51 protein-coding genes and 2 pseudogenes (2 of these 53 only partly in view) are annotated in these 56,799 nt (G+C 65.5%); 33 read left to right on the top strand and 20 right to left on the bottom strand.

All coding sequences use genetic code 11. The features are described from left to right. Positions 1 to 1,733 carry the 5' portion of a hypothetical protein gene (locus FFT10_RS08535; RefSeq protein WP_137732371.1) on the bottom strand. It extends 736 nt beyond the left edge of the window, so the window shows 1,733 of its 2,469 coding nt (coding positions 1-1,733); it begins with the start codon at positions 1,731 to 1,733; its stop codon lies off the left edge, out of view. Between the two features lie 185 nt (positions 1,734 to 1,918). On the opposite strand from FFT10_RS08535, the gene FFT10_RS08530 reads away from it, so the two are divergent. Together FFT10_RS08530 and FFT10_RS08525 are read left to right on the top strand one after the other, a co-directional pair. Next, entirely contained in the window at positions 1,919 to 2,659 is a 741-nt protein-coding gene (locus FFT10_RS08530) for a sulfurtransferase (RefSeq protein WP_137732581.1), read from the top strand. A 10-nt stretch (positions 2,660 to 2,669) separates the two neighbouring features. Beyond that, a complete protein-coding gene (locus FFT10_RS08525) occupies positions 2,670 to 3,614 on the top strand; it encodes an alpha/beta fold hydrolase (protein ID WP_137732370.1) in 945 nt (314 codons plus the stop codon). Between the two features lie 16 nt (positions 3,615 to 3,630). On the opposite strand, the gene FFT10_RS08520 is transcribed toward FFT10_RS08525, so the two are convergent. From FFT10_RS08520 to FFT10_RS08505, 4 genes are read right to left on the bottom strand one after another with little or no spacing between them, the layout of a single operon-like run. Then, positions 3,631 to 4,281 (bottom strand): ABC-type transport auxiliary lipoprotein family protein, encoded by a 651-nt coding sequence (locus FFT10_RS08520; protein ID WP_137732369.1) that lies wholly within the window; start codon positions 4,279 to 4,281, stop codon positions 3,631 to 3,633. Then, positions 4,278 to 5,258 carry an MlaD family protein gene (locus FFT10_RS08515; protein ID WP_137732368.1) on the bottom strand — a complete coding sequence of 327 codons (981 nt, stop codon included), beginning with the start codon at positions 5,256 to 5,258 and terminating at the stop codon, positions 4,278 to 4,280. The genes FFT10_RS08520 and FFT10_RS08515 overlap by 4 nt, the downstream gene beginning before the upstream one ends. Then, on the bottom strand, positions 5,243 to 6,079 hold the full coding sequence (locus FFT10_RS08510; protein WP_137732367.1) for an ABC transporter ATP-binding protein: 837 nt from the start codon (positions 6,077 to 6,079) through the stop codon (positions 5,243 to 5,245). The genes FFT10_RS08515 and FFT10_RS08510 overlap by 16 nt, the downstream gene beginning before the upstream one ends. Then, on the bottom strand, positions 6,080 to 7,210 hold the full coding sequence (locus FFT10_RS08505) for an ABC transporter permease (RefSeq protein ID WP_137732366.1): 1,131 nt from the start codon (positions 7,208 to 7,210) through the stop codon (positions 6,080 to 6,082). 205 nt (positions 7,211 to 7,415) lie between these two features. On the opposite strand from FFT10_RS08505, the gene FFT10_RS08500 reads away from it, so the two are divergent. Beyond that, the gene (locus tag FFT10_RS08500; RefSeq protein WP_162520720.1) at positions 7,416 to 9,467 is read left to right on the top strand and encodes an AsmA family protein; all 2,052 of its coding nucleotides are present in this window, start codon (positions 7,416 to 7,418) and stop codon (positions 9,465 to 9,467) included. Here the strand turns inward: FFT10_RS08500 and FFT10_RS08495 are convergent. Beyond that, complete coding sequence (locus tag FFT10_RS08495) at positions 9,352 to 10,095, bottom strand: DUF599 domain-containing protein (RefSeq protein ID WP_137732364.1); 744 nt, start codon at positions 10,093 to 10,095, stop codon at positions 9,352 to 9,354. The genes FFT10_RS08500 and FFT10_RS08495 overlap by 116 nt on opposite strands. A gap of 99 nt (positions 10,096 to 10,194) precedes the next feature. Further along, complete coding sequence (locus tag FFT10_RS08490) at positions 10,195 to 10,896, bottom strand: pirin family protein (protein WP_137732363.1); 702 nt, start codon at positions 10,894 to 10,896, stop codon at positions 10,195 to 10,197. Between the two features lie 114 nt (positions 10,897 to 11,010). Between FFT10_RS08490 and FFT10_RS08485 the strand changes: the two genes are divergently transcribed. The 6 genes and pseudogenes from FFT10_RS08485 (at position 11,011) to FFT10_RS08465 (ending at position 15,050) form a co-directional block, all read left to right on the top strand. After that, a complete protein-coding gene (locus tag FFT10_RS08485) occupies positions 11,011 to 12,009 on the top strand; it encodes a LysR substrate-binding domain-containing protein (RefSeq protein WP_137732362.1) in 999 nt (332 codons plus the stop codon). After that, positions 12,006 to 12,950, top strand: a complete 945-nt coding sequence (gene gluQRS / locus FFT10_RS08480) for a tRNA glutamyl-Q(34) synthetase GluQRS (RefSeq protein ID WP_228027010.1) — start codon at positions 12,006 to 12,008, stop codon at positions 12,948 to 12,950. The genes FFT10_RS08485 and gluQRS overlap by 4 nt, the downstream gene beginning before the upstream one ends. 35 nt (positions 12,951 to 12,985) lie before the next feature. Beyond that, positions 12,986 to 13,333 (top strand): annotated as a pseudogene (locus tag FFT10_RS28140) (FKBP-type peptidyl-prolyl cis-trans isomerase); the annotation flags it as partial. Next, positions 13,331 to 13,690 carry an FKBP-type peptidyl-prolyl cis-trans isomerase gene (locus FFT10_RS28135; protein ID WP_373282490.1) on the top strand — a complete coding sequence of 120 codons (360 nt, stop codon included), beginning with the start codon at positions 13,331 to 13,333 and terminating at the stop codon, positions 13,688 to 13,690. The pseudogene FFT10_RS28140 and the gene FFT10_RS28135, both read left to right, overlap by 3 nt. A gap of 21 nt (positions 13,691 to 13,711) precedes the next feature. Then, on the top strand, positions 13,712 to 14,230 hold the full coding sequence (locus tag FFT10_RS08470) for a GrpB family protein (protein ID WP_137732359.1): 519 nt from the start codon (positions 13,712 to 13,714) through the stop codon (positions 14,228 to 14,230). A gap of 175 nt (positions 14,231 to 14,405) precedes the next feature. Next, positions 14,406 to 15,050, top strand: coding sequence for a DUF2087 domain-containing protein (locus FFT10_RS08465; RefSeq protein ID WP_137732358.1), 645 nt, complete (start codon positions 14,406 to 14,408; stop codon positions 15,048 to 15,050). A gap of 3 nt (positions 15,051 to 15,053) precedes the next feature. On the opposite strand, the gene orn is transcribed toward FFT10_RS08465, so the two are convergent. Further along, positions 15,054 to 15,626, bottom strand: coding sequence for an oligoribonuclease (orn, locus tag FFT10_RS08460; RefSeq protein ID WP_137732357.1), 573 nt, complete (start codon positions 15,624 to 15,626; stop codon positions 15,054 to 15,056). 56 nt (positions 15,627 to 15,682) lie between these two features. On the opposite strand from orn, the gene FFT10_RS08455 reads away from it, so the two are divergent. Together FFT10_RS08455 and rsgA are read left to right on the top strand one after the other, a co-directional pair. Next, entirely contained in the window at positions 15,683 to 16,966 is a 1,284-nt protein-coding gene (locus FFT10_RS08455) for a M48 family metallopeptidase (RefSeq protein WP_137732356.1), read from the top strand. 70 nt (positions 16,967 to 17,036) lie between these two features. After that, positions 17,037 to 17,930, top strand: a complete 894-nt coding sequence (gene rsgA / locus FFT10_RS08450; RefSeq protein ID WP_137732355.1) for a ribosome small subunit-dependent GTPase A — start codon at positions 17,037 to 17,039, stop codon at positions 17,928 to 17,930. 80 nt (positions 17,931 to 18,010) lie between these two features. Here the strand turns inward: rsgA and FFT10_RS08445 are convergent, their stop codons facing one another. From FFT10_RS08445 to rpsP, 6 genes are all read right to left on the bottom strand, one after another. Next, positions 18,011 to 18,997 (bottom strand): CobD/CbiB family protein, encoded by a 987-nt coding sequence (locus FFT10_RS08445; protein ID WP_137732354.1) that lies wholly within the window; start codon positions 18,995 to 18,997, stop codon positions 18,011 to 18,013. A gap of 31 nt (positions 18,998 to 19,028) precedes the next feature. Further along, a complete protein-coding gene (locus FFT10_RS08440; protein WP_137732353.1) occupies positions 19,029 to 19,727 on the bottom strand; it encodes a CoA pyrophosphatase in 699 nt (232 codons plus the stop codon). Positions 19,728 to 19,870: 143 nt separating this feature from the next. After that, positions 19,871 to 20,224, bottom strand: coding sequence for a 50S ribosomal protein L19 (rplS, locus tag FFT10_RS08435; protein ID WP_137732580.1), 354 nt, complete (start codon positions 20,222 to 20,224; stop codon positions 19,871 to 19,873). Between the two features lie 89 nt (positions 20,225 to 20,313). Next, the gene (trmD, locus tag FFT10_RS08430; RefSeq protein WP_137732352.1) at positions 20,314 to 21,120 is read right to left on the bottom strand and encodes a tRNA (guanosine(37)-N1)-methyltransferase TrmD; all 807 of its coding nucleotides are present in this window, start codon (positions 21,118 to 21,120) and stop codon (positions 20,314 to 20,316) included. A gap of 15 nt (positions 21,121 to 21,135) precedes the next feature. Beyond that, complete coding sequence (gene rimM / locus FFT10_RS08425) at positions 21,136 to 21,741, bottom strand: ribosome maturation factor RimM (RefSeq protein ID WP_137732351.1); 606 nt, start codon at positions 21,739 to 21,741, stop codon at positions 21,136 to 21,138. 40 nt (positions 21,742 to 21,781) lie between these two features. Next, on the bottom strand, positions 21,782 to 22,057 hold the full coding sequence (gene rpsP / locus FFT10_RS08420) for a 30S ribosomal protein S16 (protein WP_137732350.1): 276 nt from the start codon (positions 22,055 to 22,057) through the stop codon (positions 21,782 to 21,784). Positions 22,058 to 22,297: 240 nt separating this feature from the next. Between rpsP and FFT10_RS08415 the strand changes: the two genes are divergently transcribed. From FFT10_RS08415 to FFT10_RS08400, 4 genes are read left to right on the top strand one after another with little or no spacing between them, the layout of a single operon-like run. Further along, complete coding sequence (locus FFT10_RS08415) at positions 22,298 to 22,846, top strand: GNAT family N-acetyltransferase (protein ID WP_137732349.1); 549 nt, start codon at positions 22,298 to 22,300, stop codon at positions 22,844 to 22,846. 14 nt (positions 22,847 to 22,860) lie between these two features. Continuing rightward, the gene (locus FFT10_RS08410; protein ID WP_137732348.1) at positions 22,861 to 23,313 is read left to right on the top strand and encodes an NINE protein; all 453 of its coding nucleotides are present in this window, start codon (positions 22,861 to 22,863) and stop codon (positions 23,311 to 23,313) included. A gap of 55 nt (positions 23,314 to 23,368) precedes the next feature. After that, complete coding sequence (locus FFT10_RS08405) at positions 23,369 to 24,727, top strand: MBL fold metallo-hydrolase RNA specificity domain-containing protein (RefSeq protein WP_137732347.1); 1,359 nt, start codon at positions 23,369 to 23,371, stop codon at positions 24,725 to 24,727. A 10-nt stretch (positions 24,728 to 24,737) separates the two neighbouring features. Next, positions 24,738 to 26,036, top strand: a complete 1,299-nt coding sequence (locus FFT10_RS08400) for a DUF4010 domain-containing protein (RefSeq protein WP_137732346.1) — start codon at positions 24,738 to 24,740, stop codon at positions 26,034 to 26,036. A gap of 13 nt (positions 26,037 to 26,049) precedes the next feature. On the opposite strand, the gene FFT10_RS08395 is transcribed toward FFT10_RS08400, so the two are convergent. The 5 genes from FFT10_RS08395 to FFT10_RS08375 are packed head-to-tail and all read right to left on the bottom strand — an operon-like array spanning position 26,050 to position 33,019. After that, a complete protein-coding gene (locus FFT10_RS08395) occupies positions 26,050 to 26,916 on the bottom strand; it encodes a 2OG-Fe(II) oxygenase (RefSeq protein ID WP_137732345.1) in 867 nt (288 codons plus the stop codon). A gap of 53 nt (positions 26,917 to 26,969) precedes the next feature. Beyond that, complete coding sequence (yaaA, locus tag FFT10_RS08390; protein ID WP_137732344.1) at positions 26,970 to 27,770, bottom strand: peroxide stress protein YaaA; 801 nt, start codon at positions 27,768 to 27,770, stop codon at positions 26,970 to 26,972. Between the two features lie 20 nt (positions 27,771 to 27,790). Continuing rightward, positions 27,791 to 28,519: an esterase gene (ypfH, locus tag FFT10_RS08385; protein ID WP_373282481.1), complete on the bottom strand. Its 729-nt coding sequence runs from the start codon at positions 28,517 to 28,519 to the stop codon at positions 27,791 to 27,793. 40 nt (positions 28,520 to 28,559) lie between these two features. Beyond that, on the bottom strand, positions 28,560 to 31,835 hold the full coding sequence (locus FFT10_RS08380) for an error-prone DNA polymerase (protein ID WP_137732343.1): 3,276 nt from the start codon (positions 31,833 to 31,835) through the stop codon (positions 28,560 to 28,562). Beyond that, positions 31,784 to 33,019: an integron integrase gene (locus FFT10_RS08375; RefSeq protein ID WP_444544323.1), complete on the bottom strand. Its 1,236-nt coding sequence runs from the start codon at positions 33,017 to 33,019 to the stop codon at positions 31,784 to 31,786. The genes FFT10_RS08380 and FFT10_RS08375 overlap by 52 nt, the downstream gene beginning before the upstream one ends. Before the next feature lie 164 nt (positions 33,020 to 33,183). On the opposite strand from FFT10_RS08375, the gene FFT10_RS08370 reads away from it, so the two are divergent. From FFT10_RS08370 to FFT10_RS08285, 18 genes and pseudogenes are all read left to right on the top strand, one after another. Next, a complete protein-coding gene (locus FFT10_RS08370) occupies positions 33,184 to 33,537 on the top strand; it encodes a hypothetical protein (protein ID WP_137732342.1) in 354 nt (117 codons plus the stop codon). 695 nt (positions 33,538 to 34,232) lie between these two features. Further along, entirely contained in the window at positions 34,233 to 34,700 is a 468-nt protein-coding gene (locus FFT10_RS08365) for a hypothetical protein (protein WP_137732341.1), read from the top strand. Positions 34,701 to 36,486: 1,786 nt separating this feature from the next. Continuing rightward, positions 36,487 to 37,224: a hypothetical protein gene (locus tag FFT10_RS08360; RefSeq protein WP_137732340.1), complete on the top strand. Its 738-nt coding sequence runs from the start codon at positions 36,487 to 36,489 to the stop codon at positions 37,222 to 37,224. Between the two features lie 2,307 nt (positions 37,225 to 39,531). Continuing rightward, positions 39,532 to 39,921, top strand: a complete 390-nt coding sequence (locus tag FFT10_RS08350) for a RidA family protein (protein ID WP_137732338.1) — start codon at positions 39,532 to 39,534, stop codon at positions 39,919 to 39,921. 194 nt (positions 39,922 to 40,115) lie between these two features. After that, positions 40,116 to 40,478 (top strand): PDZ domain-containing protein, encoded by a 363-nt coding sequence (locus FFT10_RS08345; protein WP_137732337.1) that lies wholly within the window; start codon positions 40,116 to 40,118, stop codon positions 40,476 to 40,478. A 1,573-nt stretch (positions 40,479 to 42,051) separates the two neighbouring features. Next, complete coding sequence (locus tag FFT10_RS08340; protein WP_137732336.1) at positions 42,052 to 42,477, top strand: hypothetical protein; 426 nt, start codon at positions 42,052 to 42,054, stop codon at positions 42,475 to 42,477. A gap of 2,158 nt (positions 42,478 to 44,635) precedes the next feature. After that, positions 44,636 to 44,956 (top strand): hypothetical protein, encoded by a 321-nt coding sequence (locus FFT10_RS08335; RefSeq protein ID WP_137732335.1) that lies wholly within the window; start codon positions 44,636 to 44,638, stop codon positions 44,954 to 44,956. Between the two features lie 1,930 nt (positions 44,957 to 46,886). Then, the gene (locus FFT10_RS28835) at positions 46,887 to 47,354 is read left to right on the top strand and encodes a GNAT family N-acetyltransferase (protein ID WP_137732334.1); all 468 of its coding nucleotides are present in this window, start codon (positions 46,887 to 46,889) and stop codon (positions 47,352 to 47,354) included. Between the two features lie 743 nt (positions 47,355 to 48,097). Then, positions 48,098 to 48,772 carry a hypothetical protein gene (locus FFT10_RS08325; RefSeq protein WP_137732333.1) on the top strand — a complete coding sequence of 225 codons (675 nt, stop codon included), beginning with the start codon at positions 48,098 to 48,100 and terminating at the stop codon, positions 48,770 to 48,772. A gap of 188 nt (positions 48,773 to 48,960) precedes the next feature. Next, positions 48,961 to 49,305, top strand: a complete 345-nt coding sequence (locus FFT10_RS08320; RefSeq protein WP_162520719.1) for a hypothetical protein — start codon at positions 48,961 to 48,963, stop codon at positions 49,303 to 49,305. Positions 49,306 to 49,505: 200 nt separating this feature from the next. Then, positions 49,506 to 50,435, top strand: coding sequence for a PDDEXK family nuclease (locus FFT10_RS08315; protein ID WP_137732331.1), 930 nt, complete (start codon positions 49,506 to 49,508; stop codon positions 50,433 to 50,435). A gap of 1,533 nt (positions 50,436 to 51,968) precedes the next feature. Further along, positions 51,969 to 52,148 (top strand): annotated as a pseudogene (gene yidD / locus FFT10_RS28830) (membrane protein insertion efficiency factor YidD); the annotation flags it as partial. Between the two features lie 31 nt (positions 52,149 to 52,179). After that, a complete protein-coding gene (locus FFT10_RS28125; RefSeq protein WP_228027039.1) occupies positions 52,180 to 52,485 on the top strand; it encodes a hypothetical protein in 306 nt (101 codons plus the stop codon). A gap of 121 nt (positions 52,486 to 52,606) precedes the next feature. Continuing rightward, a complete protein-coding gene (locus FFT10_RS08305) occupies positions 52,607 to 53,182 on the top strand; it encodes a hypothetical protein (RefSeq protein WP_162520718.1) in 576 nt (191 codons plus the stop codon). Positions 53,183 to 53,411: 229 nt separating this feature from the next. Continuing rightward, positions 53,412 to 54,071: a HEPN domain-containing protein gene (locus FFT10_RS08300; RefSeq protein WP_137732328.1), complete on the top strand. Its 660-nt coding sequence runs from the start codon at positions 53,412 to 53,414 to the stop codon at positions 54,069 to 54,071. A 152-nt stretch (positions 54,072 to 54,223) separates the two neighbouring features. Next, positions 54,224 to 54,730 (top strand): HAD family hydrolase, encoded by a 507-nt coding sequence (locus FFT10_RS08295; RefSeq protein ID WP_137732327.1) that lies wholly within the window; start codon positions 54,224 to 54,226, stop codon positions 54,728 to 54,730. Between the two features lie 130 nt (positions 54,731 to 54,860). Beyond that, positions 54,861 to 55,655: a CBS domain-containing protein gene (locus FFT10_RS08290; protein WP_137732326.1), complete on the top strand. Its 795-nt coding sequence runs from the start codon at positions 54,861 to 54,863 to the stop codon at positions 55,653 to 55,655. A gap of 148 nt (positions 55,656 to 55,803) precedes the next feature. Next, positions 55,804 to 56,268, top strand: a complete 465-nt coding sequence (locus FFT10_RS08285; protein ID WP_137732325.1) for a hypothetical protein — start codon at positions 55,804 to 55,806, stop codon at positions 56,266 to 56,268. A 512-nt stretch (positions 56,269 to 56,780) separates the two neighbouring features. Here FFT10_RS08285 and FFT10_RS28825 read toward each other — a convergent pair. After that, a protein-coding gene (locus tag FFT10_RS28825) for a type II toxin-antitoxin system RelE/ParE family toxin (RefSeq protein ID WP_137732324.1) crosses the window boundary here: on the bottom strand, positions 56,781 to 56,799 show its 3' portion. It continues 278 nt past the right edge of the window; the window shows 19 of its 297 coding nt (coding positions 279-297); its start codon lies off the right edge, out of view; its stop codon occupies positions 56,781 to 56,783.

The following is a 56,799-nucleotide window of genomic DNA, read 5'->3' as shown; positions in this document are numbered from 1 at the left end:
GCCATGCGGGCGTAGCGGGCACTGGTGTTCCAGGCCACGTCGCGGCCGGCGATGCTGGCATCGGCGGTGCGTCCGTTCAACGCATTCAGCCGCGCACCCAGCGCCTGGGCGTCGACCACGTAGCTGCTGGAGCTGGTGACCGTGGTGCCGGCGCCGCAGATGTTGGTCTGTCCGCCGGCCGCCGGGGCGGCCACGCTGCCGTCGGCCGCCACCGTGGTGGCATCGATGGCCGCGCGCCAGCCGTCGCTGACGATGGTGTCAATGGCCAGGTAGTCCTGCACCGTCGATCCGGTGGGCCGCTTGAGCAGCAGGCCGTTGGGATGGATCCCCGACCACTTGGCGCCCACCTTCTCGCCCGGGCCGCGCACGATGACGCAGCCCACCATGCGCTGGTCGGCCGCCAGCGTGGCGCGGATGGCCGCCCAGCTGCTGTCGCTGAAGCCGCTGCTGCTGGACAGATCCAGCCCGTTGTAGGTGATGCGGCCACTGGTGTCGAACGACACACGCGGGTCGAAGGCCAGGCGGAAGCCGGTGTCCACGCGGCTGGTGTTGAGGTTGTTGTAGCTGGTGTTGGGCGTCAGGTCGTTCAGGTAGGTCGCCTGCGCCTCGGCATAGCCGTTGAACGCGCGGCGGTTGCCCACCAGCAGCCAGCGGCCATCGGCCTGGCGCTCGATGACCTCGGGCCGGGTGTAGCCGGCGCCGGTGCTGTCCTTGAAGTTCAGGTTCACCGCCATGCGCTCGGGCAAGGCGGAGATGCGCAGCCGCACGATCGGGCGCGAATAGGTGGCACCGTCCTGGGTGGCCGAGTTCAGCGCGCCGGCAAAGCGGTGCATGAACGGCTGGCCGTTGTGCAGGTAGTCGGCCGAGGCGATGCCGGCACAGGCACTGTGCAGCGTGCCCGATCCGTTGCTCACCACCAGGCGCTGGCCGGCCGGGATGGCGAAGCAGCCCTGCAGGCGCTGGGCCAGCTCGTCGAAGTTGTTGGTGTCCGACGCCTCGGTGGACACCGGCGCCGGCACGGACGTGGCGCCCTTGACCAGCGTCGACGCGCTGTCCGCGGTCGAGCGGCCGTCACTGGCCAGCGCCATCTTGTTGGACAAGGCCACCGTGCCCGGGGCCACCGCCACGTCCAGGTGGTCGAGCAGGCGGTCGGCGCCGGTGCCGTCGGCATTGAAGGGCGTGGTCAGCGGGTCGAAACCGTTGCCCAGGCCGAGCGCACCCACCAACGGCGCGATCACCGCGGCCACCCGCTCGCCGGCCTGGGCGATCGCCGCCGGGCTGAGCGCCTGCAACTGTGCCGCGGTCATGGCGGTGGGCAGATCGGTGGGCGCCACCAGCGCTGCGATCGCGTTGGTCAGCGGGGTGACGTTGGCCACCACCGCACCGGACGGCGCGCTGGCCACCAGCGCATGCAGCGTCACCATGGCCTCGCCCAATGCGCCGGTGGCCTGGATCTGGTAGGGCGCGACGAGGCCGGTGACGTCATCAAAGCGGTAGCGGCCACCGGCGTCCGCCGTGGTGGTCAACGTGCGGCCGGTCGCATCGGTCAGCGTGATGGTCGCCTCACCCACCGCGGCGCCCACGGCCGCCACGCCCGACAGCGACGGCGGGGTCGCCACCGGTGCGGCATCCGGCGCCGGGCTGGGGCTGTCGCCGGCACCGCCGCCACAGCCGATCAGCACAATGGCCGCACCAATGGCGCTGAGCGCAGCGCGGGGAGGAAGAAGGCGCATCCGGTTCACCTGCAGGTTGTTGGGGTTGCCTGTGATTTCGGCCCATCACCCTTCAACTTGAGCGGATTTTTCAGTTATTTCATTTTTGCAACCTTTGTCCGGCCGTTCCGACGGCCTGCGTGCGCAGCCCCGGAGGCGCCGGCGCCTCCGGGGCCGACTTCTAGAATCCGGCGGTGACCGATTCCATGCTCAACATCGCCACCTACCGCTTCACGCCGCTGCGCGACCTGCCCGCGCTGCGCCAGCGGCTGTTCGACGCGGCCCAGGCCCAGGGCATCCGCGGCACGGTGCTGCTGGCCGAGGAAGGCATCAACCTGTGCCTGGCCGGCCCGGCCGACGGCATCGCCGCCTGGCTGGCGGTGGCCCGCGCCCAGCCGGGGCTGCACGGCCTGCCCACCAAGGACAGCTGGAGCGCCAGCCAGCCCTTCGGCCGGCTGAAGGTGAAGATCAAGCCCGAGATCATCCGCATGAACATGCCCACCGTCCGGCCGGCTGCCGGCCGCGCGCCGGCGGTCAGCGCCGCCACGCTGGCGCGCTGGATCGTCCAGGGCCACTGCGATGCCGGCCGGCCGCTGGCCCTGCTGGACACCCGCAATGCCTTCGAGGTCGACGCCGGCGCCTTCGCCGGCGCCATCGACTGGCGGCTGCAGAAGTTCAGCGACTTCCCGACCGCCGTGGCCGCCCACCGCGACGCCCTGGCCGGCCACACCGTCGTCAGCTACTGCACCGGCGGCATCCGCTGTGAAAAGGCCGCGCTGGTCCTGCAGGACCTGGGCCTGCCGCATGCGCTGCAGCTCGAAGGCGGCATCCTGAAGTATTTCGAGGACACCGGCGGCGCCGCGCCCGGCTGGCGCGGCCGCTGCTTCGTGTTCGACGACCGGGTGGCACTGGAACCCACCCTGGCCCCGGCGCCGCTGGCCGCCTGACCCCGCAGCCATGGGCCTGGTGCGCCGCCTGGTCGGCATCCTGATCCTGCTGAGCGCGCTGGCGATCCCGCTGGTGCGCGCGCCCGACATCCCGGTCGAAGGCCTGGTCGCCCGCTGGGCGCCGCCGCCGTCGGCCTTCATGGACCTGGACGGCCAGCTGGTGCACTACCGCGACGAGGGACCGCAGGCCGATGCCGTGCCGATCGTGCTGGTCCACGGCACCTCGGCCAGTCTGCACACCTGGGACGGCTGGGCCCAGGCGCTGCGGCCGCAGCGCCGGGTGATCCGCCTCGACCTGCCGGCCTTCGGCCTGACCGGCCCGTTCACCGGCAGTTGGGCCGGCCAGACCTACAACGGCGCCAACTACGCGCGCTTCGTGCTGGCGGTGCTGGACAAGCTGGGCGTGCAGCGCTTTGCCATCGCCGGCAACAGCCTGGGCGGCGAGGTGGCCTGGCGCATCGCCGCGCTGGCGCCGCAGCGGGTGGCGGCCCTGGTGCTGGTGGACGCGGCCGGCTACCCGATCCGCGATGCCCGCATCCCGCTGGGCTGGCAGATCGCGCGCCTGCCGGTGCTGGGCAGCCTGACCGAGCATGTGCTGCCGCGGCCGATCATCGTGCAGGGCCTGACGGCGGTGTACGGTGACCCGCGCAAGATCACCGAGCCGCTGGTCGACCGCTACTTCGAGCTGACCCTGCGCACCGGCAACCGCGCCGCGCTGGTGGAGCGGGCCCGCACCTGGTCCAGCGCCGAAGGCGTGGACAAGGTGGCTGGCGTGACCGCGCCCACGCTGATCCTGTGGGGCGGCCTGGACCGCATCATCGTGCCGGCCACCGCGCAACGCTTTGCGGCCGACATCCCCGGCAGCCGGGTGCAGGTGTTCGACGACCTGGGCCATGTGCCGCATGAGGAAGACCCGGCCCGCACCGTGGCCGCGGTGAAGGCCTTCCTGCGCTGAGCCGCTGGCCCGCGGCTCAGCCGCCGGGCCGGGCCGCCAGCGCCGCGCAGAAATCGGCCAGCGCCTGTGCCAGCTGCAGCGCCGCGCGCTGGGCCGCGGCGGCGCCACCGGCGGCGTCATCGCTGGGCGCGGGCTGGCTGGTGTCGAATTCCCGCGCGCCCAGCACGGTGCGGCTGGCGGTGTCCACCAGCACTGCGCGCAGCGTCAGCCGCACCTGGCTGGGGCCGCCGGCGCTGAAGTTCTGCTGCAGGCGCAGCAGCTCGGTGTCCAGCCGCCAGCTGGTGCTGCCGGCCGCCGGCCCCAGCAGCACCGCGCGGAAGGCGCCGGTGGCCTCGGCCGCCCGCACCAGCAGCGGCGCCAGCAGGCGCGGCGGCGCGTCCAGCCATTCGCTGGCGGTGAAGTGCTCGATGCGCTGCGGCGTGCGCTGGTAGGCCATCAGCCGGGTGTCCAGGCCGGCGGCGGCGCGCGGCACGGCCACCAGCAGGCTGGGCGCGCCGGGCGGTGCCGGCGGGCGGGCCGGCGCCGGGGCACCGTCGTCCAGGCCGTACAGCGCCGGCGCGGCCGGCGGCTTGGGCAGCAGGCTGGCGCTGCAGCCGGCCAGGCCCAGCATGCCCAGCCAGGCCAGGGCGGCGCGGCGGCCGGTGGCGGGGGATGGACGGGTGGTCATGGCGTGGCTCCTTCACCGGGGCCGGGGGCCCGCATTGCACCGCCCACCAGCAGGCTGCCGGGCTGGGTGCGCAACTGCTCGCTCAACTGCCGCAGCGAGCCGACCAGCGGCCCCAGCTCGGCCAGCAGCCGGTCCACGCCCGGCAGGGTGTCGCCACGCAGTTGCTGCACGCCGCCCAAGGCCGCCTCGGCCGCCTGGCCGGCGCGGGTGCTGGCCAGGCCGGCGGCCTGGGCCATGCGGTCGACCGAGGCGGCGGCGGCCTCCACCTTGTCCAGCGCCGGGCCGATGCCGGCCAGCGCCGGCCCCACCGCGGCCACCGCCGGGCCCAGCTGGGCGCTGGCCTGGGCGGCATGGCGGGCGGTGGTGGCCAGGTCGGCGATGCCGCTGGCCAGTTGGCCGCGCTGTTCGGCCAAGGTCTGCAGCAGCGCCGACACATCGGCCAGGCTGCGCTTGATGGCCGCCTGGTTGTCGTCGCTGAGCAGGGTGTTCAGGCTGCTGGAGGTGCGGTCGACGCTGGCCAGCACCGCAGTGACCACGTTCTCCAGCCGCGCCGACAGGCTGGGCTTGGACCGGATCAGCGGCGGCACGCCGTCGGCCGTGGCCACCAGGGCCGGTGAGCCGGGGCTGCCGCCGCTCAGCTCCACATAGGCGATGCCGGTCAGGCCCTGCGACTTCAGCACCGCCTCGCTGTCCTGCTTGACCGGCGTGCCCTGCACGATCTGCAGGTCCAGCCGCACCTGGCGCGGGTTGTCGGGGTCGATGGCGATGCGCTGCACCTTGCCCACGTCCACGCCCAGGTACTTGACCGGCGCGTCGAGGTTCAGCCCGGCCACCGATTCGGTGAAGATCGACTGGTAGGCGGTGGTCGGCTGGCGGCTGCCCACGCCGGCGGCCAGCCACAGCACGCCGGCCACCAGGGCCGCGCCCAGCAGCAGCACGAAGGCGCCGACGGCGGTGGGGTTCAGCTTGTCTTCCATGCCGTCTCCTGGGCGGGTGGGCTGGGGGCCGGCGCCGCGTGGCGGCGGGCGTCGTCGAAATAGGCGGCCACGGTGGGATGCGGATGGTCGGCCAGCGAGGCCATCGGGCCGATGGCCAGCACCCGGCCCTCGCCCAGCACGGCCACCCGGTCGGGCACCCGCCACAGCAGCTCCAGATCATGGCTGATCAACACGATGGTGGGGCCGAACTGGGTCTGGGTGGCGCGGATCAGCGTGCCGATGCCGGCGGCGCTGGCCGGGTCCAGGCCCGAGGTGGGCTCGTCGAGGATCAGCAGTTCCGGGTCCAGCGCCAGGGCGCGGGCCAGGGCGGCGCGCTTGAGCATGCCGCCGCTCAGCGCATCGGGGTGCTTGCCCACCACGTCGGGCGGCAGGCCGGTCAGCGCCAGCTTCCAGGCGGCGATGCCGTCGACCAGCGCATCGGGCAGCCGACCCTGCAGCCGGCCCTGCTCGCGCAGCGGCAGGCCCACGTTCTCCTGCACCGTCAGCGCGCTGAACAGTCCACCCTTCTGGAACATCACGCCCCAGCGCCGGCGCAGCGCCTGCCAGCTGGCGTCGTCCAGCGTGGCCAGATCGGTGCCGAACACCCGCACCGTGCCCGCCGTGGGCTGCTGCAGGCCGACCATCTCGCGCAGCAGCACCGACTTGCCGCTGCCGCTGCCACCGGCGATCGCCAGGATCTCGCCGCGGCGCACCGTCAGGTCCAGGCCGTCGTGCACCGTCTGGCGGCCGAAGCGGGTGACGATGCCCTGCATCTGCACCACGGCGTCGGCATCGGCCTCAGGCGCGGACGGCGCGGGCATTCAGAGGTCCAGCCAGTTGAAGACCACGGAAAACACCGCATCGACCACGATCACCAGGAAGATCGCCTGCACCACCGCCATCGTCGTCTGCCGACCCACGCTGTCGGCGCTGCCGCGGGTGCGGAAGCCCTGGAAGCAGCCGATCAGCGCGATCACGCCCGCAAACACCAGCGACTTGCCCAGCCCCACCAGCAGGCTGGCGCCACGCAGCTCCACGCCGAAGCGGTCGAGGAACTCATGGAAGCCGATGCCCAGCTGGGTGCGCGCCATCACCATGCCGCCGAACACGCCGGTGATGTCGGCCCACACGGTGAGCAGCGGCAGCGCGATGGCCAGCGCCAGCAGCCGCGGCAGCACCAGCTGCTCCAGCGGCGCGATGCCCAGGGTGCGCATCGCATCGACCTCCTCGGTGACCACCATGGTGCCGATCTGCGCCGCGTAGGACGAGCCGGACCGGCCGGCGATGATGATGGCCGTCATCAGCGGCGCGAACTCGCGCAGCATCGCGTAGCCCACCAGCTCGACGACGAAGATGTTGGCGCCGTAGTGGCGCAGCTGGTCGGCCCCCTGGTAGGCCACCACCACGCCCACCAGAAAGGACATCAGGCCGACGATGGGCAGGGCGGCGAAGCCGCCGATCTGCACATGGTGCAGCACGCTGCGCAGCCGCAGCCGGCGCGGATGGGCCAGCACGCCGGCCGCCGCCAGCGCCACCTGGCCGATGAAGGCCAGCAGCGCCTGGGCCTGGCCCAGCCCGCGCAACGTGGCCAAGCCCAGGCCACGCACCGGGCCTGGCCGCGGTGGCTGGGCCGGCGGCGGCACCTCCGCGGCCACCGCCAGCTGCGCCAGCGCCTGCCAGGGCGCCGACCAGCCCTGCCAGCGGGCCTGTGCGGTCTGACCAGCCAGCCATTGGCGCAGCACCCAGGCCCCGGCGCTGTCGAAGCCTGTCAGGCCGCTGCCATCGATCAGCACGGCGGCGCCGGCGGCCGGCGGCGGGGGCAACCGGCCGGCCAGGCCGACCAGGCCCTGGCGGGTCCACGCGCCGGCCAGCCGCCAGGCGCCGGCGGCATCGGCCTGCAGGCTGGCGGGGACCACGGCGGCAAGCTGGTCGGCAACGGAGGGCTCGGCCATCGTGCCATCCTAGCCCGGCCGGTGGGCGGCGTCCGTCCGCCAGCGCACCGACAGAGGCCGGCACGGGTGCATCGGCCGCCGCGGCGGTGCGCAGAGGCCTGCCATGGCACCATGCCAGCCACACCTGCAACGGACCACCCGACTGACCGCCGCCCTTCCCGCCCCCTCCCCGACCCGTGCCCGCTGGTCCCGCATCGCCTGGCGTGTGACGCTGGTGCTGGCGGCCCTGCCCCTGCTGCTGGTTCTGGCGCTCACCGTGGCCGGCGCCAACTGGGCCCGCGGCCCGATCGCCGACCTGGTGCAGCGCCAGACCGGCCGCGTGCTGCAGATCCAGGGTGATCTGCGCCTGGGCCTGGGCTGGCCGCTGCTGCATGTGCAGGTGCAGGGGCTGCGCTTCGCCAACCCGGCCTGGGCCCGGGAGCCCCAGATGCTGGAGGTCGACCATGCCGACCTGCGGCTGGACCTGCGCGCCCTGCTGCGCGGCCGCCTGGTGCTGCCCACGGTGGCGGTGGGGCAGCCGGTGGTGATGCTGGAGACGGCGGCCGACGGCCGCAAGTCCTGGCTGCTCGACCGCGGCCAGAGCGACGACAGCACCGCCGTGCAGATCGGCACGCTGACGCTGCAGCAGGGCCGCATCGGCTACGACGACAGCCGCCAGCAGACCCGCCTGCGCATGGCAGTGGAGACCGCCGGCCAGCGCGCCGATGCGCCCAGGCCCGGCCCCACCAGCGCGCTGGGCGCGCCCAGTGACGTGCTGTTCACCGCCACCGGCACGCTGGGCGGCCAGCCGCTGCGGGCCAGCGGCCGCGGCGCGTCGGTGCTGGGCCTGCGTGACGAGACCGCGCCCTACCCGCTGCTGCTGGAAGGCCAGCTGGGGCCGACCCACCTGCGCGCCGACGGCCGCATCACCGGGCTGGCGCGGCTGACCGGCGTCGACCTGCAGGTGGCCGTGCGCGGCGGCAGCCTGGCCCAGCTGCTGCCGCTGCTGGGCGTGGCCCTGCCGCAGACCGGCGCCTACGCCACCGCCGGCCGGCTGCGGCGCGACGGCCGCAGCTGGCACTACCAGGGCTTCAGCGGCCAGGTGGGCCGCAGCGACGTGGCCGGCAACCTGACGGTGGTGCTGAGCGGCGCACGGCCGCTGCTGCGCGGCGACATCCGCTCGCGCCTGCTCGACCTGAGCGACCTGGCACCGGTGATCGGCCTGGACCTGGCCACCGGCCGTGCCGTGGTGCAGCCCGACCAGCCGGCACCGTCGGCCGCGGTGGCGAACGCACCGCGCCGGGTGCTGCCCGACCTGCCGTTCCAGACCAACCGCTGGCGGCTGTTCGACGCCGACCTGGCACTGCGGGTGCAGCAGGTGGTGCGGGCTCCGGCGGTGCCGCTGGACCGCGGCACCCTGCGGCTGCGGCTGCAGGACGCGGTGCTGACGCTGGACGACCTGGACATCGGCGCCGCCGGCGGCCAGATCACCGGCCAGCTGGCGCTGGATGCCCGCGCCGATCCGCTGCAGGCCAGCGCCAGGCTGCAGGGCCGCGGCCTGCAGCTGGCCCAGCTGTTTCCGGTGGCCGAGACCGGCCGCGCCAGCATCGGCCGGGTGCACGGCCGCTTCGACCTGCGTGGCCAGGGCGCCTCGGTCGGCCGCCTGCTGGCCACGGCGGATGGCGACCTGCAGGTGGCCGTCGACCCCGGCCGCATCAGCCGGCTGCTGATGGAGGAGATGGGCCTGCATGTGCTGGAGATCCTGCAGCTCAGCCTGACCGGCGACAAGACGGTGGCGCTGCGCTGCGGCCTGGCCGATTTCAGCCTGAAGAACGGCGTGATGACCGCCCGCCACCTGCTGCTGGACACCGCCGTCAGCAGCGTGGCCGGCCAGGGCCACATCGACCTGAACCGCGAGCTGCTGGACCTGACCCTGGTGCCGCGCACCCGCACCACTAGCCTGGTGGCGCTGCGCGGGCCGATCCGCCTGCACGGCCCGCTGGCCGCGCCGCAGGTGCAGCTGGACACGGTGGGCATCGTGGCGCGCAGTGCCGGCGCCATCGCCCTGGGCCTGGTGAATCCGCTGCTGGCCCTGGTGCCGCTGGTGGAGACGGGCAAGGATGTGCCCAGCCCCTGCGCCGGCCTGGTGGCGCAGGCCGGGCTCAGGGCGCCGGCGGCGGCTGCATCGGCCCCAGACCCTCGCGCAGCGCCAGCAGCACCTCGGAGCGGAACTCCCGCCGGTACAGCACCACCAGCACCGCCGCCGTCGCGGCCATGAAGGCCCAGGCCGAAAAGAACCAGGCCACTGCGGCAAAGCTCAGGTAGTAGGCGCGCAGGCCGTCGTTGAAGGTCTCGGCGGCCAGGCCCATCACCCGGCCGGCGCGGTCGGCGAACAACTCGCGCTGGTCATCACCGATGGCGGCGAACTGCTTGGCCTCGGGCGCGGCGCCGACGATGATGGCGCCGAAGCTGTACTGCCGCAGGCTCCAGGTGAAGCGGAAGAAGGCATGCACGAAGATCGCGGCCAACAGCGCCAGCTTCAGGTCGAACACCAGCGCGCTGGTGCGGGCGGCGAACGGGATCTCCTGCACCAGGCCGCTGGCCTTGTCGGTGGCGCCCAATGCCGCCAGCAGGCCGCCGATGATCAGGATGCTGGTGGACGCGAAGAACGACGGGCTGGCCGACAGGCTCTGGGTGACGGCCGAATCGACGATGCGGTTCTCGCGGAAGGTGGCCTGCAGCATCCAGCGCCGCCGCCACTGGTTGGTGGTGGCCAGGATCGACGGCCGCACCTGCGCCCGCTGCCGCGCCCAGTGCGCATAACCCCACCAGCCGCCGAAGAACAGCGCCAGCGCCAGCCAGTCGGGCCAGGGCAGCAGCAGCAGGGGCTTCAACAACGTGTCCATGCTGGGGACTTTAGTCCAGCGGACGCCGCGGAACCGGCTTCGCCGGGCCGCTGGCGGCGCCCCCTTGAGGGGGAGCGCCGCAGGCGCTTCGGGGGTGGGTCACTTCGCCAGGTCGAAGACCAGGACCTCGGCCGCGGTGCCCTTCTCCAGCACCAGCTGCGGCTCGCCTTCCAGGCCGATGGCATCACCCGCCTGCAGCGCCTGGCCGTTGGCGGTGATGCTGCCGCGGGCCACATGCACCCAGGTCTTGCGGCCGGCCGGCAGGGCCAGCGTGGCGGTCTCGTCACCGTCGAACAGACCGGCGCGGATGCTGGCATCGGCGTTGAGCGTCACCGCGCCGTCCACTCCGCCGGGTGCGGCCACCAGGCGCAGCTTGCCGCGCTTGTCGGCCTCGCTGAAGGCCTTCTGCTCGTAGCCGGGCGGCAGGCCGCCGTGGTCGGGCAGGATCCAGATCTGCAGGAAATGGGTGGTGGCGTCCTTGGCATGGTTGAACTCGCTGTGGCGCACGCCGCTGCCGGCCGTCATGCGCTGCACCTCGCCGGGCAGGATGGCCGCGCCATTGCCGATGCTGTCCTGGTGCGCCAGGGCACCGTCGAGCACGTAGCTGACGATCTCCATGTCGCGGTGGCCATGGGTGCCAAAGCCGGTGCCCGGGGCGATGCGGTCCTCGTTGATCACCCGCAGGTTGCCGAAGCCCATGTGCCGCGGGTCGTGGTACTCGGCGAACGAGAAGGTGTGGAAGCTCTTCAACCAGCCGTGGTCGGCATGGCCGCGGTCGGCGCTGCGTCGGATCATCATCATGGTCGGGTCTCCAGGTGGGTGGTCGATGACCCGCATGGTGGCACCGGCAGGGGCGCGATGGCCCCGGCGCGCCTTGAAGCGGGCATTCAAATAAGATGAAGCCACACCGCCGCCATGCCCATGCAAGCCCCCCGCCGCAACGCCCTGACGCCCGATGCCCTGCAGATGATGGACATCATCGCCCGCACCGGCAGCTTTGCCGCCGCCGCGCGTGAACTGGGCCGGGTGCCGTCGGCGCTGACCTACAGCGTGCGCCAGCTGGAGGACGCGCTGGACGTGCTGCTGTTCGACCGCAGTTCGCGCCAGGCCCAGCTCACCGCCGCCGGGCAGGAGCTGCTGGACGAGGGCCGCCGCCTGCTGGCGGAGATGGATGCCGTGGCCAACCGGGTGCGCCGTGTGTCCACCGGCTGGGAGAGCGAGCTGACGGTGGCGGTGGACGACGTGATCTCGCGGCTGACGGTGTTCGAGCTGGTCGAGGGCTTCTACGCCCAGCGCACGCCCGACGGCCAGGCGCCCGGCACCCGGCTGCGGGTGCGCAGCGAGGTGCTGGCCGGGCTGTGGGAGGCGCTGGTCAGCGGCCAGGCCGACCTGGCCATCGGCGCGATGATGAACACGCCGCCGCAGACCGGCATCGAGCTGAAGCCGCTGGGCGAGGTGGAGTTCGTCTTCGCGATGGCGCCGCACCACCCGCTGGCCCAGGTGGGCGAGCCGCTGTCGGATGCCCAGATCCTGGCCCACCGGGCGGTGGCGGTGGCCGATTCGGCGCAGCGGCTGTCGCCGGTGACGGTGAACCTGCTGCCCGGGCAGGATGTGTTCACCGTGCCCAGCATGGGCGCCAAGATCGAGGCGCTGATGCGCTGCCTGGGCGTGGGCTTCGTGCCCGAGCCGCAGGTCCGCGAGGCCCTGCGCCTGGGCCGCCTGGTGGCACGCCGGGTGCAGCGGGCGCGGCAGCCGTCGCTGTTCGGCTACGCCTGGCGCAGCGCCGCCACGCCGCAGCCGCGCAAGGCGCCGCAGGGCCTGGCCCTGCAATGGTGGCTGCAGCAGTTGGACAGCCCGGCCACCCGCCGCGCCCTGCTGGAGCGCCACCTGGGCCTGCCGGCCGAGGCGGTGTGAGCCCGGCCCTGCCCACCGGACGGTTTTCGGCACCGCCGACCGGTCGCTTCGCGCCCTCGCCCACCGGGCCGCTGCATGCCGGCAGCGCGGTGGCCGCGCTGGCCAGCTGGCTGGATGCCCGCGCCCAGGGCGGCCGCTGGCTGGTGCGCATCGAGGATGTCGACACCCCGCGCTGCCAGCCCGGCGCGGCCGAGGTGATCCTGGGCCAGCTGGCCGCGCTGGGCCTGCTGCCGGATGCGCCGCCGCTGTGGCAATCCAGCCGCGGCGCGGCCTACCAGGCGGCGCTGGACCGGCTGCTGGCTGCCGGCCTGGCCTACCCCTGCGGCTGCAGCCGGCGCGACATCGACGCCGCCTGGGCCGCCCAGGGCCGGCCGCACGACCGCTTTGCCGAGCGTGTGTACCCCGGCACCTGCCGCGCCGGCCTGAACGGCAAGCCGGCCCGTGCCACCCGGCTGATGACGGTGGTCGACGGCGCCGGCGTGCAGATCGCCTGGACCGACCGCCGCCTGGGTGCGCAGCAGCAGGATGTGGCCCAGGCGGTGGGCGATTTCATCCTGCACCGCGCCGACGGCCTGTGGGCCTACCAGCTGGCGGTGGTGGTGGACGACGCCGCCCAGGGCGTCACCGACGTGGTGCGCGGCGCTGACCTGGCCGACAACACCGCGCGCCAGATCCACCTGCAGCGCCAGCTGGGCCTGCCCACGCCGCGCCACCTGCACACGCCGCTGGTGCTGGCGCCCGATGGTCACAAGCTCAGCAAGCAGAACGGCGCGGCGCCGCTGGACACCCGCCAGCCGCTGGCCACGCTGCAGGCCGCCGCCGCCGTGCTGGGCCTGCCGGCGCTGCCGGCCACCAGCGTGACCGACTGGCTGGCCGCCGCCACCCGCGCCTGGGCAGCGGCCTGGCCGCTGCAGCCGGCCGTGCACGGCACGGTGGCATGATGCGGCCCCTCCCTCCCCGTTGAATTGGACCCGACATGAGCTCCCCCGCCCCCGGCCTGCTGATCGAAGACACCGTGCCGGGCACCGGCGCCGAAGCCGTTGCCGGCCAGCCGGTCACCGTGCACTACACCGGCTGGCTGCACGACCCGGCCGCGCCCAACGGCCGCGGCCAGAAGTTCGACAGCAGCAAGGACCGTGGCGAGCCCTTCGAGTTCGACCTGGGCGCCGGCCGGGTGATCCAGGGCTGGGACCAGGGCGTGCAGGGCATGAAGGTGGGCGGCACCCGGGTGCTGACCATCCCGCCCGAGCTGGGCTACGGCGCCCGCGGCGCCGGCGGCGTGATTCCGCCGAACGCCACGCTGGTCTTCGAGGTGGAACTGCTGGCCGAGCCCGAGCGCGTGCCGCTGCAGTACGACGACGTGGTCGAAGGCAGCGGCGCCGAGGCGGTGGCCGGCCAGCGCGTCAGCGTGCACTACACCGGCTGGCTGTTCGACCCGTCCCAACCCGATGGCCGCGGCAGGAAGTTCGACAGCAGCAAGGACCGCGGCCAGCCCTTCCGCTTCCACCTGGGCGGCGGCGAAGTCATCCGCGGCTGGGACGACGGCGTGCAGGGCATGAAGGTCGGCGGCACCCGCATCCTGGTGATCCCGCCGGAGCTGGGCTACGGCCCGCGCGGCGCCGGCGGCGTGATCCCGCCGAACGCCACGCTGCTGTTCGAAGTGGACCTGCTGGGCGTCTGACGCCGCAACGGGCGCGGCTGCATGACCGACGCCCCGATCGAACTGGTGCCGCCCGACCCGCGCTGGCCGGCGCTGTTCGCCGCCGAGCAGGGGACCATCGCAGCCGCATTGGCGCCCTGGCTGGTGGGCGCGCCCGAGCACATCGGCAGCACCGCGGTGCCCGGGCTCGCGGCCAAGCCGGTGATCGACATCATGGCGCCGGTGGCCTCGCTGGAGGCCGCGCGGCCGGCCATCGCCGCAGCGGCCGCGCTGCAGTACCTGCACGCGCCCTACCAGGCCGAGGTGATGCACTGGTTCTGCAAGCCCAGCCCGCAGCACCGTACCCACCACCTGCACCTGGTGCCGCTGGGCAGCCCGCTGTGGCAGGCCCGGCTGGCCTTCCGCGATGCGCTGCGCGCCGACCCTTCGCTGCGCGATGCCTACGTGGCCTTGAAACAGTCGCTGGCCATCACCCACCGGCATGACCGCGATGCCTACACCGCGGCCAAGGGGCCGTTCATCGCCCAGGTGATCGCCCGGGCGGCGGGCGGGCCGCGCTAAACTGCGCGTCCAACGGTCGGCAGTTCACCCAGGCGTTGCCGCGCGGTCCTCCGCGAGCTCAACCTGCCATCCCCCATCCACAGCCCCTCGCATCCCCTGCGTGCGACAGGCTGGAAGTCGGCAACCACCAGCGCCCCGTCACCGGGGTCCCAGTCGTGCGTGTGGAGTGCAGGCCGTGCCCCGTTCCCCGCTGTCCTTCGTCGTGCCCGACGCGTCCTTGTTCGCCAAGGCGCTGGGCCAGTCCCTGAAAACCCGCCACGCCGCCGGCAGCCCGCCGCCCGGCCATGTGGAACTGCTGAACCTGGTGGCCCGCGCCCTGGGCCACCGCAACCTGCAGAGCCTGCAGGCGGCGGCCCAGGCGGCACCACTGCCGCCGCCGGTGCTGGCCACCGAAGACCGGCCGCCGCCGGCGAAGCTGACCGACAACGCCCGCAAGGCGCTGGGCCAGTTCGACAGCCGCGGCCGGCTGCTGCGCTGGCCGGTGAAGTACAGCGTGCAGACGCTGGCGATGTGGGTGCTGTGGACGCTGTTCGACGGCCGCCGCGTCTACACCGAGGCCGAGGTCAACCAGATCCTGAAGGCCGCCAATGCCTTCGGCGACCATGCCACGCTGCGGCGCGAGCTGATCAACCACCGGCTGATGGCCCGCAAGAGCGATTGCAGCGAGTACCGCAAGCTGCCCGCCCGCCCCGACCCCGAGGCCCGCGCGCTGCTGCAGGCCTGGCGGCTGCAGCGGCGCACCCCCACCGGCGAGCGGGTGGAGCGCGATGACAGCCCGCGGCGGCGGGCGGCGGCACGCGCGGCAGCTGCCGCGCCCTGAAGTTCAGACTTTCAGGAAATGCTGCCGGTAGTGCAGCAGCTCGTCGATCGACTCATGGATGTCGGCCAGCGCGGTGTGGGCCTGGGCCTTCTTGAAACCGTTCAGCACGGCCGGGTTCCAGCGCTTGGCCAGCTCCTTCAGCGTGCTGACGTCCAGGTTGCGGTAGTGGAAGAAGTCTTCCAGCTTCGCCATGTCCTTGGCCAGGAAGCGCCGGTCCTGGCAGATCGAGTTGCCGCACATCGGGCTCTTGCCCTTGGGCACGTACTGCTTCAACCAGTCGATGACCGCGGCCTCGGCCGCGGCTTCGTCCACCGTGCTGGCGCGCACCCGGTCGATCAGGCCGCTCTTGCCATGGGTGCCCTTGTTCCAGGCGTCCATGCCGTCGAGCACGGCGTCGCTCTGGTGGATGGCGAACACCGGGCCTTCGACCCGGATGGCCAGCGTGGGGTCGGTCACCACAACCGCGATCTCGATGATGCGGTCGGTGAACGGCGACAGGCCGGTCATTTCCAGGTCGATCCAGACCAGGTTCTGGTCGCTGGGCTGCAGGGTGGTGGGGGCGGTGGCGTCGTTCATCTGGACATTGTCGCCGGCCCTGCCAGCCCTGGGCAGCCACAGCGACAATGCAGGCCATGCCGTCCCTGCCCATCACGATCCTGTTCGCCGCTGCCCTGCTGGGCGGCCTGCTCGTCAAGTTCTGGCTGGCCACGCGCCAGATGCGCCATGTCGCCGCCCACCGCGGTGCGGTGCCGGCGGCCTTCGCCGCCACCGTCAGCCTGGCAGCCCACCAGCGCGCGGCCGACTACACCCTGGCCAAGGGCCGGCTGGGCCTGTTGAGCACCGCATTCGGCACCGCCGTCGTGCTGGGCTGGACGCTGCTGGGCGGGCTGGACCTGCTGAACACCTGGCTGCTGGCCACGGTGCAGCCGGCCTGGGGCAACATGGGCTACCAGCTGGCGCTGCTGGTCGGCTTCACGCTGGTGAGCACGCTGCTCGATCTGCCGTTCGAGCTCTACAGCACCTTCCGGCTGGAGCAGCGTTTCGGCTTCAACCGCACCACGCCCAAGCTGTTCATCGCCGACCTGCTGAAGAACACGCTGGTCGGCGCGCTGATCGGCCTGCCATTGGCTGCCCTGGTGCTGTGGATCATGGGCGCCACCGGCGGCCTGTGGTGGCTCTGGGCCTGGGGCGCCTGGGTGGGCTTCAACCTGTTGATCATGGTGGTGTATCCCACGCTGATCGCGCCGATCTTCAACAAGTTCGAGCCGCTGGCCGACGAGGGCCTCAAGGCCCGGGTGCAGGCGCTGATGCAGCGCTGCGGCTTTGCCGCCAAGGGGCTGTTCGTGATGGACGGCAGCCGCCGTTCGGCCCATGGCAATGCCTATTTCACCGGCCTGGGCGCGGCCAAGCGGGTGGTGTTCTACGACACCCTGCTGGCCAAGCTGAACCCCGGCGAGGTGGAGGCGGTGCTGGCCCATGAGCTGGGCCACTTCAAGCACAGGCACATCACCCAGCGCATCGTGATGGTGTTCGGCATCAGCCTGGCCGCACTGGCGCTGCTGGGCTGGCTGGCGCAGCAGCCGGGCTTCTACACCGGGCTGGGCGTGCTGCCCAACATCGGGCCGAACGCGGGGGCGCCCAACGATGCGCTGGCGCTGCTGCTGTTCATGCTGGCGCTGCCGGTGTTCAGCTTCTTCGTCTCGCCGCTGGCGGCGCAGCTGTCGCGCCAGCATGAGTTCCAGGCCGATGCCTATGCCTGCGCCCAGGCCAGTGGCGCCGACCTGGCCAGTGCCCTGCTGAAGCTGCACGAGGACAACGCCGCCACGCTGACGCCCGACCCGGTCTACGTGCGCTTCTACTACTCGCACCCGCCGGCCAGCGAGCGGCTGGCCGCGCTGGCGCTGCGCAGCGCATGAGCCCCGCCCGGTCGCCCGAAGGGGCTCATTCCCGCTCGGCGGGACGGGCCGCAGGCCCCAGGGTGCACCAATGAGCGACGCCAACGGTCTTGTGGTGGCTGCCCACGGGCGGCATTGCATGGTCGAAGCCGCCGATGGCACCCGCCTGCTGTGCCACGGCCGCGGCAAGAAGAGCGAGGTGGTGGTCGGCGACCGCGTGCATTGGCAACCGGCCGGTGACGAAGGCGTGATCGACAAGGTGGCAGCGCGCCGCAACCTGCTGTTCCGCCAGGACGAGTGGAAGACCAAGTCCTTCGCCGCCAACCTCGACCAGCTGCTGGTGCTGGTGGCGGTGGAGCCGATGTATGCCGAGACCCAGCTGGCGCGCGCGCTGATCGCTGCGGAGTCGGCCGGCATCCCCACCACCATCGTGCTGAACAAGACCGACCTGCCCACGCTGCCCGCCGCACGCGAGCGGCTGGCGCCCTATGCCGCGATGGGCGTGGCGGTGCTGGAGCTGTCGCTCAAGCAGCAGGGTGATGCCGCTCGGGCCGCGCTGGCGCCGCTGCTCGATGGCAAGGCCACCCTGGTGCTGGGCCCCAGCGGCATGGGCAAGAGCACGCTGATCAACTTGATGGTGCCGGCCGCCGCCGCCCAGGTGGGCGAGATCAGCAAGGCGCTGAATGCCGGCCGCCACACCACCACCAGCACCAGCTGGTACTGGCTGGACGACGCCCGCCGCAGCGCGCTGATCGATTCACCCGGCTTCCAGGAATTCGGCCTGCGCCAGCTGCAGGCCACCGACCTGGTCGGCCTGATGCCCGACCTGCGGGCCCATGCCGATGCCTGCCGCTTCTACAACTGCAGCCACCTGCACGAGCCGGGCTGCGGCGTGCGCGCCGCGGTCGATGCCGGCGCGATCCATCCGTCGCGCTACCGCATCTACGGCGAGCTGCGCGCCGAGCTGTCGCAGACGCGGTACTGAGGACGTTCGATCCCACGGCCTCGCAGAGCGAGGCCGGTTCGCCAGGCACAAACGGTCCTCAGGACCGTTTGTGTCCGGGCTCACCCAACCAGGTTGGCCAGCGTCAGCAGCGCCACCAGCAGCATCCACAGCACCACCGACCGCCAGACCAGGCCGACCACGCTGCGCAGGTGGGCGATCTGCGGTGGATCGCCGGCGGTGGAGCCGTCGGCGGCCGGGTCTTCGGTGGGGCCGCCGGTGAAGGTGCGCGAGCGGTCGGGCGTGACGCCCGGCGCGGCGCTGCCGCCCAGCTGCACACCCACCGCACCGGCGGCCGAGGCCAGGATCACGCCTTCGTTGGCATGCTTCCACAGCGCGGCATCGCGCCGCCAGGCGTTGATGGCTTCCTCGAAGTTGCCCACCACTGCGAAGCCGAAAGCGGTCAAGCGTGCCGGCACATGGTCGATCAGCGCGAACATCCGCTGGCTCACCGCCATCAGCTGCTGGTTGGCCGGCACGCCCAGTGCCTTGCTGGGAAACGTCCAGTACCTGGCGGCGAACTCGGCCATGCGGTAGAGCACCGCGCCCAGCGGCCCCAGGCCCAGGGTGGAGAACAGCACGAACCAGAAGAACACGCCGAACACATGGCGGTGGGCGGCCAGCAGCGCATGCTCGATCACATGGCGCAGCAGCTCGGTGCGCGGCAGCTCGCTGGCGTCCAGGTGGCGCCATTCGGCCAGCAGGCGGCGGGCCTCGGCCTCGTCGCCGCGGTCCAGCGCGTCGCGGATGTCGGTGTAGTAGTGGCTGAACTGGCGGAAGCCCAGCGTCAGGTAGAGCACGCCCACGTCGAACAGCAGGGCCAGCAGCAGGCTCCAGTGGGCGATGGTCAGGTAGACGGCGCCCAGCAGCACGCCCGGCGCCAACACCGACACGCCCCACACCACCCAGGCATGGTGCTCGCGGCCGGCGTCGAAGTTGCGGCCGGTCCAGCCCACCCAGGACACCAGCAGGTGGTGCACCCAGTTGTCACGCGGCAGCGGCTTGAACTGCTCGATGACCAGGGCCAGCAGGACGGCGAAGAAACTCATTGCGGTCGATGATACCCAGCGGCCCGGCCGCTCACGGCTGCGCCAGGAAGCCGTACAGGTTGCGCAGCATGGCCGCGGTGGCGCCCCAGATGAAGTAGCTGCCTGGCTGGGCCGCCGGCCAGGGCATCGACAGGAACTGCCGGGTGATGCCGCCGCCGGCATCCCAGCGGTGGCGGCGGTGGTGGGCCGGCGTCATCAGGAACTGCAGCGGCACCTCGAAGGCCTCGTCCACCTCGCCGGTGTCGATGCGCAGGTCGAACGGCGGCTGCACCAGGCCCACCACCGGCGTGACGACGAAGCCGGTGACGGTGGTGTAGACCGGCAGCCGGCCGAGCACCTCGACATGCTGGCGGGCCAGGCCGACTTCCTCTTCCGTCTCGCGCAGCGCGGTGGCCACGGCGTCGGCATCGTGCGCCTCCATCTTGCCGCCGGGGAAGCTGATCTGCCCGGCATGGCTGCGCAGGTGGGCGGTGCGGCGGGTCAGCAGCACCTGCAGGCCGGCGTCGCGCTGCACCAGCGGCACCAGCACCGAGGCCTGGGCCGTGGGCCCGGACGGGTTGAAGCGCGCGCCGTCACCCGGGATCTCGGGCTGCCAGGCCGGCGGCGCTGCAAAGCGCTGGCGCAGGGCCTGCGCGTGCAGCCTGTCCACGGGCACCGGCGGCAGGTGGTCGTCCACGCCGGCCACGGGGATCGCCTGCGGATCGGTGATGCGGGGGACGGCGCTGGTCATGGCGTGATTGTCAGGGCTGGAAACGAACAAGCCGCCCGGAGGCGGCTTGTGGTTGCTGCGGCTTGCGGGGCGCACCGACGGCCTCGCAGAGCTCGGCCGCTTCGCCAGGCACAAACCGTCCTCAGGACGGTTTGCGTCCGGGCTCAGCCGAGCTTCTCTTTGATCCGGGCCGACTTGCCCGAGCGCTGGCGCAGGTAGTACAGCTTGGCGCGGCGCACATCGCCGCGGCGCTTGACTTCGATGGTCGAGATCAGCGGGCTGTAGAGCTGGAAGGTGCGCTCGACGCCTTCGCCGCTGGAGATCTTGCGAACGATGAAGCTGCTGTTGAGGCCGCGGTTGCGCTTGGCGATCACCACGCCTTCGTAGGCCTGCACGCGCTTGCGCGTGCCTTCGACGACGTTGACGCTGACGATCACCGTGTCGCCGGGGGCGAAGGCGGGGATCGTCTTGTTCAGGCGAGTGATCTCTTCCTGTTCGAGGGTGCGGATCAGGTCCACTGGTTTCTCCTGGGCGTTCATGCCGGCGCGCTCTCGACACCCGGTTGGTGCCGACGTTGTAGCCCGGTAGAGGATCGCAAAGCCGATGATTATAGCGCGCCGGGCGCTGTGTTTGGCTGGTCCGGCTGTGCGGCCTCTGCCACGGCCCGTTCGTCGGCCTTGGACAAGCGGCCCGCTGCCCGAGCCGCGGCAATCAGATCAGGCCGGCGGCGCTGGGTGATGGCCAGCTGCTGGTCGCGCCGCCAGCGGGCGATCTGGGCATGGTGGCCGCTCAGCAGCACCGGCGGCACCGGCAACGTGGCGCCATCGGCGGTGGCCAGCAGCTCGGGCCGGCTGTAGTGCGGGCAGTCCAGCAGGCCGTCGGCGGAGAAGCTGTCCTGCTCGTGCGATTCGGTCGTCAGCACCCCGGGCTGCAGCCGCGCGATGGCGTCCAGCAGGGCCAGCGCCGGCAGCTCGCCGCCGGACAGCACGAAGTCGCCCAGGCTCAGCTCCAGCGTCACATGGCGGTCCAGCACGCGCTGGTCGATGCCCTCGTAGCGGCCGCACAGCAGCACCGCGCCGGGCGCGTCGGCCGCAGCCATCTGGCGCACCAGGGCCTGGGTGATCGGCGCGCCGGTGGGTGTGAAGTGGATGACCGGCGCGGCCGGCACCTGCGCCGCAGCACGCGCGGCCTGCACCGCGGCCAGTGCCCGCTCCAGCGGCTCGGCCAGCATCACCATGCCGGGGCCGCCGCCGAACGGCCGGTCATCGACGCGGCGGTAGGTGTCGGTGGCGAAGTCGCGCAGCAGCCACAGCTGCACGGCGACCTGGCCACGCTCGAAGGCCCGGCGGGTGATGCCCTGGCTGAGGTGGGGCCCGAACAGGTCGGGGAACAGCGTGACGATGTCGAAGCGCATGCGGCGCTGGGCGGATCAGTAGTCCAGGCCCCAGTCGACGGTGATGCGCTGGTCGGCCAGGCTGACGGCGTCGATGTAGGCCGCCACGAACGGGATCAGCCGCTCCGCCGCCTCGGGCGAGGCATCCGGCGCCGCATCGGGGCGGTGGACCCGCAGCACGCTGTGCGCGCCGGTGTCGATCAGGCCGGTCACCGTGCCCAGGGCGTCGCCCTCGCGGTTGACCACGGCCAGACCGATCAGGTCGATCCAGTAGAACTCGCCGTCGCCGGCGGTGGGGAAGCTGCTGCGCGCGATGAAGATGCGCGCGCCCTTCATCGCCTCGGCGGCGTTGCGGTCGGGCAGCTCCTGCGCGGTGGCCACCACCGCATCGCCCTGCTCCTTGCTGTGCGTGATGCGCAGCAGGGCCGGATAGGCCGCAGCCGCCGGCTTGGGGCCGGCAACGGGCGCTTCCGGCGGGCGGATGAACCAGCGGCGCGATGAAAACAGCGCCTGCGGGTCCTTGCTGAAGGGCTGCACGCGGATGCCGCCCTTGATGCCCCAGGCACCGAGCACCCGGCCGACCTCGATGGCGTCGTCGGGGAACGGGGGGTCATCGAACCCGCCGGGCGCAGGCAACGTCATGGCGACGGGGCGCGCGGGGCGGGTTCAGCCGGCAGCCAGATCAGGCAGCGGCGGGGGCGGCCGGGGCCACCTGGGCCTTGGCGGCGTCGCTCACCAGGCGCTTGACGGTGGGCGACATCTGCGCGCCCACGCCGGTCCAGTAGGTGACGCGGTCGAGTGCCACGCGCAGCGGCTGCTCGGCACCGGCGGCCATCGGGTTGTAGAAACCCAGGCGCTCGAGGTAGCGGCCGTCGCGGCGCTCGCGCGAGTCGGCGACCACGATGTTGTAGAACGGGCGCTTCTTGGCGCCGCCGCGGGCAAGTCGAATGACGACCATGTTGATCTTCCGAAAGAATCTGGGCGACAGGCCGGCCAAGGAGACACGCGAGGCTGGACCATCAAATCACCACCGGGGCACGGCTGCCGGGCTGAAAAGCCCCGCAGAAGACGCTGGCGGCACAGGGATCGGCGTCGTAGATACGCAGGTGCAGCCAATTGATCTGCCGCACCCACCGTCGCCGAAAACCGCGCATTATAAACTGAGGCACGCCGCCTGCCGCGGCTGAAATTTGCCAACATGACCGCACCCGCCCTGCTCATCCGCCCCAGCACCCCGGCCGACCTGCCCGCCATCACCGCCATCTATGCCCAGGCCGTGCTGCACGGCACCGGCACCTTCGAGCTCGAGCCGCCCGACCTGCCCGAGATGAACCGCCGCCGCGACGACGTGCTGTCCAAGGGCCTGCCCTGGCTGGTGGCGCAGGAACGCGGCAGCGCCGACAGCCCGGTGCTGGGCTATGCCTATGCCAACCACTTCCGCCCGCGCAAGGCCTACCGCTTCTGCCTGGAAGACTCGATCTACCTGCACCCCGACGCACGCGGCCGCGGCGTGGGCAAGCTGCTGCTGGCCGAACTGGTGGCCCGCTGCGAGGCTGCCGGTGCGCGCCAGATGCTGGCGGTGATCGGCGATGCCGAGAACGCCGGCTCGATCGGCGTGCATGCGGCGCTGGGCTTCACCCACACCGGCGTGCTCAAGGCCAGCGGCTGGAAGTTCGACCGCTGGCTGGACGTGGTGCTGATGCAGCGCAGCCTGGGCACCGGCGCCACCACGCCGGGCACCGACTGATGGCCGGGATTGCCATGCCTGACCGTGCTGCGGGCTCCACCGCCGCGACCAAGTCCAAATCCAAGACCCTGGCCACCTGGCTGGCGCTGCTGGGCGGGCTGCTCGGCGCGCACCGCTTCTACCTGCACGGCTGGCGCGATGTGCTGGGCTGGCTGCATGCGCTGGGGTCGCTCATCGGCCTGGTGGGCGTGGTCCGCATGCTGAACCTGGGCCAGGACGACCATGCCGCCTGGCTGCTGATCCCGCTGTTCGGCGCGATGGTGGTGGTGGCCATGCTGTCGACCATCGTGCTGGGCCTGACGCCCGACGAGCGCTGGGCCGAGCGCCGCGGCCAGCCGCTGCAGGACACCCGCTGGGCGCCGGTGATCGCGGTGGTGATCGCGCTGCTGGTGGGCGGCGCGGCGCTGATGGGCACGCTGGCGTTTGCCGGCCAGATGTTCTTCGAGTACCAGAAACTCAGCGCCTGAGGCCGCTGCACGGTGGCGCACACTTGGCACTGCCACCGTTGCCAACAGGCCCACCATGCAGATCCAGTTCCTCGGCGCCGCCGATGCGGTCACCGGCTCCCGCCACCTCGTCACGCTGGGCGACCAGCGCATCCTGCTCGACTGCGGCCTGTTCCAGGGCTGGAAGGTGCTGCGCGAGCGCAACTGGGCGCCGCTGGGCGTGGCGCCGCACACGCTGGACGCGGTGGTGCTCAGCCATGCCCACCTCGACCACAGCGGCTTCCTGCCGGGCCTGGTGAAGGCCGGTTTCCGCGGCCCGGTCTACGCCAGCCCGGCCACCTGCGACCTGGCCCGGGTGCTGCTGCTCGACAGCGCCCACCTGCAGGAGGAAGACGCCCGCCGCGCCAACCGGCAGGGCTTCTCGCGCCATGCCAAGGCACTGCCGCTCTACACCAAGGCCGATGCGAAGCGGGCCATCGCCCAGCTGGTGCCGCTGGCGCCGGGCCGGCTGCGCCGGGTGGGCGATGTGGATGTGGCGCTGACCCCGGTGGGCCACCTGCTGGGCGCCTGCGCCGTCACGCTGCGCAGCGGCAGCGAATCCCTGGGCTTCTCGGGCGATCTGGGCCGCAGCGGCGACATCCTGATGCCGCCGCCGCAGCCGCTGGGCGCGGTGGATGTGCTGCTGGTCGAGTCCACCTACGGCAACCGCCTGCACCCCACCGATGACGACACGCCGCAGCGGCTGGCGCAGATCGTGCGCGACACCGTGGCCCGCGGCGGCAGCGTGCTGCTGCCCACCTTTGCCGTCGGCCGGGCGCAGGCGCTGATGGCGGTGCTGCAGCGGCTGAAGCGGGCCGGCGAGATCCCGGCGCAGCTGCCGATCTTCCTGGACAGCCCGATGGCCATCGAGGCCACCGCGCTCTACACCCGCCACCGCCGCCTGCTGCGCCTGCCGGCGCGCGAGGTGGCCCAGCTGTGCGATGGCGTGCGCATGGTGGCCACCGCAGCGCAATCACAGCGGCTGGCAGCGGCACGCATGCCGGCCATCATCCTGTCGGCCAGCGGCATGGCCACCGGCGGGCGGGTGCTGCACCACCTGGCCCACCTGGCGCCCGATCCGCGCCACCACATCGTCTTCGCCGGCTTCCAGGTCGGCGGCAGCCGCGGTGCCCACCTGGTGGCCGGCGCCAGCGAGGTGAAGATCCACGGCGCCATGGTGCCGGTGCGGGCCACGGTGAGCCAACTCGAAGGCTTCTCCGGCCATGCCGATGCCGACGGGCTGATGGCCTGGCTGCGCCAGCTGCCGGCCGCACCGCGCCAGACCTACGTGGTGCACGGCGAGCCCGATGCCGCCGATGCGCTGCGCGCGCGCATCCAGAACCAGCTGGGCTGGGCCGTGCGGGTGCCGCAGCACCAGGAAGCCGTGACACCGTGATGCGGCAGGCATGACGCTGCCCGACAACAGCCTGCTGCTGGGCCTGGCGGTGGCGCTGGGCAGCGGCCTGCTGATCGGCCTGGAGCGCGAACGCCGCAAGGGCGACGGCCCGACCCGGCGCGCCGCCGGCATCCGCAGCTTTGCGCTGGTGGCACTGGCCGGTGCAGTGGCCCAGGCGCTGGGCCAGCCGGCCCTGGTGGCTGCCGGCGCGGCGGCGGTGGTGCTGCTGGCCGGCCTGGCCTATGGCTTCGACCGCTGGCGCGCCAGCGTCTTGCCCAACACCCCCCAGCCCGATGCGGCCGACCCCGGCATGACCACCGAGCTGGCGCTGGTGGTGACCTACTTCATCGGCGTGCTGGCACTGCCGCAGCCGGCCCTCGCCGCTGGCTGCGCCGCCGCGGTGGCCGTGCTGCTGGCCGCCCGCGGCCCCCTGCACCGCGTGGCCACCCGGCTGCTGAGTGCGCAGGAGCTGCACGACGGCCTGCTGCTGGCCGCCCTGGGCCTGGTGCTGCTGCCACTGGTGCCGCAGCAGCCGGTGCCCTGGCTGGCCGGGCTGCAGCCCAGCGTGCTGGCCGGTCTGGTGCTGCTGATCCTGCTGCTGCAGGCCGCCGGCCACATGGCGCTGCGCTGGGCCGGGCCGGGCATCGGCCTGCCGCTGTCGGGGCTGCTGGGCGGCTTCGTCTCCAGCACCGCCACGGTGGCCGCCATGGGCAGCCGCCTGCGGGCCGAGCCGGCGCTGGCCGGGCCCTGCACCGCCGCGGCGGTGCTGTCCACCGGCGCCACCTGGCTGCAGGCGCTGCTGATGCTGTGGGCGGTGGCGCCGGCACTGGCGCTGCAGCTCACGCCCGCGCTGCTGGCGGCGGCGGCGGTGGCCATGGCGGTGGGCGGCGGCCTGGCCTGGCGCGGACGCCAGGATCCGGCGCTGGCCGTGCCCCTGCCGCCGGGCGGCGGCGCGCTGCAGATCCGCCAGGCGTTGACCGTGGCCGCCATGCTGACCGCGGTGACGCTGGTGGTGACGCAGGCCGACCGGTGGTTCGGCCAGGCCGGCACGCTGGCCAGCGTGGCGCTGGCCGGCCTGGCCGATGCCCATGCGGGCGTGACCGCCGTGGCCGCGCTGCAGGCCCAGGGCCGCATCAGCGCGGCTGGCGCCGGCACGGCGGTGCTGGCAGCGATCGGGGCCAATGGCATCACCCGCACCGCCGTGGCCTGGACCACGGGGGGCCGGCGCTACGCGCTGTGGGTGGCGCTGGGCCTGGTGCCTGCGCTGGTGGCGGCAGCCTCGCTGGTGGCCTGGTCGGCACCGGGCTGAGCGCTTGCGACCCCTACTGGAATTCGCCCTCGCGCAGCCACTTGGTGGCGACCCATTTCTCGCCCGCCAGCACCGGCGATCCACCGTGCAGGCTGCGGGTGACGGGGTGGGGCCGGTCGTAGCTGAAGAACACCGCATTGCCCTTGATCGGTGCCACTTCCAGCTGCACGTCGGGGAACACCGTGCCGCCGCCCTGCTGCGGCGTGTTCAGGTACATCACGATGGTGCCCACCCGCTGGCCGCCGCGGCGCAGCACCGCGGCCATGCCGGGCTGGGCGGGGTCGAAGTAGTCGTGGTGCGGCTTGTACTCGGCGCCGGGCCGGTAGTGCAGCACCTGCAGGCCTTCGCCGTTGACCAGCGGCCAGTTCACCAGGGCGGCGATGCGGGCCTCGATGGTCTGGCAGATCGGCAGCTCGCCACGGCCGAAGAACATGCCATCGCTGGTGCGCGAGGCATTCACCTCGTTGCCGCCGGTCTCGTTGACCACCGTCTCCGAGCGCGCCATGCGCGGCGCGGCGGCGGCCACCAGCGCATCACATTCGTCGTCGGACAGCAGACCGCCGAAGACCACCACCCGCGGGTGCTGCATGGCCAGCAGCACCTTCACGTCACGGTCATGCGCCCACAGCGTGCTGGGGGATCCGGCCAGCGCCGGCTCGGGCACCCGCACCGGCGGCGGCAGGGCCTGCGCCACCGCCTGGCCGGGCGGCTGGCCGCCGAGGAAGGTCTGCAGGGTGTGGGTCAGCGCATCCAGCGCGATCTCTTCATCCCAGCCGCTGCTGCGCATGGCAGCCAGCACGGCATCGGGTCGGCAGCCGGCCTGGGCCTGTTCGATGATCCACTGGCGCAGCTCGGGCGTGACGGTTTGCGGCGATGTCATGCCCCGTGATTCTGGCAGCGTCGCCGCCGCGGCCCAAGCCGTGACCGCCCGGGTCAGGCGGCAGCGCGGCGGCGGAAGACCAGCCGGTCGGCCGACGAGGCGGCCTTGTCGAAGGCATAGCCGTCGGCATCGAAGCCCTGCAGCGCCTTGACGCTGCGTGCCCGGTGCAAGATGGCCCAGCGCGCCATCGCGCCGCGGGCCCGCTTGGCGAAGAAGCTGATGATCTTGTACTGGCCGCCGCCCTGGCCATCGTCCTTCCAGTCCTCGAAGACGCAGTCGACCACGCGGGCGGCCAGGGCCGGGCGGTCGGCGACCTTGAAGTATTCCTGCGAGGCCAGGTTGACGATGAGCGGGTGCTTGTCGTCGGCCAGGCGCTGGTTCAGGTAGCCGGCCACGGTGTCGCCCCAGAAGGCGTAGAGGTCCTTGCCCTGCGGCGTGGCATGGCGGGTGCCCATCTCCAGCCGGTAGGGCTGCAGCCGGTCGAGCGGGCGCAGCGCGCCGTACAGGCCGCTGAGGATGACGACATGGTCCTGCGCCCAGGCCAGGTCAGCGGCCTTCAGGCTGCGCACGTCCAGGCCGTCGTAGACATCGCCGTTGAAGGCCAGCACCGCCGGGCGGCTGTTGCGGTCGTCGTGCTGCGGCACCCAGGCGGCGTAGCGGGCAGCGTTCAGCGTGGCCAGGTCATCCGACAGGTCCATCAGCGCGGCCACCTGCTGTGCCGGCAGCGGCTTGAGGGTGTCGATCAGCGCGCTGGCCTGGGGCAGGAACAGCGGCTCGGTGGCACGCTGGCGCACGCCGCGCGGGAGCGGGCGGTCGTAGTCCAGGCTCTTGGCGGGGGACAGCAGGAACAGCATGGCGGCGGCGCTCTCTCGGGTCAGTCGTCATCCAGCGGCTGGCGACCGGCCAGGCCGGGCACAGCGCCCATCGCGGCCATCCAGGTGCGGTGGGGGATGTGGGTCTGCAGGCGCTGCACGGCGCACTGCATCAGGGCCGGGGGCAGGGTGTGGCCCACGCCGCTGGCGATGTCGATGGTGGCGTCGCCCTGCAGCGCGGCCAGCCGCTCCATGGCCAGGCGCGACTGGGCGGCGGGGATCACCGTGTCGGTGGCACCGTGGAAGAAGTGCAGCGTGGTGTGGGCCAGGGGCACCGTGGGCAGCGCGGCATAGCGGCCGGCGAAGCTGAGCACGCGGCCGGCCAGGCCGTCGTGCAGCTGGGCCAGTTCGAGTGCCAGGATGGCGCCCTGCGAGAAGCCCACCAGCGCGGTGGCCGCCGGGCCCACACCGCTGGCCTGCTGGGCGGCGCGCACCCAGTCGGCCAGGCGCGGCAGCACCGCGGCCACGCGGGCGGGGCGGGTGTCTTCGGTGACGCCGTCCAGGCTGAACCACTGGCGTCCCGCCAGGCCGCTGTCCACCGGCTCGAAGCCCTGCGGCGCCAGCAGCGCGGCCTGCGGAAACGCCGCCTGCAGCGTGCGCGCCAGCGGCGCCATGTCGGCCGCGCTGGCGCCCCAGCCGTGCAGCAGCAGCATCAGCTGCTCGGGCTGGCCGCTGGCGGGCAGCCACTGCAGGGTGTCGGGCATCAGGGGAGCGGCGTCGGCGGCAGACATGGCGCGCATTCTCGGCGAGCGGCCGGCGGGCGGCTGGCGGTCAGTGGAAATCCCGGCTCTTGCTGACCAGACCCTGCAGCAGACCGGAATGGTCGACCAGGCGCCGGGCGACCAGGTGCTGCACGGCATCGGGGCCTTCGCGGTCGCGTTGCCAGACGCCATAGACGGTGAGCAGCGTGGCCGCCAGCAGCGGCTGGCGCTGGGCCTCGGCCACCGTGGGCCAGACGATCACGTTGACCGCGCCGGTCTCGTCCTCCAGGGTGACGAAGACCACGCCCTTGGCCGTCTCGGGCCGCTGGCGGTGGGTGACCAGGCCCGAGGCCCGCACCAGCTGGCCATGGCGGCTGAGGGCCAGCACCGCGGCGGGCTGCACCTGGAAGGCGGCCAGTTCATCGCGCAGCAGGGCCAGCGGGTGGCTGGTGAGCGACAGGCCGGTGCTGCGGTAATCGGCCAGCAGGGCCTGGCCGGCGCCGGGCGCCTGCAGATCGGCCGGCGCCTCGTGGGTGCGGGTGGCCTGCAGCAGCGGCGTGGCACGGGTGTCGATGCCGCGCACCGCCCAGGCGGCCTGGTGGCGGTGGCTGGCCAGGCTGCGCAGCGCATCGGCCTGGGCCAGCAGCTGCAGCGCATGGGCATCCAGCGCGGCGCGGCGGGCCAGGTCCTCGACGCTGGCGAAGGCCTCGCCCGGGGCCAGCGCCGCGCGCGCGGCCAGCAGGCGGCGGGCATCGGCCTCGGCCAGGCCGATGATGCGGTTCAAGCCCAGGCGCACCGGGCGCAGAACCGGCGGGGCACCCGGGCGCAGGCCCGGCGGGGCGTCCGGGCGCAGGCCCGGCGCGGCATCCCGGCGCAGGCCATCGCCGTCCTCCCCGCCCTGCCCTTCCAGCACGGTGTCCCAATCGCTGTGCAGCACATCCACCGGCCGCACCTGCACGCCGTGGGCGCGGGCATCGCGCACCAGCTGGGCCGGGGCGTAGAAGCCCATCGGCTGGCTGTTGAGCAGGGCGGCCAGGAAGGCGTCGGGGTGGTGGCATTTCAGCCAGGCGCTGACATAGACCAGCAGCGCGAAGCTGGCGGCATGGCTCTCGGGGAAGCCGTATTCGCCGAAGCCCTCGATCTGCTTGAAGATGCGCTCGGCATAGGCCGGGTCGTAGCCCTTGGCCACCATGCGGCCGACCAGGCGTTCATGGAACGGGCCGAGGCCGCCCTTGCGCTTCCAGGCCGCCATGGCGCGGCGCAGGGCGTCGGCCTCGCCAGGGGTGAAATCGGCCGCCAGGATGGCCAGCTGCATCACCTGCTCCTGGAAGATGGGCACGCCCTTGGTGCGGCCCAGGGCCTGGCGCACGGCCTCGTTGGGGTAGTCCTCGGGTTCTTCACCCGACCGGCGGCGCAGGTAGGGGTGCACCATGCCGCCCTGGATGGGGCCGGGCCGCACGATGGCGACCTCGATCACCAGGTCGTAGAACTCGCGCGGTTTCAGGCGCGGCAGCATGCTCATCTGGGCGCGGCTCTCGACCTGGAAGGTGCCGATGCTGTCGGCGCGGCACAGCATGTCGTACACCGCGTCATCGCCCTGCGGCAGCTGGTGCATCTGCAACTGCGCCAGGCCCTGCTTGGCCGCCACCATGGCCAGCGCGCGGCGGATGGCACTCAGCATGCCCAGGGCCAGGATGTCGACCTTGATCAGGCCCAGGGCATCGAGGTCATCCTTGTCCCACTGGATGACGGTGCGGTCGTCCATCGCGGCGTTTTCCACCGGCACCAGGCGCGAGATGTCGTCACGCGCGATGACGAAGCCGCCCGGGTGCTGGCTGAGGTGGCGCGGAAAGCCGATCAGCTGGCGGGTGAGCTCCAGCCATTGCCGGCAGACCGGCGAATCGGGGTCGAAGCCCTGCTCGGCCAGGCGCTCGGGCGCGATGCCGCGGCCGTCCCACCACTGCTGGCCCTTGCTGACGGCGTTGATGCGGTCGATGTCGATGCCCAGCGCGCGGCCGATGTCGCGCAGCGCCGAGCGCGGGCGGTAGCTGATCATCACGCCGGTGAGCGCGGCGCGGTGGCGACCGTACTTGCGGTAGATGTACTGGATGACCTCCTCGCGGCGCTGGTGCTCGAAATCGATGTCGATGTCGGGCGGCTCGTTGCGCTCGGCGCTGATGAAGCGGCCGAACAGCAGCGTCATGTGCTTGGCGGTGGGGTTGACCTCGGTGACGCCCAGGCAGAAGCAGACCACCGAATTGGCCGCGCTGCCACGGCCCTGGCACAGGATGCCCTGGCTGCGCGCCCACTGCACGATGTCGGCCACTGTGAGGAAGTAGGGCTCGAACTTCAGCTGGGCGATCAGCGCCAGTTCGTCCTCGATGGTCTGCAGCACCGCAGGCGGCGCGCCGGCGGGAAAACGGTCGCGCACGCCGGCCTCGGTCAGTGCGCGCAGCCAGCTGGTGGGGCTGTGGCCAGGCGGGACGATCTCCTCGGGGTATTCATAACGCAGCTCGGTCAGCGAGAAGCTGCAGCTGGCGGCGATGGCGACGCTGGCCGCCAGCCACGCCGGTGCGTACAGCCGCGCCAGGCGCTGGCGCGACCGCAGATGGGCCTCGGCATTGGGCGCCAGGGCCAGGCCGGCGGCGGCCACGGTGCAGCCCAGGCGGGTGGCGGTCAGCGCATCCTGCAGCGGCTTGCGGGCGCGGGCGTGCATCAGCACATCGCCACAGGCCACCAGCGGCAGGCCGGTGAGGGCCGACACCCGCGGCAGCACCGCCAGGCGCTGGGCATCCTGCGGGTGGCCGAGCAGGGTGATGGCGATGGCGCAGCGGTCGGCCCCGAACCAGGTCTTGAGCCACATGGCCTGGGCGTAGACCGCCTCGAAGCCCTGGCCGGGCCGCGGCGCCAGGATGGCGAAGCAGCCCGGCAGGCCGGCCAGGAACGGGGCCTGCGGCACGCGGCCTTCCAGATCGGCCGCATGGGCCAGGTACTGCCCCTTGGGCGCGCGGCGGCGGGCCACGCTGATCCACTGCGCCAGGTTGCCGTAGCCGCGGCGGGTCTGCGCCAGCAGCACCAGCCGCGGCGGGCCGTGGCCGGCCAGCACCGCGCCATCACCCTGCGGGCGGGGCGACAGGTCCATCTGCGCGCCGATGACCAGGGGCAGCTCGGCCTCGCGCGCAGCTTCGTGCGCATGCACGACGCCGGACAGCGAACCCTCGTCGGTGATGGCCAGCGCCGCATAGCCGCGGCGCCGGGCCTCGGCCACCAGCTCGGTCGGGCGCGAGGCGCCGGTCAGGAAGCTGAAGCAGCTGCGGCAGTGCAGTTCGGCGTAGGCGGGCAGCATGGCCGGACGGTGTAGGCGGCGACGGGCTCGCGGGCCTGGGGTGGGCGACGGCGGGGGCCTGGGGGCATGGCCGGCGGCCAGGTAGGCGGCGGTGCCTTGCGCTCGGCCGCCGGCGGGATGCCGGGCGGCATGGGTGCTGCGGCAGGCGCCTGGTGCGGAGCCGGCATGGTGGCTGCGGCCGGACTGCCGCCACCCACCAGACCTGCGAGGTTGTCGACCGGGCTGCGCACCGCGCCACCGCCCAGCTTGAGCACATGGGTGTAGACCATGGTGGTGCTGACATCCGAGTGGCCCAGCAGCTCCTGCACGGTGCGGATGTCGTAGCCCGACAGCAGCAGGTGGGTGGCGAAGGAGTGGCGCAGCGTGTGCGGCGAGGCCGGCTTGTGGATGCCGGCGGCCTGCAGCGCCCGCTTGAAGGCGCGCTGGAAGGCCTGCTCATGCAGGTGGTGGCGGCGCCGGCCGGCGCCGCGCGGATCGTCCGACAGCGTGGCCTGGGGGAACACCCAGAACCAGGCCCAGGACAGCGGCGCCCGCGGGTACTTGCGGTCGAGTGCGTTGGGCACCTGCACGCCGGGCACGCCGGCGGCCCGATCCTCCGACCAGATGGCATGGGCGGCAGCCAGCTGCTGGCGCAACGGCTGCTCAAGCGAGGCGGGCAGCATCACCACGCGGTCTTTTGCGCCCTTGCCCTCGCGCACGATGATGGCGCGGCGCTCGAACTCGATGTCCTTGACGCGCAGCCGGGATGCCTCGATCAGGCGCATGCCGGTGCCATAGAGCAGTTGGCCGAACAGGCGGTGACCATCGGGCAGCGCGGCGAGCACCCGGGCGACCTCGTCGTGCGACAGCACGACCGGCAGACGGGGCGCACGCTGCGGGCGGGCGATGTCGTTGAGCCAGGGGACCGAGAGCCGCAAGACCTTCTGGTACAGGAACAGCAACGCCGACAAGGCCTGCTTGTGGGTGGACACCGACACCTGCTGTTCAGTGGCCAGCCAGGTGAGGAACGCCTCGACCGCGTTGTGGCCCAGCTCGGCCGGGTGGCGCAGGCCATGGAAGCGGACGAAGGCCCGCACCCAATGGACGTAGGCCTGCTCGGTTCGTATGCTGTAGTGCAGGTAGCGGATCTCCTGGCGGAGTTGGTCCAGCAGACGCGGCGGGGGAGGGGCAGAGAACATGGACATGGCGTTGCGCGATCCATCGCATTGCTGTACATATCCACAGTATCCGGTGGAAGCCTCCTCGCTGCAAGCTGGCATGCGGCCGCCGGCGGCGGCACACCACACTGCCCCTCGGACGCCGTTGTGCGGCTGCCCGGCCCGCGGCACCGCCATCACCGATCTCCGCCATGCCCCTGCCCGTCAGCCAGACCCGCATCCTGAAGAAACTGGAACCCGGCCAGGACGGGACCAAGAAACTGGTGCGCCAATTCGGCGAACAACTGGTGTGCGTGCGCTACCGCCAGGACCGCCCGGCAGGACGCCGCTACACCACGGTGGAAATCGTGGTCGATGCCGGACCGATGCCCGAGGACCAACGCAGCCGCCGAGCCTTGCTGGTGCGATTGCGGCCCATGGAGACCGAACTGCGCCGAGCGGTTGTGAATGCCGGCGGCCTGTGGGACCCACGGCAACGCGCTTGGCAGGTGAAGAAATCAGTGATCCAGCGCCTGGGGTTGCACGATCGGCTGGTGCGGAAGTAGCCATTGGTGGAGAGCGGAAATGGAAAGATCTCGGTACCGGTGGGTGGTTGTGCCTATGGCTGGACAGGTGTGATGATGGCTACATCACGTTAGCCAGCATGCAATTGCAGACGTTCGACGCATCAGTTTGCTCTGCATGCGCAGCTACGGTGCCCGCCCACCATCTTGCAGTGAACTCCCGCCTCTGCCCTGTTGCATGCCTGCTCCGCGCGGCCCTGACACAGCCAGGCTTGCGATGGTTGCAATTCGGCTTGCGTAGGTCGCGAGTTGTAGTCACCTGCCAGGGGTGGCCAGGTCGTGTGGTCAGGTCCCGTCCAGCACTTCAGTTGCATGGCTGTGCCGCAGCCAAGAACTCCAAGCTTGTTCGCCGTTGGCGCTTCGCGCCAGCGTGCTACGCCGCGCAGTCAGTTCGCCAGGCGGCGCGCAAGGGCGCTCCGCAGTCCGTGCCTCGGCAACGCCGGTGGCCTTGGCCATCATCAAGTGTCAGCATGCTGCAACCGCACGCCTTGCCAAATCCGTCTTGGCACTGTGCAATGCCTGCACCCTCACCGTTGGTCACCAATGCTGGCTAACCAATCGCTCAACCGGACCCATTGCGGCATGCGGCTAAAGGCCCGCCATTTCATTCTGGGCCTTTAGCCACATACCGCAACGGTCCGGTTAGCTCAAACGTTAGGCGTCTCAAGGAGGCTTTTATGGCGGACGCGACAGCCACAATTCTGGGCGCACTGATTGGCTTTCTGGGTGGCCTGATCGTCGCCCGATACACGTTCCGGCAGAAAGCAGACGAGCTTTTCCTGAGCGGCCTGCAGTACTTGGCCGGGGGTTCGCAGCAAAGGAACCTAGGAATAGCGGCGTTGCGTCTTGCCTGGGAAAGCAAGCGCCACCAGAAGCACATAGCCCCGCTTGTCGTAGGCTCAGCAATCTATTTACTTCAGGAAAGTAAACAGGAAGACGCGGCGCACGAGGTGAACAACTTGCAAAGACTAATGAAGCTTGTATTCGATGCGAAGCGAGAAGGCGCGCTTACGGACGAAGACAGGGCCTCGGTTGTAACGGCGATTGAAGCAAAGCTCAAGATCGGTCCGAGGAACTCGCCTGGCTTGTTCGTTAAAGAAGAAGATCTAAAGACTTGGCAGAAGCACTTTGGCGGAGACGCCTAACCCCTCGCTCAACCGGACCCATTGCGGCATGTGGCTAAAGGCCCTACATTTCATTCTGGGCCTTTAGCCACATACCGCAACGGTCCGGTTAGCTCAAACGTTAGCCAGCATGCAATTGCCAACGCTCGCCGCATGTGCTTGCTTTGCATGCTCAGCTTCGGTGCCCCCTCACCATCTCGCAGCGAACTCTCGCTTGTGGCTTGCTGTATGCCTGCCTCGCGCGCCACTGGCGGAGTCATGCTAGCCAAGGTTGCATTTCGGCTTGCGCAGGTCGCCGGTGTTGTTCATCTCCCGAGGGTGGCCCGGTCGTGTGGTCAGGTCCCGTCCAGCACTTGAGTTGCATGGCTGTGCCGCAGCCAAGAACTCCAAGCTTGTTCGCCATCGGCGCTCCGCGCCGGCGTGCTGCGCCGCGCAGTCAGTCGGTCAGGCGGCGCGCAAGAGCGCTCCGCAGTCCGTGCCTCGGCACCGCCGGTTGCCTTGGCCATCATCAAGTGTCAGCATGCTGCAACCGCACGCCTTGCCAAATCCGTCTTGGCACTGTGCAATGCCTGCACGCCCACAGTTGGCAACCAATGCTGGCTAACCAATCGCTCAACCGGACCCATTGCGGCATGCGGCTAAAGGCCCTCCATTTCATTCTGGGCCTTTAGCCACATGCCGCAACGGTCCGGTTAGCTCAAACGTTAGGCCGCACAGTTGCATCGCCATGCCGAAATTGCCGCAATTAGTTCAAGCCGCAATTTCACGCAATTTGCGCTCAATTACGAAGCCCGCTTCCCGCAAGTTCAAACTGCCGGTCTGGCCGTCCACAGATACCGCCACAGTCCGAACAATGTTTGGCAAATGCACTTCCTATGTGGCGTCTTCGCCAACTCGATGGTCCCCAAGTCAGTTGCTGGTTGGCGCTTCGCGCCGGCGTGCTGCGCCGCGCAGTCAGCTCTTGGGTGCGGCCCATGTTGCAGCACGGCACTTCATCGGTTAGCGTGGGCCGCATGCCGCTTCGCTCAGCGCCCTGGCCGTCTTCACCAAGGTTCTGCGCACTCACCAGGCCGCCGTGCTCGTCCAGGGTCGGTTGGGTCAGCACACTTCCACCAGTGCGGCCTAACAGGTCGCTCAACCGGACCCATTGCGGCATGCGGCTAAAGGCCCGCCATTTCATTCTGGGCCTTTAGCCACATACCGCAACGGTCCGGTTAGCTCAAACGTTAGGCGGCATAGGCAAAGGTTCCGTGAATGAACAGCAAGATACCAAGATGAAAAAGACACGCACGCTAGCACTCGCAACCTTGGCTCTAGTGCCGAACCTCACCGTTGCTGGCATTCTTGACGACCTCCCAGACCTGCAGGGAAAGACAATTGTTTATGCTGGAAACTTTGATCAAGTACCGTGCCCAATAGGTGGCAAATATGATTGCCTTAGTTGGCCGATGGACCTACTGAAAACAACCAGAGGCAGGGAGATATGCTTGAAGCCCACCTCATACACAAGTTGTTCCTACTCCTGCAAAGGGCTTATTGCGGTCGGGGATGACAAGATCCCATACTTGTACCTGCTTGACCGCATTGGGAATGACATCAAGAAGTCGGGATTTGAAGTTTATAAGTGCCTGAGTCTGTACTAATGCCGCCTAACCATTCGCTCAACCGGACCCATTGCGGCATGCGGCTAAAGGCCCGGCATTTCATTCTGGGCCTTTAGCCACATACCGCAACGGTCCGGTTAGCTCAAACGTTAGGCGTCGGAATCCGCGCTCGTAGTACATAAACTATTTAGGAAGTCTGCCAAGTGTCTGAATCAAGTAATCGAAGCTTCACCCTAAAGCGCGAAATAGACCTTGGCCAGATACTTACAGTGATCTCGATTGTTGGATCACTCGTTGCCTTTATAGTCGCGTGGAACAAAGATCAGTATCTCAAAGACAGAGAGTATGCAGATCGAGTCAGAAAGAGCGCATCAATTGTTACAGCTAAAGTTGAAAGGTGGGGAGAACTGTCGCAACGCTATTTTGAGGACATTCAGCCGACTCTGGTAGATGTTTCAGAGAAGGTTGCCGAGACCAACTCCACCCAGCCGGCAAATCGAATGCTCTTTAAGGGACTGATGGATGCGAAAGCAAAGGCATCGCAACGAATCGTCGATGAACAGCTTCAGATTGCATATATGGAGCTGTATGGCTACGTGCCTACGTTTCAGGGAATATTTGATACGACAATTGACAGCATTCGATCGGCAGAGCGGGCGGCCCAAGAGAACCTTAGGTCTCGTCTGCAGGACGTGCTTCGAGATGAAAAAGTACTCTCCATGAAGGAAAGTCCGTTGATAGGCAAAGCTCTGCGCGATATAGTTGAAGATGAACGCAAGAAACTCAGCGCAACGCTAGTGAACGTCTCAGCACCGCTTCGAGCAAAAATACTGCAGATAATTCGACTGAGCGATGCGGAACTCCGGGATGCGAACGAGAAGAAACTTTCTGAGATATTTGCTCCAGCCACCGCAACGAAGACTGTTCCATTCGCCAAATGAAGACTTACAGACTATCGCCAGCGACGCCTAACCATTCGCTCAACCGGACCCATTGCGGCATGCGGCAAAAGGCCCGCCATTTCATTCTGGGCCTTTAGCCACATACCGCAACGGTCCGGTTAGCTCAAACGTTATGCGTCAGGTACCCCGCGGAAAATAAATTGCATTCGCTGGCCGGCGTCAACCTCGGCAAGACTCCGTCGCTCTGGCAGCTGTTGCCTCGGTGCACCGAGAACCATGTCAGCGCAGAGAGACTGCCATCGCCACGCGTCAATCAGTTCCGCCTGCAACGGTTTTGTGTCCCGCGCTCAACCTCCTGCCGCGCATTGGCTCATGCAGGCTGGCTCAGCTTCAATCAACTTCCAGGCGCAGCTGGCGTTTCCGCTCCGTCGTTGGCGCTACGCATAACACGGCGCTCAACCGGACCCATTGCGGCGTGCCGCCATTTGGGCTACAAAACCGTAGCCCAAATGCCGTCACACCGCAACGGTCCGGTTAGCTAGAACGTTAGGCATCGCAAATACACCGTGACTCCACGTCTCGCTCTTCTTCTACTCGCCCTGGCCATCGACGCAGTAGCGGCCCAGCACGTTATCTCGAAGCCCGGAACGTTCTGCTGGCCGATGCACTACGCAGGGGTGATAGCTGGGACGTCTCGGGACAAACACGTTGTGAGGCTACTCGGTAAAGGCGCACACAGACCCAAGGAATCTGAAGGGGTCCGCTACTTCATCGATCCGGGAGCAAAGATGACCATGAAGGTATCAACCTTCACAGACAGCTTGGTTGGCGAGATCGCACTTGAACAGGGGGTCAACACCAGCCTGACACCGCATGAACGCACGCGAGCTCTCACTAAGAACCTTGAACCCGATGAGGGCTTTGGAAACTGGCAAGCTCTTCGGCTCGGCTCAACTCGAGAAGAAGTCCGGAAGAACCTTGGGCCTCCAGCTGAGAACCAAAATCCCGATGTCTGGATCTTCAATGCGGAGTGCACTTGCGAGCTACCGCAGTACCTCACACTTTACTTTCTGGGCGACAAAGTTGTCCGGGTAGTTTTCTCCGCGTCACCGGGCTAAAGCGATGCCTAACCATTCGCTCAACCGGACCCATTGCGGCATGCGGCTAAAGGCCCGCCATTTCATTCTGGGCCTTTAGCCACATACCGCAACGGTCCGGTTAGCTCAAACGTTAGGCCTCACAAACCGCCCGCCAAACACGCGCCGCTATTCATGCAGACACCGGGAACATCATTGCGTACGCTTCTAAATTTGCCAGTTGCAGGCCCTTTTCTTATAGGTTGTCTTGCAACAAGTCTAGTCTTTGCGCTGTTAGTCATCCCAACTGTTCGTGATAACTGGCGCAGTCAGGGCCAAACCGAAGGAAGAGTCTCAGCACTGTGGGACGTTACAGAAAAGATCAAGAAGCACTTTGAGACCTCTCGAACGACACCGTGTTTGGAACGAGGCAAACTAACTGCAGTAAAGACACGCGAAGTACACTTGATCGAGTGCAATGGGACGATGAGCCTCCGATTGGTCGAATAACTTGACACCAAGCCTACGCAAAGTCGACCTAGAAGTAGTTGCAGTAACCGTAGTGAGGAAACGGTGAGGCCTAACCATTCGCTCAACCGGACCCATTGCGGCATGCGGCCAAAGGCCCGCCATTTCATTCTGGGCCTTTAGCCGCATACCGCAACGGTCCGGTTAGCTCAAACGTTAGGCGTCACAAAGACAAACGCACCCCATGGCAGCACCCGGAGGCCCCGATCCCGAGACTTACCGCAAGATGAGTCCGAGAGCCCGATTAATCTATTGGATCGTGATATCAGCCATTGCAGGCTGGATCATCTATGGATTGATTCGATAGAAAACGCACCAGATCGAATAGCGAAACAGCCAGAGGTACCAATGAGGTACACAAGCTTTTCCCAGATGCCGGCAACCTAGTTGCGTGAGGTGCTGGATACCGTCTACGTAGCGCCCTCTTCACGAAAGCAGACATGAAACAATGGCAACGGATGTTGGAAGAGAGAATTAGCCCAACATCCTCCTCACACCTTCGCGCTCTTGGGTATGTACATATTCAACTTCCATCAGGCGAAGCCCAAAGTCATGCGCAGCACCGCAGTGACGCCTAACCATTCGCTCAACCGGACCCATTGCGGCATGCGGCTAAAGGCCTGCCATTTCATTCTGGGCCTTTAGCCACACGCCGCAACGGTCCGGTTAGCTTCAACGTTAGGCCCCACTATTCGAGACCTGCGCACTTCAACATCTGATTGAACTCCAGGAGACCACACCCATGACTACATTTATCAATCCGCAAGACGTTCACACACCCACGGGATACAGCCACACGGCAGTGGTACCAACAGGCACAGAACTGATCTTCCTCTCTGGCCAGGTTGGCATCAAACCGGATGGGTCAGTTCCTTCGACTCTGGAAGAGCAGTCTGTTCAGATGTTCAACAACATCAAGTCCCTCCTACTTGCTCATGGACTAGATGCATCTTCTATTGTCAAGATCACGCTGTTTGTTGTGGCTGGTCAAGACATCCGGGTTGTCCGCAGCGCTCGCGCGCAGTTGCTTGGCGATCACAAGCCAACTTCTACTGCGGTCTTCATTTCTCAACTCGTCGATCCAAAGTTGCTTGTCGAATGCGAAGCCATCGCAGCTAGGCCTGCAAAATAGGCGTTTGCACAGCCAAGCAGTGTGGCCTAACCATTTGCTCAACCGGACCCATTGCGGCATGCGGCTAAAGGCCCGCCATTTCATTCTGGGCCTTTAGCCGCATGCCGCAACGGTCCGGTTAGCTCAAACGTTAGGCCGCAATAGCCTCCACTGTGCCTGTGCAATCGCCACATTGAACAGCAAATACTACACTTATGTACCGCAATCGCATTTCTATCTTTACTATCCTTCTCACCGCCGCAGTCACGGCACTGGCGGGTGGGAAGGGCTACTTAGGCATCGACATCTCAGTAGAAGGAGAAGGCGTTTTTTGGAACCCGACACTGAAGTCAGTAAAAGTAGCCAGAGTCTTAGCCGGATCGTCGGCAGATAAGGCAGGCATCACTGCGGGCGACACCATTGTCGAAATTGAGGGGAAGTCGGTAGTTGGTGCCAAGGCCAACGACCTGCAACCATATATGCAGCGCGAGATCGGTCAGACGGTCAAGCTTCTTGTCAAGAAGCCAACCGGCGAGGTCAAGCCTATTTCGGTGGTAGCTGGTCCAAAGCTCGAGTAGTGAATTGCGGCCTAACCATTCGCTCAACCGGACCCATTGCAGCATGCGGCTAAAGGCCCGCCATTTCATTCTGGGCCTCCAGCCACATACCGCAACGGTCCGGTTAGCTCAAACGTTATGCGTCAGGTAACCCGCGGAGATCAAATGCAGTCGGTGGCCAACGTCCAGCCACGCAAAACTCCGTCGCTCTGGCAACCAATCTCTCGATGCACCGAGAACCATGTCAGCACACAGAGACTGCTATCGCCACGCGTCAACCAGCTCCGCTTGCAACGGTCTTGTGTCCCGCGCTCCATCGCCTGCCGCGCATTGGCTCTTGCAAGCTGGCTCAGCTTCAAGAACCATCGCTTCACTGCTGGTGTTTCCGCTCCGTCGTTGGCGCTACGCATAACACGGCGCTCAACCGGACCCATTGCGGCGTGCCGCCATTTGGGCTACAAAACCCTAGCCCAAATGCCGCCACACCGCAACGGTCCGGTTAGCTAGAACGTTAGGCCGCACAGTTGAAACGCCTTGCCGCTATTGCCGCGTCGAGTATCAGCCAAGGCTTCGCACGCAACCTGCGGATCCCTTCTCGGCAGCTCAAACACAAAACCGGAGGCAGCTGAGCCAACCATCATGGTCACCGCAACTCGATGCACTGTTGGCTCCTGAGCTGCCTTTGCTGCTCCAGTGGCCCCTCGAACCTCACCAAGCTAGTTCTTGGTTGGCGCTTCGCGCCGGCGTGCTGCGCCGCGCAGTCAGTTCGTAAGTGCGGCCCGTGTTGCAGCGCGGCACCTCATCGGTTAGCGTGGGCCGCATGCCGCTTCGCCCAACGCCGGTGCCGCTTTCGCCAAGGTCCTCCGCAATCGCCAGGTCAGTGCGCTCTTACAAAGCGGCTTGGGGCTGCACACTTCCACCAGTGCGGCCTAACAGGTCGCTCAACCGGACCCATTGCGGCGTGCCGCCATTTGGGCTAGAAAAACCTAGCCCAAATGCCGCCACACCGCAACGGTCCGGTTAGCTTCAACGTTAGGCCGCACAGTTGCAGCGCCCTACAAGAATCGCCGCGTTGAAATCATGCCAAGGGCTCTTTCGCACGGTCCAGCTCTCTGTGTCGCAAGTAGCACGCAAGACCAAAACCTTGGCCTGGCCGTCGTCCAGCAGCACCGCGGTCCGAGGCACTGTTTGGCACTAGCGCTTCCTGTTTAGCGTCAGTGCTGCATCGGACGGCCACAAGCCAGTTGCTAGTGGGCGCTTCGCGCCGGCGTGCTACGCCGCGTAGTCAGTTCTTGGGTGCGGCCCTTGTTGCAGCGCGTCACTTCATCGGGTAGCGTGGGCCGCATGCCGCTACGTTCAGCGCTCTCGCCTTCTTCACAAAGCTTCTGCGCACTCGCCAAGCCGGCTTGCTTGTCCATGGCCGGTTGGGTCAGCACACTTCTACCAGTGCGGCCTAACAAATCGCTCAACCGGACCCATTGCGGCATGCGGCCAAAGGCCCGCCATTTCATTTTGGGCCTTTAGCCGCATGCCACAACGGTCCGGTTAGCTTCAACGTTAGGCGTCACAAACCCAACACCCCACACCAACGCGCATGTGGCACTACCTGACCTTCCTACCTTGCGGGGTCGCACTATTCGCGCAAGTGGCACTCTCCACGGGCAATTCATGGCGTGTGCTGTCGAGTCATACATGGAAAACAGCAACGGCCCTTTGGCTAGGGGCGTGGATTGCAACGCTCTTGATCCTCTATGGGCGCGGCGAGGGTTCCGTGTTCAAAGGCTTCGTCCTTCAAAGGGAGGCCGGCTATTGGTTAGGAAGTGCGGTCATGCTCTCGCTGCCGTTCATTGCGCTTGCTGCACTCCGTCGCTTCATGTTTGCCACGCCTCAGGCGGCACCCTCGACAACACGCATTGCGCTCGGCCTTGCAGCACTGGTCGGTTGGTTGCTCTCTCCTGGTCTGTTCGGCGTAGGGTGGGTAGCTGGCTGTGTGTTCGCCGGCTATCCATCGTGCATGTAGCTACGCCGTGACGCCTAACCATTCGCTCAACCGGACCCATTGCGGCAAGCGGCCAAAGGCCCGCCATTTCATTCTGGGCCTTTAGCCACATACCGCAACGGTCCGGTTAGCTCAAACGTTAGGCCGCACAGTTGCACCGCCCTCCTGAGATCGCAGCGTCGAATCCAGTTAGCAAGCTTCCGCGCGCGATTCACCGCTTTACCAAGCCAGCAGCCTGCAAGGCCAAACCCGCGGCCTGGCTGTCGTCCGGCACCTCCACGCGCAGATGCACTGTTTGGCACCTGCACTTCCTGTGCGGCGTCAGTGCCAAGTAGGACGTCCACAAGCCGGTTGATGGTTGGCGCTTCGCGCCGGCGTGCTACGCCGCGTAGTCAGTTCTTGGGTGCGGCCCTTGTTGCAGCACATCACCTCATGGGGTAGCGTGGGCCGCATGCCGCTTCGTCCAGCGCCGTTCGTATCTTCACCAAGGTCCTGCGCCGACGCCAGGCCCGGGTGCTTGTCCCAGGTCTCTTGGGTCAGCACACTTCCACCAGTGCGGCCTAACAGGTCGCTCAACCGGACCCATTGCGGCGTGCGGCCAAAGGCCCTCCATTTCATTCTGGGCCTTTAGCCCCACGCCGCAACGGTCCGGTTAGCTTCAACGTTAGGCCGCACAACACCACCCTTCCGAGCAAATCACGGGCCGCACCACACCGTGCGTCGCTCGCACAATTCGGAGCTTCCCCGAGGCCTTCTTCAAGGAGAATCCTATGACTACTTCAGCGGCATCCTTCACAGCACTACTCGTCACTTCTCTGAGTATGTCGGTAGCGATCGCACAGAGCGAGACTAGCGGAAACTCCACGTCCGTGTACGGCCTAGTTATTGGAGGAGTGTACGAAATCCCCAATTGTCCGCCATATGACGGCCAAACCCTCGGCGTCCCCTATACCTGCGCTCAAACGATGCGCGGTAATAAGCGGCCTTTCTATTTCAGTGCCAAAGAGCGTCCGAGCGGACTTGTTCCTAACTTCTCTAGCAATGCGGACGCCTCCATCACCACGTCACAATCTGTGAATGGACAAGCTGTTATCTCCCACGTTCATTTTGGCGTCCAGATCGCTGCCATTCAAGACTTCAGAAAAAAGTTTGGTGAGCCAAGGACGTTTCAGGTAGAGAAGTCTAATTCGTATGGCGCGAAGTGGAATCAACTTACCTATGAGTGGAAGTCTGGCGCAGCCTACATTTCGGCCGTCTGCGGGTTTAATGCGGCCTCTCAAGACAAGTGCAACGTCAATGTTGGACTGCAGTCTGCTCGACCCGGCTCGGAAGGGGGCGGCAGGCCGCTGTAATCGAAATCTAACGCGTTCAACACGTTTCGCCTTGTACAAAAAACTGAGCAACGGTCACCGCACGAGTGTGCGGCCTAACCCCTCGCTCAACCGGACCCATTGCGGCATGCGGCCAAAGGCCCGCCATTTCATTCTGGGCCTTTAGCCACATACCGCAACGGTCCGGTTAGCTCAAACGTTAGGCCGCATAGCGAGAATCTGGCAGCCACACTAGCCATCTCTTTAAAAAAACTTGGCAAGACGCAATGTCCAAATTTGCTCTCACTCTGTCTCTCGCGATCGCATCGATCGCGACCTCAAACGCCTCACAGGCACAAGTAGGCAGACTGCAGTCTCACTGCATGAGCGAGAAAGAGTATGAAGCCATTCCTCCATCATGGCAAACATTACAGCAAAGAGTTTTAGGCGCGAGTGGTTCCGGTTTTGTAATCTATAGGCACCCACCAGATGGTGCAAAAGTGCTACTTTACTGCCCAGGTAGTGACGGTCATCCAAAGTTCTCTTTCGCTACGGTGTACTGCACTAGCGATCGTTTCCAGTCTTTTAAGTACGACACCCCTACAGGCGCATCGCCATCTTGCGCACCGTTTAGGAAACCGGAGCATTGGCTTCCACTCAAACCGCCCAGCGTACCGCTACCTCGCAATTAATCTTTCAAACTCGCAACTGAAACATCACTTAAAATGCGGCCTAACCATTCGCTCAACCGGACCCATTGCGGCATGCGGCTAAAGGCCCTCCATTTCATTCTGGGCCTTTAGCCACATACCGCAACGGTCCGGTTAGCTCAAACGTTAGGCGTCGCAACCAACCATCCGCGCTGCGTCATGCTCTTCAGACCCTCAGAACGAACCAAAGCTCATTTCCGCCGAGGAAACTGGCTCTTCTTCCCTCTGTGGGTCGGCACACTCCTATACATCTGGGCAGGCGTCGAGGGAGCAATCTCAAGGGAGTGGGACAACGTCTTCTTTCCTGTATTCGGCATTCTCTTCGCAGCGAACTTCGTGTACGGAGTTGTCGGACTGACCCTGGCGAGGCAAGATGCAACGAAATCACAGCATCCTGACCAAGACGTTGCGGCGCTCATCGATGGTGAGATTGATATTGGCGAGTATCGAAAGCGGAAAGAGAATGTGGATCAACAGTAGTAGAACCACTTTTCAGCGGCTTCTCGCTCTGTATTCTGGACTCGCGAGTACACGACGCACGGCGACGCCTAACCCGTCGGTCGAGGCGACACGCAACGGCATGGCACCCTGGCCGCGCAACGCGGTGGCCCATCATGCGTCGCGCGGCCAGGGCGCCATGCCGCTGCGTGCGCCTCACCTCCAACGTTAGGCGTCGCAATCCACAGAACAGAGGTGTCCAGTGTCAGATAATCAATCCAATACTAGCCCAGTATTGCCACCCCCACCGGACGCGCCAAGCGCACCAGATGACAAGCGACTGGAGCGCCTATATGACTACACAAAGTTCCACATCGGGATCTACCTGTCTGCGGCAGCAGGTCTTGCAACTCTTCTGGGTTCCGAGAAGGCCGGTTGGTTTGTTTCCGCTCTAATCACCGAGAACAATCGCGTTCCGCTCTACCTTGCCCTTGCGTTTATGGTTATGGCTGGGATGTGTGGTGGGGTTGTTGCCAGCAGCACTATTGAGCACAAGAACTTCGGAGACTTCTGGGAAAAGGCGCAGGGACCGCAAAGCATTCCGTTCCTACAAGCCAAAGGAAAGACTTGGGCAATGCTAGAGCACGCGTTCTTTTGGGTCAGTTTGCTAATTTTGTCGGCAGCAATCGCATCTGGGTTCACGAAACTGGAAAAGCCAGCGAGCGCCTCAAAGCCAACAGGGTGTTTCGCTTGCTGCTTAGTCGCAGCCTCAGCACCAGTGTGCAGGCCATGACGGCGACGCCTAACCATTCGCTCAACCGGACCCATTGCGGCATGCGGCTAAAGGCCCGCCATTTCATTCTGGGCCTTTAGCCACATACCGCAACGGTCCGGTTAGCTCAAACGTTAGGCATCACAAGGGAGACGCTGTTGGCGGAGGCTATACAAGAAATTCAGAGTAGCAAATACTGGATCCTCGCTCTTGTCGGGATAGTCATTGGTGTTGCTACTAATCTCCTCACCGATTGGTTAAAGTCAGCTTATCGCACTCATCGACCGAGCTTTTCAATTCGCAGAGGCGTTAGCATTTTTTCATCCTTGAACTACATTGAACTCCTTGGTTGCATTGCTGTTGTCTGTGCATCTTACTTATGGATGAAGCAAGACTACTACTGGACACCCCGCATAGTTGCATGCGGAATTGGCGCAAGTCGCGCACTTGGGCTAGCAAGATTCTTGAGCATCAATCTACCGCCTAACTATCCTAATCGCGAAAAGGCAATCCTGGAGGATACAATCGTCCACTTCGTATCGATATGGCTCGTACTATTCGGTGTTCCTCGAATTTGCTACTGGGTAACGGAGTGGCATTGGCTGACGGATTTTCAAGCACTCAGTTTGGCTGTGTTGGCGTTACTGTCTTATCAGTTGGCAGGCGCCAAAAGGCGAGCAAACCATCATTCGAGAAGCACGCCAAGTGATGCCTAACCATTCGCTCAACCGGACCCATTGCGGCATGCGGCTAAAGGCCCGCCACTTCATTCTGGGCCTTTAGCCACATACCGCAACGGTCCGGTTAGCTCAAACGTTATGCGTCAGGTACCCCGCGGAAATCAAATGCAGTCGGTGGCCAGCGTCGACCTCAGCAAGACTCCGTCGCTCTGGCAGCAATTGCCTCGGTGCACCGAGAACCATGTCAGCGCACAGAGACTGCCATCGCCACGCGTCAATCAGTTCCGCATGCAACGGTTTTGTGTCCCGCGCTCAACCACCTGCCGCGCATTGGCTCATGCGGGCTGGCTCAGCTTCAATCAGCCTCCAGGCGAGGCGGGCGTTTCCGCTTCGTCGTTGGCGCTACGCATAACACGGCGCTCAACCGGACCCATTGCGGCGTGCCGCCATTTGGGCTACAAAACCGTAGCCCAAATGCCACCACACCGCAACGGTCCGGTTAGCTAGAACGTTAGACGGCATGCAAATACACCCTGCAGCAATCGGAGACGAGAACGGCATCGCAGCTGTTCACATTAGAGCGTGGCAAACCGGCTACCGCCACATCGTGGCGGACGAGTACCTCAATAACCTAGATGTTCGGTCTAGGGCAGCGCGATGGTTGGAGGTGATTCGCGATCAAACGTGTGATTTTATAGTCGCGAAGATTGATGGCAAGGTTGCTGGGTTCACAACATTTGGAGAATCCCGGTCGGAGCAGTCACCAAAGGCAACAGGCGAAATTTGGACTCTTTACGTTGACCCGCAATATTGGCGGTGCGGGGTTGGCAAAGCGCTCATGACCGAAGCCTTAACTTCCCTTAGGTCTTCGGGATTCGAAAATGTTCTGGTCTGGGTGCTTCAGGACAACAATAGAGCCATAGCCTTTTACCAGTCATGCGGTTTTGCTATCGAACCAAGCTCAAGCCAAGTTTTTAAGTTGGGTTAGCAAGAACTCAAGGAGGTCGCACTTGCACGCAATGCCGTCTAACCATTCGCTCAACCGGACCCATTGCGGCATGCGGCCAAAGGCCCTCCATTTCATTCTGGGCCTTTAGCCACATACCGCAACGGTCCGGTTAGCTCAAACGTTAGCCAGCATGCAATCGCAAACGTTCGCCGCATCAATCTGCTTTGCATGCTCAGCTTCGGTGCCCGCTCACCATCTCGCAGCAAACTCTCGCCTCTGCCCTGCTGCACGCCTGCTTCGCGCGCCACTGGCGCAGTCATGCTTGCAAAGGTTGCAATTCGCCTTGTGCAGGTCGCGGGTTGTATTCATCTCCCAGGGGTTGCCAGGTCGTAGAGTCAGGTCCCGTCCAGCACTTCAGTTGCACGGCTGTACCGCAGCCAAGAACTCACAGCTTGTTCGCCGTTGGCGCTTCGCGCCAGCGTGCTGCGCCGCGCAGTCAGTCCGCCAGGCGGCGCGCAAGAGCGCTCCGCAGTCCGTGCCTCGGCAACGCCGGTGGCCTTGGCCGTCATCAAGTGTCAGCGTGCTGCGTTCGCACGCCTTGCCAAATCCGTCTTGGCACTGTGCAATGCCTGAACGCTCACAGTTGGCAACCAATGCTGGCTAACCAATCGCTCAACCGGACCCATTGCGGCATGCGGCCAAAGGCCCGCCATTTCATTCTGGGCCTTTAGCCACATACCGCAACGGTCCGGTTAGCTCAAACGTTAGGCCGCACAAACACCATGGATGCCCTTCAACAATTCATTCATCGCGTCACCGAGGATTGGCTAAAGGTCTACTGCAACGACATGAAGCGTAGCTACGACCCGCAGGGGTTTGACGAGACATCAATCAAGGTGGCAGAAGCAGACGCTAGGGACTGCATGCTCGCGATTGACCACGGGGTGGTTTATGACTTGCAAGGCGGGCGATACCGTGCATGCATGAGTTCTGCTAACGAAGTTCTATTCTGGGAGGGTCGTAAGGACAAACCGATCCGCAGAATCACACTTTGGCAAGAACCTGTCATTACATTCGCGGCGCTCGCACGCCTACACCTTACCCACAACTGGCCAAAAGAGAAACTCGGCATGCAAACCAAAGGATGGGCATTTGACTTAGCCGCCTATGATAAAGGCGCTATTCATGCACCTCGAATCCTTGGTGAAGTCAAGAAGTCTAGTGCAGAACTGAAGCGTCTCCGAATAGAACTTATTGGTCTTTCTGATGGCGCGCCCGCAGAGTCTGTATCGATCAATTCGGCGAGAAAGTGGAATGCATTGCTTGATACAAAGCCAAATACCATCTGGTTGGTGGGTCCCGATGAAGAGTCATACATATACGCCTATACCTACAGCAAAGGCGGCTGCACTCTACAAGAAGTTAACTCATCAGCACTTGCGTACAGTGCGGCCTAACCATTCGCTCAACCGGACCCATTGCGGCATGCGGCTAAAGGCCCGCCATTTCATTCTGGGCCTTTAGCCACATACCGCAACGGTCCGGTTAGCTCAAACGTTAGGCGTCAGAAAACGATCGCCACGCTCTCCCGATTGAAGACCAAGTGCAACTTTCATATCAAGCACCCAAGTATCGAGTTCTGTGGGTGGATGACCGGCCCGAGAATAACGAGAACCTCGCCTTCGACATTGAGCGGCGTGGAATACACATTTCTTACGCGTTGACAACCGGACTCGCACTCACACTTCTTGAACGGAACAAATATCTCGCTGTAATCTCGGATATGGGCAGGAAGGAAGGCCAGCGTGAAGGCTTTCGCCTCCTAGATCTCATGCGCGCCCGAGGCGACTCAACACCATTGTTCTTTTATGCTGGCCTGTCTGCTACTGCTTTGTTAGACGAGGCCCTGCTCCATGATGCCCAAGGCAGCACTAACAATTCGACTGAATTGCTGCGATTGCTTGACGATCTAGTTGCAGAGGCTAGCTGAATGGCATAGAAACCATGAAATCACGATTTAATCTCATGGGCCTCAACTTCCTCATCGAATCAGGCATAGCACTGACGCCTAACCATTCGCTCAACCGGACCCATTGCGGCATGCGGCCAAAGGCCCGCCATTTCATTCTGGGCCTTTAGCCACATACCGCAACGGTCCGGTTAGCTCAAACGTTAGGCGTCATCAAAACCATGTCCTCCGATGGCAAGCAGCTTGAAGCCCTAGTCGCTTTCGTTGAGCAAGAACTCCTTCCACCTGGATTTACGGTCAAGTCCAATGAGAGAGTGTTCAACGACGAGGGCGTACAGATTGCAGAATTTGATATCGAGATTAATGGAAAGATTGGCTCAACCACAATCTCCTGGCTCATTGAATGCCGTGATCGCCCTGGACATGGCGCCGCACCAGGCTCCTGGATTGAACAACTTGTCGGCCGCAGAATGCGCTTCGGTTTCAACAAGGTCACTGCAGTCTCTACAACAGGCTTCGCAGCGGGTGCAATCGATTTTGCAAAACAACAGGGAATTGAACTCAGGGAAGTGGCCAGCTTGGATCCGAATGAATTCAAAGACCGGCTGCATATCATGGAAATGCAACAGATTCGGCGCGTCGTCGATCTAAAACATGCGTCCTTGATCCTCAGCCCAACATTGAACGACGATCTGTTGGAGGCCGCATTGGACGTTATCGCCAAAGCCGCTGGAAACGATGCGATTCTCATTTCCTCATCTACAGGCGAGCGAGCCAATTTAACCCAAGCCTTCTTCGCCGCAATTCAGTCGGTCAACGACGCGTTCAAAGATGTTGTGGTCGGGCAGCCATGCCAAGTGCAATTGCACTCCAGCTACCGCGATGAAGACCATTTTCTTATCGAAACTCCCCACGGTCGAGTTAGGGTTTCAAATATCGACTTTATTGGCGAACTTCGTGTGGAGGAATGCAAAGTGCCAGTCATGAAGACAGCAGAGTATCGGCATGCAGAAACAGGCGAACCCATCTCTCAACTCGCAGCGTTCGCACCACAGTCAATTTTGGGAATGAACCTTGCGCTTGAACTGCACAGAATGGCGGACTCGGGTGAAACACACTTTACTATGCGACGGCTACCAGATGACGCCTAACCATTCGCTCAACCGGACCCATTGCGGCATGCGGCCAAAGGCCCTCCATTTCATTCTGGGCCTTTAGCCACATACCGCAACGGTCCGGTTAGCTCAAACGTTATGCGTCAGGTACCTCGCGGAAATCAAATGCAAACCGTGCCTTGCGTCCGTTTCCGCGGTTCTCCATCGCTCTGGCAACCATTGGCTCGGTGCACCGAGAACCATGACAGCGAACAGAGACCGCCATCGCCACGCGTCAACCAGGTCCGCATGCAACAGTTTTGTGTCCCGCGCTCAACCACCTGCCGCGCATTGGCTCTTGCCAGCTGGCTCAGCTTCAACCAGCATTCATACACTGCTGGCGTCGCCGCTTCGTCGTTGGCGCTACGCATAACACGGCGCTCAACCGGACCCATTGCGGCGTGCCGCCATTTGGGCTACAAAACCGTAGCCCAAATGCCACCACACCGCAACGGTCCGGTTAGCTAGAACGTTAGGCCGCACAGTTGAATCGCCCTGCCGGAATCTCCGCGTTGAGTTCGAACCAAGTTTTGGTGCGCATCGTTCAGTTTGTTGCGCAGCCAGCACCCCGAACAACCAAAGCCGACCTGGCCGCCCTTCGGCGTCTCCGCGAAACCAAGCAAGGTTCGGCTCCTGCGCTTCCATTGCTGCGCCAGTGGCGCTTCAAAAGTCACCAAGCCAGTTTTTGGTTGGCGCTTCGCGCCCGCGTGCTGCGCCGCGCAGTCAGTTCTTGGGTGCCGCCCATGTTGCAGCATGGCACTTCATCGGTTAGCGTGGGCCGCATGCCGCTACGTCCACCGCTTCCGGCGTGTCCGCCAAGGTCCTGCGCATTCGCCAGGCCAGTGCGCTCATCACAAACTGGTTGGGTCAGCACACTTCCACCAGTGCGGCCTAACAGGTCGCTCAACCGGACCCATTGCGGCGTGCCGCCATTTGGGCTAGAAAACCCTAGCCCAAATGCCGCCACACCGCAACGGTCCGGTTAGCTTCAACGTTAGGCCGCACAGTTGAAACGCCCTGCCGCTATTGCCGCGCCGAGTATCAGCCAAGGCTTCGCACGCAACCCGCGGGTCCCTTCTCGGCAGCTCAAACACAAAACCGAAGGCAGCTGGGCCAACTATCATGGTCGCCGCAACTCGTTGCACTGTTGGCAACTGCGCTACCTTTGCTGCTCCAGTGCCGCCTCGAACCTCACCAAGCTACTTATTGGTTGGCGCTACGCGCCGGCGTGCTGCGCCGCGCAGTCAGTTCGTAGGTGCGGCCCGTGTTGCAGCGTGACACTTCATCGGTTAGCGTGGGCCGCATGCCGCTTCATCCAGCGCCTGTGCCGCTTTCACCAAGGTCCTGCGCAATCGCGAGGTCAGTGCGCCCGCACAAAGCTGTTTGGGGCTGCACACTTCCACCAGCGCGGCCTAACAGGTCGCTCAACCGGACCCATTGCGGCATGCGGCCAAAGGCCCGCCATTTCATTCTGGGCCTTTAGCCGCATGCCGCAACGGTCCGGTTAGCTTCAACGTTAGGCCCCACAACATGCGCCGTGCCCTCCTGGCTGCAATCAAAATCTACAAGTCCTACATTTCACCGTACAAGGGCTTCTCTTGCGCCTACAGAATACATACCGGAAAGCAGAGTTGTTCAACGCTGGGATTTCGTGCAGTACGTCGCTTCGGTGTAGTTAAGGGTTGGGCAGTTCTAAACGCTAGAGTGCAATGCTGTGGGAACGAGTTTAGGAAGCATGCAAATGTCCGGCCTCAAAACTTCGGTCTCAAGTCTCAACGGGGTGAATGCGATCCTGGATGCGATCTACCATGCGATGGAGGCTTGGATTCGAATGATGGAAAATGTCTATCGAGAGTCGGCAACTTCCTTCAATGCTGTGATTGTGGCAGTTGCGATTGGAACTCAAAGAAGAAGAGAGATGATAGGAATGGTCGCCGCTGAAACTAGAGACACCTTGCAGATCCATGGAACGCTCACTTCAACTACAACAGTTGCCCAGTGTGGCCTAACCATTCGCTCAACCGGACCCATTGCGGCATGCGGCTAAAGGCCGGCCATTCCATTCTGGGCCTTTAGCCGCATACCGCAACGGTCCGGTTAGCTCAAACGTTAGGCCGCGCAAACACACACTGCCCCAGCGCGACTAATGCATGAAATCAGGAGTACACGTGAACGAGGCGAAGTCGGACACCACCCCCATGAAAGACCAGTCGTCGCCTACCGTGCCGAAAATCACCTCGCGCTGGAGCAGTTACGCCGCGGTCGTCGGACTGGCACTTTCTCTGTCGGGGAATGCGCTCCAGTGGATGGAGCATCGAAACAAGTCCCGAGAACTGGACCAGAAAACGTCAGAACTGCAACTCAAAAATCGCGAATTGTCGCAGAAGGATGTAGAGCTGCGACTTAGAGACGAGGAACTCAAGCAACGTCGCAACGAGATCGAGGGACTTCGCAACTCCGAGAAGACTAGATGTGAGGCGGTACAAGCGCAGATCACTGCAATAAACGTTCAGATTGCTCAGAACAACGCCAACTTCACGAAGGCTCGTAGCGACCAAATTTATGGCAGGCTGGGCGGCCAAGACCCAGCCACTGCGACCAAGGAGTACGAAGCTACAGTCACTCGCCTCAAGTCTCTTCGCGAGAAGCTGGACGGGGAGCGCCGTGAACTGCTGCGAGGTGTTCTCGAGTCCAAGTGTCCAATCGATGTCAATCTACTCCCACGAGGTTGGAGGCCAAGCTGAGCAGCATGTTGTCAGCCGCACTAGTTTCAAACACTCAGGGCTTGAGGGTGGCGCGGCCTAACCCTTCGCTCGAGCGGACCCGCACCGGCTTAGCGCTTGGCCCGCGAAACGGCCAGAGTCATCATCCGCTTCGCGGGCCAAGCGCTAAGCTGGTGGTGTCTGCTCAGCTCAAACGTTAGGCAGCGAGAGACGCAATCGCGCCCACTCCAAACTGAAGACGGAAGTAACCATGCCTCACTGGACAGACGAACGAACGACCGCACACCACAACATCGCAGATGCACTTGGCGTCGTCGACAACTTGTTGAGTTACGTGAAGGACGGCCAAGGTAAACCATCCGTAAAGGAACGCGCACTCTTCGCTGCGGCAGTCGTGTTCACCTATGGGATTTGGGAGAACTTTGTAGAACAGCTCGCCGTTGAGCTTGTCCAAAATGTTGCCAATGAAGTTGCACCGGACAAAGTCCCCGAACAAATCCGGAAATCTTTAGAAAAGCGGACTGCTTGGGAACTGACTGTCATTCCCGGCTGGCGCTCCCTCTGGATCGAAATTGTCAGAACACAAGCAATTGGAAATGACAGCGACAAGTTCGGAATGAATACCGCCAAAGCAGGCCAAGTAAAGAATCTCCTCGCACAAACAGGGGTTGATGATCCTTATAAGTCAATCGCCGCTAGCATTATTCCAAGCTATCTGGGCAGCACTAAGAAAACAGTGACCGAGGCAATCAACGCGCTCGTTGAACTCAGAGGTGAAATTGTGCATACGGGCATGGTACCTGACACGCTACGCAAGGGTCATGTTCTCGCTTGGCGAAAGTTCGTTGAAGGGGCTGCCAACAAGATGGACGAATCATGTCGAACTCAGTGCAAGAAGTTGGCAGGCTAGTTTCGGCGCTTGCCCGTCCACGACCAAGCATCGCGGCCTAACCATTCGCTCAACCGGACCCATTGCGGCATGCGGCTAAAGGCCCGCCATTTCATTCTGGGCCTTTAGCCACATGCCGCAACGGTCCGGTTAGTTCAAACGTTAGGCCGCATATGCGAATCACCGCACCAGTTCGAGCCGCCTGTTTTGACTGGGGCGGCACGCTAATGTCCGAGATCGGACCTCAAGATCGTTCGATGGCGTACTGGCCAAAAGTCGAGGTGATCAACTCAGCCCTGGAAGCAGTTGCAGATCTATCCAGAACAATGCCCCTCTTTGTCGCCACTAATGCCTCCATTTCGTACAAGCCCGACATTGTTGCCGCCTTAAACCGTGGCGGGCTATCCACCTACTTTACCGATGTCTTCTGCTTTATGGATATTGGATTCAAGAAGAATCAGAAAGAATTTTGGCAGGTGGTGGAATCAGTGACAAAACTGCCGCTGGAACAGATTGCAATGGTTGGCGACTCACTTGAAAACGATGCCATTGGCCCTCGAAGCTTCGGCGTTCAAGGCGTCTGGCTAGCTCCGCATGCCAAATCCCAATCTGGCTATCATCAAATACCAGTGGTATCAGATCTGGTTGAGTTCGTCACAATGGTGCGAAATGCGGCCTAACCATTCGCTCAACCAGACCCATTGCGGCGTGCGGCCAAAGGCCCGCCATTTCATTCTGGGCCTTTAGCCACACACCGCAACGGTCCGGTTAGCTCAAACGTTAGGCATCACATTCAAACTGACGCGCGCCATGAACGTTGACTTCGCATCGCTCCTAGCTACGGCTGTTTCCCTCATGGTTGGCCTGACGTTGGCTTGGTGGTGTGACAGAAAACTCAAGTCAGATAGCGGCGCCCTTCTCGTCGCCGTCATTTTCGCTCCGACTGTCCTCTATCTAGGCCTTTCGGGTCGACTCGTTGAGTTCAAGGGACTTGGAGTCGAAGCCAAGTTCCAGAGCGTTGCCTCACAAGCTGTTAATCCCACTGGAAACATCAAGCCTGTATCTCCATCTGCTTCGGCCATCCAATCGGTCGCTCAAGCAAAGACCTTCATGGGAATGGGTTCCCAGGTCGTGCTACTGACGGCCCCCGCGGAAGACCGAGAGATCAAAGCGCATCAAGTCAACCCAGTTGCTCGGAGCATTTATCCAGGTTTACTTGATGGAACGTTCGAGATGCTTGTAGTTCTCGACAGCGAAACCAAGGTTCTTGGATACTTTCACAAACAATACTTCTTTGATCTCCTTCGCATTGAGCTAGAGCAGATGATGCGAGGTGATCGATCTGAATACGACTACAAACGCGTTTACCAACAGTTGGAACAAACGCAGCTCTGGGATTTGGTCGCATACCCAAAGGCCCGAGCAGAGAACGAAGGGCGGCAGCTCAAGATCAAGACCACCACATCGAATGCAGAGGCACTTTCGATGCTGGATGCAAGCGGCGCAGAGTCAGCCGTCGTCATAGACGCCTCTGGGAAGTATGCCGGAATCATAAGACGCTCGGATATTGTATCCACGCTACTTTTGGCCCTTGTTAAGCACTAGTTGCTCGCAGTGATGCCTAACCATTCGCTCAACCGGACCCATTGCGGCATGCGGCTAAAGGCCCGCCATTTCATTCTGGGCCTTTAGCCACATACCGCAACGGTCCGGTTAGCTCAAACGTTAGGCATCACAAATTCACTCCACTACCATGTCAGTACCGCCGAACATCGATCGCTTCAACAAGACCACACTGCTTGTTCTTGACAAGCTCTACCTCGCATTTCCGATACCAGTCGAAATCAGTGCGTCCAAAGTTGCAATGGACACACTGCCTTCAGACGCAGAATACGACGAGTCTTTTAAAGCGATCGAGCCGGTTTATTGGACGATTGAGTTCCTACGCAAAGAAGGTTTCATTGAATACAGCGAGGCCACACTTGACGGAACTACATTCGTACAAGCAAGGTTGACCACAAAGAGTCTTGCCTTACTTGGTCAAGTTCCGTCGGCTCTAGAACCTCAGGTCAGCGTTTCCGACAAGATTCGCGGTGTAGTCAAAGGCGGGATGAAAGAGGCTAGCGCCGAAGCGGTAAAGAAAGTGGTTGAGTCACTTTTCACCAATGCTCCAACTTTGGTCTCACTTGGCCAGTCGATCGCGGGAACTACGCAGTGATGCCTAACCATTCGCTCAACCGGACCCATTGCGGCATGCGGCTAAAGGCCCGCCATTTCATTCTGGGCCTTTAGCCACATACCGCAACGGTCCGGTTAGCTCAAACGTTATGCGTCAGGTACCCCGCGCAAATCAAATGCAGTCGGTGGCCAGCGTTGACCTCGACAAGACTCCATCGCTCTGGCAGCCATTGTCTCGGTGCACCGAGAACCATGTCAGCGCACAGAGACTGCCATCGCCACGCGTCAATCAGTTCCGCATGCAACGGTTTTGTGTCCCGCGCTCAACCACCTGCCGCGCATTGGCTCATGCAGGCTGGCTCAGCTTCAATCAGCCACCACGCGCGGCGGGCGTTTCCGCTTCGTCGTTGGCGCTACGCATAACACTGCGCTCAACCGGACCCATTGCGGCGTGCCGCCATTTGGGCTACAAAACCGTAGCCCAAATGCCGCCACACCGCAACGGTCCGGTTAGCTAGAACGTTAGGCGTCGGAAACTGCAACTTCCCGCCGTCAACGACCACGCCAGTAT

It is taken from the genome of Pseudaquabacterium pictum (assembly GCF_005403045.1).
In the GTDB taxonomy this organism is placed as follows: Bacteria; Pseudomonadota; Gammaproteobacteria; order Burkholderiales; family Burkholderiaceae_C; genus Pseudaquabacterium; species Pseudaquabacterium pictum.
This window is presented reverse-complemented; position numbering and strand designations above follow the sequence as displayed.

What these genes read in the sequence shown, in the direction of transcription:
- FFT10_RS08395 (WP_137732345.1), bottom strand. Translation starts at nt 26,916, where the DNA reads ATGACATCGCCGCAAACCGTCACGCCCGAGCTGCGCCAGTGGATCATC.
- yaaA (WP_137732344.1), bottom strand. Translation starts at nt 27,770, where the DNA reads ATGCTGTTCCTGCTGTCCCCCGCCAAGAGCCTGGACTACGACCGCCCG.
- FFT10_RS28835 (WP_137732334.1), top strand. Translation starts at nt 46,887, where the DNA reads ATGCAAATACACCCTGCAGCAATCGGAGACGAGAACGGCATCGCAGCT.
- FFT10_RS08470 (WP_137732359.1), top strand. Translation starts at nt 13,712, where the DNA reads ATGACCGACGCCCCGATCGAACTGGTGCCGCCCGACCCGCGCTGGCCG.
- FFT10_RS08365 (WP_137732341.1), top strand. Translation starts at nt 34,233, where the DNA reads ATGGCGGACGCGACAGCCACAATTCTGGGCGCACTGATTGGCTTTCTG.
- FFT10_RS08375 (WP_444544323.1), bottom strand. Translation starts at nt 33,019, where the DNA reads ATGTCCATGTTCTCTGCCCCTCCCCCGCCGCGTCTGCTGGACCAACTC.
- FFT10_RS08485 (WP_137732362.1), top strand. Translation starts at nt 11,011, where the DNA reads ATGCCCATGCAAGCCCCCCGCCGCAACGCCCTGACGCCCGATGCCCTG.
- FFT10_RS08520 (WP_137732369.1), bottom strand. Translation starts at nt 4,281, where the DNA reads ATGACCACCCGTCCATCCCCCGCCACCGGCCGCCGCGCCGCCCTGGCC.
- FFT10_RS08335 (WP_137732335.1), top strand. Translation starts at nt 44,636, where the DNA reads ATGCTCTTCAGACCCTCAGAACGAACCAAAGCTCATTTCCGCCGAGGA.
- FFT10_RS08445 (WP_137732354.1), bottom strand. Translation starts at nt 18,997, where the DNA reads ATGAGTTTCTTCGCCGTCCTGCTGGCCCTGGTCATCGAGCAGTTCAAG.
- FFT10_RS08325 (WP_137732333.1), top strand. Translation starts at nt 48,098, where the DNA reads ATGGATGCCCTTCAACAATTCATTCATCGCGTCACCGAGGATTGGCTA.
- FFT10_RS08495 (WP_137732364.1), bottom strand. Translation starts at nt 10,095, where the DNA reads ATGGACACGTTGTTGAAGCCCCTGCTGCTGCTGCCCTGGCCCGACTGG.
- FFT10_RS08505 (WP_137732366.1), bottom strand. Translation starts at nt 7,210, where the DNA reads ATGGCCGAGCCCTCCGTTGCCGACCAGCTTGCCGCCGTGGTCCCCGCC.
- FFT10_RS08530 (WP_137732581.1), top strand. Translation starts at nt 1,919, where the DNA reads ATGCTCAACATCGCCACCTACCGCTTCACGCCGCTGCGCGACCTGCCC.
- FFT10_RS08510 (WP_137732367.1), bottom strand. Translation starts at nt 6,079, where the DNA reads ATGCCCGCGCCGTCCGCGCCTGAGGCCGATGCCGACGCCGTGGTGCAG.
- FFT10_RS08300 (WP_137732328.1), top strand. Translation starts at nt 53,412, where the DNA reads ATGCCTCACTGGACAGACGAACGAACGACCGCACACCACAACATCGCA.
- FFT10_RS08285 (WP_137732325.1), top strand. Translation starts at nt 55,804, where the DNA reads ATGTCAGTACCGCCGAACATCGATCGCTTCAACAAGACCACACTGCTT.
- FFT10_RS08415 (WP_137732349.1), top strand. Translation starts at nt 22,298, where the DNA reads ATGACCGCACCCGCCCTGCTCATCCGCCCCAGCACCCCGGCCGACCTG.
- FFT10_RS08345 (WP_137732337.1), top strand. Translation starts at nt 40,116, where the DNA reads ATGTACCGCAATCGCATTTCTATCTTTACTATCCTTCTCACCGCCGCA.
- FFT10_RS08440 (WP_137732353.1), bottom strand. Translation starts at nt 19,727, where the DNA reads ATGACCAGCGCCGTCCCCCGCATCACCGATCCGCAGGCGATCCCCGTG.
- FFT10_RS08380 (WP_137732343.1), bottom strand. Translation starts at nt 31,835, where the DNA reads ATGCTGCCCGCCTACGCCGAACTGCACTGCCGCAGCTGCTTCAGCTTC.
- FFT10_RS08525 (WP_137732370.1), top strand. Translation starts at nt 2,670, where the DNA reads ATGGGCCTGGTGCGCCGCCTGGTCGGCATCCTGATCCTGCTGAGCGCG.
- orn (WP_137732357.1), bottom strand. Translation starts at nt 15,626, where the DNA reads ATGAACGACGCCACCGCCCCCACCACCCTGCAGCCCAGCGACCAGAAC.
- FFT10_RS08290 (WP_137732326.1), top strand. Translation starts at nt 54,861, where the DNA reads ATGAACGTTGACTTCGCATCGCTCCTAGCTACGGCTGTTTCCCTCATG.
- FFT10_RS28125 (WP_228027039.1), top strand. Translation starts at nt 52,180, where the DNA reads ATGTCCGGCCTCAAAACTTCGGTCTCAAGTCTCAACGGGGTGAATGCG.
- rimM (WP_137732351.1), bottom strand. Translation starts at nt 21,741, where the DNA reads ATGACGTTGCCTGCGCCCGGCGGGTTCGATGACCCCCCGTTCCCCGAC.
- FFT10_RS08405 (WP_137732347.1), top strand. Translation starts at nt 23,369, where the DNA reads ATGCAGATCCAGTTCCTCGGCGCCGCCGATGCGGTCACCGGCTCCCGC.
- FFT10_RS08410 (WP_137732348.1), top strand. Translation starts at nt 22,861, where the DNA reads ATGCCTGACCGTGCTGCGGGCTCCACCGCCGCGACCAAGTCCAAATCC.
- FFT10_RS08315 (WP_137732331.1), top strand. Translation starts at nt 49,506, where the DNA reads ATGTCCTCCGATGGCAAGCAGCTTGAAGCCCTAGTCGCTTTCGTTGAG.
- ypfH (WP_373282481.1), bottom strand. Translation starts at nt 28,519, where the DNA reads ATGTCTGCCGCCGACGCCGCTCCCCTGATGCCCGACACCCTGCAGTGG.
- FFT10_RS08340 (WP_137732336.1), top strand. Translation starts at nt 42,052, where the DNA reads ATGTGGCACTACCTGACCTTCCTACCTTGCGGGGTCGCACTATTCGCG.
- FFT10_RS08350 (WP_137732338.1), top strand. Translation starts at nt 39,532, where the DNA reads ATGACTACATTTATCAATCCGCAAGACGTTCACACACCCACGGGATAC.
- rpsP (WP_137732350.1), bottom strand. Translation starts at nt 22,057, where the DNA reads ATGGTCGTCATTCGACTTGCCCGCGGCGGCGCCAAGAAGCGCCCGTTC.
- FFT10_RS08490 (WP_137732363.1), bottom strand. Translation starts at nt 10,896, where the DNA reads ATGATGATGATCCGACGCAGCGCCGACCGCGGCCATGCCGACCACGGC.
- rsgA (WP_137732355.1), top strand. Translation starts at nt 17,037, where the DNA reads ATGAGCGACGCCAACGGTCTTGTGGTGGCTGCCCACGGGCGGCATTGC.
- FFT10_RS08370 (WP_137732342.1), top strand. Translation starts at nt 33,184, where the DNA reads ATGCCCCTGCCCGTCAGCCAGACCCGCATCCTGAAGAAACTGGAACCC.
- FFT10_RS08400 (WP_137732346.1), top strand. Translation starts at nt 24,738, where the DNA reads ATGACGCTGCCCGACAACAGCCTGCTGCTGGGCCTGGCGGTGGCGCTG.
- FFT10_RS08455 (WP_137732356.1), top strand. Translation starts at nt 15,683, where the DNA reads ATGCCGTCCCTGCCCATCACGATCCTGTTCGCCGCTGCCCTGCTGGGC.
- trmD (WP_137732352.1), bottom strand. Translation starts at nt 21,120, where the DNA reads ATGCGCTTCGACATCGTCACGCTGTTCCCCGACCTGTTCGGGCCCCAC.
- FFT10_RS08295 (WP_137732327.1), top strand. Translation starts at nt 54,224, where the DNA reads ATGCGAATCACCGCACCAGTTCGAGCCGCCTGTTTTGACTGGGGCGGC.
- FFT10_RS08515 (WP_137732368.1), bottom strand. Translation starts at nt 5,258, where the DNA reads ATGGAAGACAAGCTGAACCCCACCGCCGTCGGCGCCTTCGTGCTGCTG.